This window comes from Shewanella sp. CG12_big_fil_rev_8_21_14_0_65_47_15 (assembly GCF_002783505.1).
Taxonomy (GTDB): domain Bacteria; phylum Pseudomonadota; class Gammaproteobacteria; order Enterobacterales; family Shewanellaceae; genus Shewanella.
This window is the reverse complement of the sequence record NZ_PFGL01000064.1, coordinates 1-57,671: the sequence shown is the minus strand read 5'-3', so window position 1 is coordinate 57,671 and position 57,671 is coordinate 1. Positions and strand designations below refer to the sequence as shown.

Sequence of the window (57,671 nt, the reverse complement as noted above, 5' to 3'; positions counted from 1 at the left end):
GTGGCGAGCTGGTGTTTATCTGTCATTGGATCATTACCTTGGCATATAGGTTGAACGAATAGGTTGAACAATGTTGGAGAAGAACCATTGGAGATATCTAATCTATTGTTACGACGGTCATCTTAGCATCTGCGCGCAGAAATGACAGGCGGCGCGATGATGAGTTTGACTCATGTTATTGGCTGCAGTCCGTTCGGTCTTTAGATTATGACGCTGGGCTTAAAGGCAACGTGACTCTTAGCTCAAAGGCAGCGTTACTAGGATATCTACCCCTTTATGATCGCTGCGGTTGCGGGCGAGGATTTGTCCTTGGTGGAACTCGGCGACCAATCGCGCGATATATAAGCCTAGTCCTAGATGGGGTTTATCCTGGGCTTGGTTTATTCGCACCGACACCATAGAGTCAAAAATCTGCTCCGACATATCACTTGGAAGTTCTGGCCCTAAATTACTGATAAGTAAGGTTGCTTGCTTACCCACTTGAGTAAGCGTGACTTCGATGGCGCTGCCCGTATCACAGAACTCGAGCGCATTGGCGATAAGTTTGTCCATCAGCTGGGCAATATACTCTGGGACCCCTTGCATCATCAGCGACTGTTCGGGCACTTTGACACTAAAGTGTTGTTCTGGATAGGTCATTTGATAGCCTTGCATACAACCGCTGACCACTTGGGAGAGTGGAAACTTAGTGATATCGGCCTGGGTTAAACTCTGCTCTAGGCGAGTCGCTTCGCTCATATTATTTAAGATCATACTTAGGCGGCTGACACCTTCCTGGGCGCGATCGACATATTTCTGGGTATCTTTATCTAAGGTTTGTAGATTTAAATGCTCGAGGGATGAGCGCACCACGGCGACGGGGGTGCGTAGCTCATGGGATAGGCGCGACGACATGTTCTCAAGGTAATGGGTGTACTGACCTAGACGCCCCACAATGCTGGAGAAACTGCGGGAGAGATCGCCAATTTCATCCCGCGCCTTAGAGGGCTTAAGGTGATTACGGACTCGACCTTGGCTGTCGATGGCATTTTCTGCTTCATCCCGCAGTTTGCGGATGCGGTTAGAGATACTCGAGGCGAAGAAAAACAGCGCCAGCGTGCCCATGCTCATAATGGTCAAAATCACGTTAAACAACTTTTCCAGGGCACGGTTGCGTAGGGTGCGAATGCCGTGGGTGGTTTCTTCGGCAACGACGGCACCCAATACATTGTTATCAATCCAAATAGGGCTGGCGGCGGCGAGCACCACAGCCTTGTTATCTGGGGTCAAGCGCCACGTCGAACTTTGCTGCCCAGCGAGAGCCTTACGAATATGGCTGCCGTCCAGTTCGGTGGAATCCTGCAGTGAGTCGATAAAATCCTGCGGTGGCTTAGTCAGAATTTTATAGTAAAGCGGATGCAAGTAATTGCGCTTGAAACTCTCCCACAGGGAGTTTGATGCCTCATCTTCTAAGGTGCGGGTCCAGACGCTGCTATTGGCGCGAATATCACCGGACTTTGCCAGTACGCGGCCGTGCTTATCCACCACCCAAACCCGCGAGCTGTAATGGCTCATCCCTTTGATAATACTTTCAATTTCAGGTGAGGGCACTAGGACAGTCCCCAGTTTATCGACCGTGTCTAGGGCGGAGGTGCCTACAATGGCACTGATATCGCGGTATTTACTGTCATTCACATCATTGATGGCAAAGCCGAGCTTGCTCCCCACCATATCGAGGGGGATCCGCAGTTCAATGTTATAGCCCACATCCGTCGCGGCCCATTGCCCTTGGATGCGCACCTCTGGGGTGACGGGCACTGTCTGCTTAGGATTTGCGGGCAGTTCGAAGGCGCTGATCCAGCCGGGTTGAGTTGTCGCGACAATATAACGCTTGAATTGATTGTCGGGGGCGAGGGTGGCGATGGAAAGATGATCGTTTCTATCGACGCTCAGCGCATTTTTGCCGCGATAAACTAAAGTGGGATCGACGACTTGAAAGAAGGCATACAGATAACCATCGTATTGGCCAACCATATGGGTGAAGCTTAAGGTTAGCGGTATGTTGGGATCGGCACGCATGATCAGGTTTGCTTGTCCGTATTGGATAAACCTATGCTGGTATTCCTGCCATTCATTGAGTTTTCCGTCGAGCAAAATCGCCCCCGCCAGCGGATAGGCATAGAGATCGCGGCTTTTTTCCACCTGTTTTAAGAAACTCGCCTGGCCATCGAACAGTTTTGGCCGTTCGTGTAGGGCGGTGGCCAATGCCTGAGTCGTGCCTTCTAGAGTGCGCTCCTGACCGTGGCGTAGGTATTTTTCCATTTCCCATACATATTGATACCCCAGCCAAGGTAGGCAGAGTAAAAACAGACTGAGGCCAATGACTTTGGTACGAAGACCGAAGGGGAAACGTGTCATCAATTCGAGGTTAACATCCCATAGCGGCTTGATTAGGCAAGACTCATATTAAGCAAGGCTATCCCAGCGATAGCCCATGCCATAGACGGTATCGATACAGTCAAACTCAGGTGCGGCGGCCATAAACTTTTTACGAATACGCTTCACATGGGAGGTTATGGTGCTGTCATCGACGAAAATTTTTGCCTCCTGCATCAGTTCGTGGCGACTGCGCACATGGCCAGGGTGTTTGGCGAGGGCATGCACCATCCAAAATTCGGTGACAGTCAGTTCGATGGGATGTTGATCCCAATATACCTGCATACGGTTAGCGTCGATCGTCAGTGGGCCACGTTCGAGCAGGTTCTCCTTCGGTGTTTGGCTGGCCGCAAGCTCGGAGCGGCGAAACAGCGCGGCTAAACGGGCGGTCAAATGGGGAAAACTGACTTCTTTGCTTAAGTAATCATCGGCGCCTAAGCGCAGGCCACACACAGTATCGAAGTCACTGTCGCGGGCCGTCAAAAAGATGATGGGCAGGGTATTGGATAGGGCCCGTAGGGACTGGCACAACGTAAACCCCCCGTCGATCTCGTTGCCTAAACCTATGTCGATAATCGCCAAATCCGGTAAGCGCGTGTTAAACGCCAGCATGGCCGAGGGCCTGTCGGCATAGGTTTGTACGCTGTAGCCGTGCTGTTGCAGCACATCCTTATAGTTTTCGCGAATGGCGACCTCATCTTCCACTATGGCGATACGTTTCATAGAACCCGATTCCTATTGACTACTGGGATTAAGTTTTCGTGACTATACAGGATTTTACCTGAGAAAAAAGGCCTCGAATGCCATTGCCATTTTGTTGCCACAATTGATACGTGCATTGCCATTTTCCATCCCCTGCTATGCCACTTCGCCTGTGTTTAATAGCCTCATTGAATGTTTCCCTAATGAAATCATGTCGCCAAATAACCGTTAGCGCCTTTTTCATTGGGATAAGCACGGTATTTAACCTTAGCGCTTTTAATCTCAGTGCATTTAACCACAGCGTATTTAAGATCAGGGAGTCTTTGTGATGACCACAGGGAAAAGAGTTAAAGAAGTCAGTGAAGCCGTTGCGACCTTAGTGATAGCCGTCGCGATTTGTTGGTGTTTACCCTTTGTGGTGCTGGCTTCACCCAATAGCCCCGGGACGCTACTTGAGTCCGGTAATATGATGTCAATGCAGGAAGGGCGTTCACTGCTGCAGCCATCGCTATTCGATTACCAAGATGTGACTCAGGGCATCTTGGTATACCACAACCCAAACGGTGCCTTAGTGCCCTCCTTACCCTTAGACACACAGGTGTCGATGCGCGTCTCGGGCCTAAACAATAGGGTGAGTGTTAAGCAAATTTTTCACAACAACAGCGAATTTGTGCTCAATGGCCAATATCTGTTCCCTCTACCGAATGAAGCAGCGGTGGATTCACTCCGATTGCATATAGGTCAGCGCATTATCGAGGGCCAAATTCATCCAAGGGCCGAGGCAAAACAACGCTTTGAGCAAGCCAAAGCCGAGGGGAAGCGCGCAAGCTTAGTGAGTCAGGAACGACCCAATATGTTCACGACCGAGGTGGCTAATCTGGCGCCTGGTGAGCAACTCGTGGTCGAAATTAGCTATCAAGAAGCCATTCAATATGAAGATGGTTTGTTTCGTCTACGGTTTCCCTTGGTCGTGGCGCCGCGTTATATCCCCGGAAATACGGCTGATAATGGCGGTGACAATGACCGAGTGACCAGTGCGCAAGTGTTTGATGCCGAGAGAATTGTTGCCCCTATTCGCGGGGCTGATGGGGATAATTCCCCTGAGCTTAAGGCCGATATTTGGGTGGATCTGGGGGAGGGCGTCGAGACGAGCATGGTTGAAAGTCCGTACCATCGAATCAAACTCAATGAAGAGCGTGGTGCAACCACTGTGTCGCTCGCCAATTCTGTGCCTGCAAACCGCGATTTTGTGCTGCAGTGGCGCCTAAAACAAGGCAATAGCCCCCTCGCTTGGGTGTTTAACCAAAGGGGGAAAACCCACCAGAATGAAAGTGATGTTTTGTCCCAAGGGGCTGGGAATGCTATCGAAGACAGTTACAGCTTAGTCATGGTATTACCGCCTAAGGCGGATAATCATTCCCAGATGCGTCTGCCCCGGGAATTAATTTTAGTGATAGATACCTCGGGTTCTATGGCGGGGGATCCCATAGTGCAGGCGAAAAATGCGCTCTTGTATGCCCTCAATGGGTTAACAGCCAAGGACAGTTTTAACATCATCGAATTTAACTCCCAGATGTCACAGTTATCGTCGGGATCACTTCCGGCTACATCATCGAACTTAGCCCGTGCCCGTCAATTTGTTAACCGCCTACAGGCCGATGGCGGCACTGAAATGGCATTGGCGCTCAATGCGGCATTGGCGACAAATCATCAAGATGTCACTCAAGCAGCTCCGCACCTACGGCAAGTGATCTTTATGACCGATGGATCTGTGGGTAATGAACAAGCCCTATTTGATTTAATCCGTTATCAAATCGGCGATAGCCGCTTGTTTACCGTGGGCATTGGCTCTGCGCCTAATTCGCATTTTATGCAAAGGGCGGCGGAACTGGGTCGCGGTACTTTTACCTACATTGGCAAGGTAGAGGAGGTCGATGAAAAGATCAGTGCACTACTGAATAAAATCCAGTACCCAGTATTAACCGATATTCAAGTGCATTTTGATGATGGCAATATCCCCGATTATTGGCCATCGCCCATTCCCGATCTTTACCAAGGTGAACCTGTACTCGTCAGCCTTAAACGTGGCCAACGTGAACCCAAGGCGTTAGTGATCACGGGCCGCCAAGGGCATAAAAACTGGCAACAATCCCTGTCATTAATGGATAACTTGGCAGCAATCCCCGATCAGAATGCCGGTTTAGACTTACTCTGGGCCAGAAAGCAGATCGCGGCGCTGGAGCTAAGTAAGAACGGTACCAACGATGATAGGGTCAAACAGCAGGTCACCGCCTTATCCCTCAATTACCATTTAGTCAGCGCCTATACCAGTTTAGTGGCCGTAGATTTGACGCCAATTGAGTCCAATGCCATGGGCCGTGATGCGGTTGTTCGTCAGCATTTGCCCCTAGGTTGGCAGCCATTAGGCATACTGCCACAGACGGCGATGGCGAGCCGCCTCGATATGTTACTCGGTGCGATAAGCTTGTTTATCGCCATGTTGCTCGCCGCCTCCATGTTGAAGCAACGTCGGCTGGAGAGGGCAAGCATGCTCGCGCTCAAGACTAAGCCACAGGTGTGAGTATTCAAACTATGCGTTGGCAGCGAGCACAGTTGTGGTGGTTAGTCGGATGGTTATTACTCGGTGGCACTTTGTTAGGAAAAGGACTCTATATGCAAGCTAAAGCACACTTTGCCCAGTATTTGATTGAACAGGCCTGGACTAAGACCTTAGCGGACGGCCAATCCCATAAGCCTTGGTCATGGGCGGATACGTATCCGGTGGCGAAATTATCGTTCCAGCAAAATAGCCAAGTGAGCCATTTCGATAGGATGGCCTCAAACGATAGCCTCTATGTACTTGCAGGTGCATCCGGGCGCAACTTAGCCTTTGGACCAGGTTTAGTGTTATCGAGCGCGGGGGCGGGGGACTCGGGTAATACTGTGATTGCCGGGCACAGGGACACACATTTCTCTATTTTAAAGGGGATGACAGTCGGTAGGCGATTATCGCTGCAGACCGCATCGGGAAAGGATATTCTTTATCAAGTGGTGGCAACTGAGGTGGTACATGAATCCCAAACCGAATTTATGGCGCCCAGTCGCGACGACCGGTTAACCCTCATTACGTGTTATCCTTTCGATGCCCTTCAAGGCGGGGCTGAACTGAGATTTGTGGTGCAGGCGATCCCTGTAACACAGACACTATTCACGCTGAATTAACTTCAATAGATTCAATATTGACTGTGCCGCCCTTAAGGTTCGATGGGCGGCACTATCTACTACACTATGCTACTGCACTATGGGAGTGGATATGATATCAGTTACTGATCGGCATAACGCGATTGCGGCCGAGGCGTTTGGCTTCGTAAAGTAACTTGTCGGCTTTTTCAATGAGTTGGATCCCAGTTTGTTTCTCTTGCCACTGGGCGACCCCAAAGGATGCGGTGATATTATCGATACGCTCGTCTTTTCTTCTATCCTTAAGGCTGAGTTTTTCGAGCCCGCGGCGCATGGCCTCGGCGAGCTGTCTGGCGATCCGCAATTGGCTCTTAGGCACTATAATGGCAAATTCTTCTCCGCCAAATCGGTACAACTTAACCCCCTCTCGACAGAATTCCTGCAGTCGTTTGGCAACGGCCCGTAGGACTTGATCCCCCAGCTGGTGGCCATAGTTATCATTGAAGGCCTTAAAGTGGTCAATATCGGCCAAAATGACACAAGTGCCTTCGGGTGCTTGGGCTAGCATGCCGCTGAAATCGGTATCGAAGGCGCGTCGATTTAAACAGCCAGTTAAGGCATCATAAAGCACATCTTTCTCGGTTTGTTCGAGTTTCAGCTTTAGTGCATCGATTTCGGTTTGCGCCTTTTGCAGTTGCCCAGTAAAAAATGCCGTACTCGAGCGGATACTGTCGGATTCTTTGACTAAATTGCGGACGAGTTCCAGTACTTGTTCGACGCTGAACGTCTCTTCTTCGATACGATTGAGTTTGGCGAAGTTGCTGTCTATGCGGGATTGAAACTCGTTGGCATCCAGATTGGTGTCTTTGAGCGATTGGGAAAGCTCAGTCACCATGGCCTCTAAGCTTTGACGCATTTCGCGCACATCCAACTCAAGGGGATCGGCAACATATTGGCGATAGAGCAGTTCGCTGCTCACCGGTGGACAAGTGTTGTAATAGGCAATCACAGTGTCTAATTGCTGATTCAATGCGGGATTTTGCTCGCCTACATAGGTATACCAGAGTGCATAATTGATAGGTGTGGTTGGGATTCTATGTTTGAGCATTAACGGAACCGCTTTTTTAAGATTCAGCGCCGCGGTTTGCAATAATTCTCGTGGCATGCATTTACCCTGATGAATAAAAATAAGAATAACAAAATGGATGAGCTGCAACTTGCACGCTACTCGAGTGCTTTTGCGAGAAATGGCTTGCAAGCTTTGCCAAACATATCCCGATCATCCCGTCACAAGCGGTGAAGTATATGATAAAGTTTATCCTCAAAATCAAAGAATGATAATAACTTGGGAGAAAGTCGTGAAAAATTTCATCCTAGCCGGTGCCTTGGGTACTTTGTTGTCCCTGCCTGCCATTGCTGCGCAATCCTTTGCGGACAATTTTGATCTGACACAGTATCGCACCGACGTGAAAACCTTAGCCAGTGATGCCTTCGGTGGTCGAGCACCGCTTTCTGAAGGCGAGCAACTGACGATAGCCTACCTTGAAAAAGCCTTTAAAGAGATGGGGCTGAAACCGGGTTTTGGCGACAGCTACTTACAGGCTGTGCCATTGGCTAAGATAAGTGCCGATCAACAAATGCAGCTCGATATCGGGGGGCTCAAATTTGCTAACGGCAGTGAGTTTACCGCCAGAACCCAACGGGTTGTCGATAAGGTTTCCCTGACCAATAGTGAGGTGGTGTTTGTGGGATATGGTATTAATGCCCCCGAATATCATTGGAACGATTACCAAGGCATAGATGTAAAAGGTAAAACCGTCATAGTGTTAGTCAATGATCCAGGGTTTGCGACTCAAGATCCTCAGGTTTTCAAAGGCAATGCCATGACCTATTACGGCCGTTGGACCTACAAGTATGAAGAGGCGGCTCGTCAGGGTGCCGAAGCGGTATTTATCGTGCATGAAACGGCTCCCGCCGCCTATGGCTGGGGCGTAGTGCAAAATTCGAATACGGGCACTAAATTCACCTTGGTCGATGGTAATAATAACCTAGGGCAAGTGGGAGTCATGGGCTGGGTGCAACATGATGTCGCGCAAAAAATCTTCGCCAAGGCAGGGATGGATTTCGATAAGTTAAAGCGACAGGCCGCTAAGCCAAACTTTAAAGCACAACCTTTAAAATTACAGGCACAGCTGACCTTAAAAAACAGTATTGAACGTGCAGAATCCCATAACGTCGCCGCTATTTTACCTGGTGAGACGCGCGCCGATGAGGTGGTGATGATGCATGCCCACTGGGATCACTTAGGCACAGTGATGGAAGATGGAAAACCAGAGATCTTAAATGGTGCCGTAGATAACGCCAGTGGGGTGGCGGGTGTCTTAGCCTTGGCGCGCCATTTTAAGCAACAAGCACAGACAATGCCATTAGCGCGGTCGATACTGTTTAGTGCCTTTACCGCCGAAGAAACGGGCCTGATTGGTGCCCAGCATTTTGCACAACATCCCAGTGTGCCTACCAAAAATATTGTCGCCTTTTTAAATATTGATGGCATGAATATGAATCAAGATGTTGATTATATTCTACGTTATGGTGAGGGTGTTTCTGAGTTAGAGCATTATTTAGACACAGCTGTGAAGGCTCAGGGACGTGTTGTCAAAGCGGATCCGCGGCCACAAAATGGTTTGATGTTTAGATCAGACCATTTTGCATTGGCCCAGCAAGGTGTACCCGGCCTGTTGTTTATGAGCCTTGGGGATACCGATCCCGATTATATTGCCCATAAATATCACCAAGGTGCCGACGATTATGACCCCAATTGGTCATTGGCGGGGGTCAGTCAAGACCTTGATTTGATAGCCAGTATATTAACAGCACTCGCCAATAGTACAGATTGGCCCCGTTGGTTAGAGTCGTCTGATTTTAAGGCCAAACGTGAGCAAGATGGTCGCAATTAACCGAGAATAATAAAAAGGGCGCCAAACGGCGCCCTTTTTATCTAGGATTTTGAAGCTTACAAGGGACTTAGAAGGTATAGCTTACAGAAAGCATAGGTCCAATAAAGCTGTAGTAAATATTGTAATTGGCAACTTGAGTCGCTTTATCGGCGGATTTTTGGGCGATATCCACATCCACTTTATAATAGTTATAGGCCACGCTCATACTCCAATTAGAGGTGATTTGCGCATCAATTCCTAATTTCACATCGACAAGCTCACCTTCAACATCATCGAGTTTGACAGAAAAATACTGGGCGTGACTGACTAACTCCCAACCGGGTGTAAACTCATAATTAGCATACAGACCAATATCTGGCAGTGGGGCAGTGATGTTTTCATCTACCATGCGAGGAATCGCTTGGCTGCCACAGACATTGTTTAACAATTCAGAAGCCGCACAAACGCCGATAACGCCCTCGAATCCCATTTTGATAAACATAGTGTGCAAACCAAGTGACACACCAACGTCGTAGTTGCTGCCCTGAAATATGTCATAGCCATAACCCAAGCGCAGTATATCAATATTCAAGGTCGAGTTGAGCTTACCACCTGCCTTGATATCGTAAATAGTGTCATTGATTTCAATCTGAAAGGGCTTAGCTAAGGCAAGTGTTTCGGCGCTACGGTGAAGCTGTTTCCAATCAATATAAATATTATGACGTTCATTAAAGTGATAATTTAATTCAACAAACGGGAGAAATTCGTTCTCAGCTAATTGCAAGTCTGATTCATAATCTAAGGTGAAGTTATTACCCGTAGAGGGGTTAGTGACTTGCATATTAGAGTCTGATTGTGAATAAAAACCACCTAGCTCGATAGTAAAATCGCCTGCTTGTACTTGAGTACTTGCCAATGCGGCTACCAGCAGTGGTAATAAGCGGTTCGGTCTCAAACGTGACTCCAGCATTCTTCTTATTATGTTTAACGATAACATCAGACTTTAGTGCGATAAAAAGCACATTTGGAGTGTAACAGCAAATTTCAAAATGTGAATAAAATGTTTTAAAAAAGTGTGGTTTTTATGATGTAAAACAAAAGCAGCATGAATTCTCGAACACTATAGGTAAAGTGCGTACTTGATCACAGCAATGCTGGCACGAAATGGGGAAGAACAAATGTTAACAATTGCGGCGATAACAGACGTTAGCGCCGCAACCTGTGTGATATGGAGGCTTAACTTTTATTGACGGGTTTGACCTCACTGGTGGTCGTTTTATCGTTGAGAACCGAAGAAGTCAGTTCAGCCATCACCGCTTTTGGACTGTTTGGCTCATCCTTATTGAACATGCCAAGGCGAATACGAATAAAGTGCAAAATTTGGGCGGCGATATCCACATTTAAACAGGACTCTAATCCTTCGAATCCAGGGGATGAATTGGCCTCACAAATTTTATAGTGGCCGTTATCGAACAGGAGGTCGATACCCGCGACATCGAGATCGAGAATATTCGCCGTTTGGGTGGCGAGCCATTCGATTTCTGGGGTGATCTCGAAGGGGCGCGCCGAACCACCTGCGCTCACATTGGCCTTAAAACTGTCTTCCTGTCCCCGTCTTTCATAACAACCTGCAACTCGACCGCCAATGGTAAAGACCCGCAAGTCTCGGCCATGGCTGTTGGCGATAAACTCCTGCAAAATAATATTAGCGTTTTTATTGGTCGCTTCGATTAACTGCATTAAGTCATCAAATTCACGGGCTTTATGGGATAAAAATACGCCGCTGCCCTGTGAGCCTGACAGGGTTTTGATCACTACGGGAAACCCCAAATGACGTTCAACCAGTTCGATATCGACGGGAAACTTAACCAACATAGTTTTAGGGGTAGGCAAATTTTTCTCGGCCAACAGTTGTTGGGAGAATAGCTTGTCTTTTACTATCTCAATGGCCTTAGAAGGGTTAAGGCAATACACCCCTAAACGCTCTAAATGGCGAATAATCGCGAGGGCGAAATAGGTGGTGCCAGAGCCCATGCGCGGAATAATAAAATCAGGCAACTCAACGGCTTGCCCGTTTAATAAAATACTCTTGTTATCTTCTCTGGTGACCGTAAGATCAAATTCATCTGGTGCGTATACTTCCAACTCTATGTTGTCAGCCTTTGCCGCTGCCAGTAGACGCTCAATTTCATACCATTCAGGTTTTAGCTGAGTCGCGGTTTCTTTATATAAAATCCACCCACGCATTTAATCGCAAACCTTAATTTTCATTCTTTATCCTCGGGTTCAGGTTCATCCTGAACATCATCTTCAACATCGACATCAAATACTGCTTCGGGCTCGACCTCGGGTTTAGTCGCAGGCAAATGTACTGTGCCAACGACCGCATAAAAGGGTTTGCCTAGGGCGAGTTTGCGGTACTTTAACCAGATCTGCTCTAACAAGCTACTGGGAGCGATATTTCCTTTGATGACTTCGACAAATTGTGCTTCATCGGCGGTGCAAGGTCGCGTCTTGCCCTCGGCAAGGTTTTTCATGGCATAACCATGTAATTCAAGGAGTTCGGCTTCTTTACTGGTAAAGTCGCCACTGCGTTTAAAGCCTTTAGGGAAGTTTGCATCATCATAAAAACGTTTATGAGATACAAAGCTGGCAGCTGAGCCGTTAACCGTCTCAGAACCCTTGTTAGCGTTTGAAAAAGACTGTTCAGACATGGCAGTTACCTTCTAGTTTTTGATATACAAAGATTTGCAACTGGAGTATTGGCTAGTATTATTGATTTATAAATCAAAAAAATTTGCCAATGTTGGTCAAGAATTTTTATGGATACCGATTTACTTAAGACCTTTCTCGAAGTCTCCCGTACCCGCCATTTTGGTAAGGCGGCGGAAAACCTTTATCTTACCCGCAGTGCTGTCAGTTTTCGGGTTAAGCAGCTCGAGAGCATTCTCGGCGTCGCGCTGTTTGAGCGCCAACGCAATAATATTCAGCCCACTCCCGCAGGTGAGCGAATGCTCGGCCATGCCGAAGCGGTATTAATGGCGTGGGAACGCGCCAAACAAGATGTCTCTTTAAGCCAGTTACAGTCGACCCAATTGGCTATCGGCGCAGGTCCTAATATCTGGGATGCGTATCTCCAAGGGCATTTGCAGCATTTGCATGTCGGTTTACCTGGGGTCGCACTGCGAACCGAAGTCTTACCCTCGACGGTAATGACACGGCAATTGATGGATAGAACGCTGGATATTGCGATTGCCTTCGACCCTCCTAAACTGGACCAATTTGAATTAGTGCAATTAGGGCAAATCAATTTACTGTTAGTGTCGAGTATGGCTGATACTGTCGTCAGCGGAGTGGCCCCTGGACAATATGTGAAGGTGGATTGGGGGACGGCGTTTAATATTATCCATGCTCAGGAATATGCCACACTTCCGGTGCCGACATTGCATACCAGTTCTGCTCGTATTGCCTTAGATTTTATTTTAAATAATGGCGGCTGTGCATTTTTGCCTGAACATTTAGTACAACAGTTACTGCGTAAAGGGGAATTACACTTAGTGCGCGGCGCCAATGCCATTTCCCGCAGTGTATATGTGGCGTACTGGGCTGAAAATGATCGGTTGGAACAGATTCAGCAGGCGATCGACTTTTTGATCGATGACGGTATTTAAACGACTTGATGTTTAAAATCGCCTTTAATGTTCACATTAAAGGCGATTTTGCTGTTGCGGATTACATAAATAGCGGCACTAAGATGGCGAGCCAAGTGATACCGCATAACGCCAGTGTTAAAAATACTGCCGCAGAGGCGATATCTTTTGCTTGGCCGCTGAGGGGATGAATTTCACTGCCCACACGGTCGACTACGGCTTCAATCGCCGAGTTAAGTAACTCAACAATCAACACCATAAACAGGGTTGATATCAGCAGTAATCGTTCAACAGTGCTTATATCGACCCAGAGTGCGATGGGGAGCATCACGATGGCCAGCATTAATTCTTGTCTGAATGCAGCCTCGTGAACCCAGGCGGCTTTTAAGCCTTTCATCGAAAATCCCGTGGCTCTAACGATGCGCTTAATACCGTGGTTGTTTGCTGGTTTCATAGTATTTCCATTGACTTGAGCGATAGACTGCTAAGGTTTATCCCGTTCAAACTCGGCTATAAACATGATTGTGTTATGTCACATTTGCGCGGGCAGATAAAATTGGCCGCAGTATAGCCCGAGATCACCAGTGCATAAATAGTTAACGCGGTTAATTCATCGGGGATCTCGCCATCCTTTGATCTTCAATCTAAGCTTGGAGCAGGACAGGGTTTATCAAGAGGCAAGGGAATGACTCATGTAAACAAAGCGCTTTTTTTAACATTGAGACCTTATCTGCTATTGCAATGGTGCAGCGGCATCTTACTGTTGATCTCTTACGTGCTGCACGCCAACCCCCTTGCACCCAATATTCAACTCGCCACTGAATTTACGGCGGATGAGCAAGTATTAGATATCAATGAGTTTTTGATCAGTGAGAAGCTCGATGGCGTTCGCGGTTATTGGGATGGTCGCCGTTTAGTGACTCGCCAGGGGAATCCGATTGCAGCACCAAAGTGGTTTACGGCGGGTTTTCCTCCCATCCCTATTGACGGAGAATTATGGCTCGGGCGAGGGCAGTTTGAGGCGATATCGAGCTTAATCCGTCAATCGGCACCGAAGGAGGACGACTGGCGTTCGGTACGTTTTATGGTGTTTGATTTGCCGGAAGCGGCGGGCAACTTTGAACAGCGTTATCAACTCGCACTCAGCCTTCTCACGGGGGAATCGCCCTATATGCAGGTTATTGAGCAGGTTAGATTGGACAGTATTGAGGCACTATACCAAAAACTCGATACCTTAGTGGCTCAAGGCGCAGAAGGCTTGATGTTGCATAGGCGCAGTGCCCAATATAGGGTAGGGCGCAATCCTAACTTAATGAAATTAAAACCGTATTTTGATGCCGAAGCAAAAATCATTGGTTATATTGCCGGTAAGGGCCAATTTGCTGGTCAAATGGGAGCCCTAAGGGTGCAAACACCTGACGGCCGTATTTTTAGCATAGGCACAGGGTTTACCTTGACGGAACGTCAGCATCCACCCGCTGTGGGCGCGATTATTACCTATAAATACTTAGGCTTAACCGTTAATGGTTTACCTCGATTTGCTAGTTTTTTGCGGGTAAGAACCGATATAATCGAGCCCCCATTGGACGGCAGTGTTGACCGTTTTGGGCAATAAGCCGATATACCCATGCCATACGAACTCGGCGGCGAGTCTTAAAGGAAAATGAGTGTTTACAATGCAACATAATCCCTAATGTGAGACGACTATGAAAGTAATGGATTCTGAAAACCGAGCATGGTTTCTTTTGGAACATGAAGGTCATTTATACTTGAATGCAAATTGCAACATGAGTGCATTTGGCTATAGCTATATGATCCAGCTAAATGATCAGGAGCTGCAAAAATATGGAGCTGGTGGCCGTGAGTATCTAAATAATCTGGCCCACGATATTCATTATTCTGTGCCAATCGCAAAAGATACATCCTCAATTTATAAAGACCGTGAAGTCTCAAAACCGCTATCTGGTTTAGCAACAGAAGCGATTAGAGCGTGGCGTGTTTAAAATTGATTAACTTGAAAATGTCCCCAAAGTGGTTGAGGGACACTACCAGAACTCTGCACGCTATGTGCAAGTTGACCTATTTTTTGTAATGTTAAAAGTGCCTACAACATCGGTGGCGATTCAGGCTGGACCTTCGCTCTTCGCTGCCTTGCTCGTTTTACGTTTTATCGCTACGCTAGCGCAAAACAAAAAGCCCAGTTACGGCAAGTTATAGCGTTGTTTTAGGTAAAGGGAAGTATCGTGTTAATCGATTATACAAAATACACAGTGGACGAATTGTTGGATGTTAATGAAAACATTAATAAAGATAAGTACCCAGAACGGTATAAGCAGTTATGTGATGAAATCCAGCACAGAAAAGATATCGGAGAATTCGAAAAAAGAGAACAAAAAATTGAAGAGCTTCAAGACGATGATGAAGATGAAATTATAATCGAGTTCTCGCCTGAAGGTTCAGCTACTAGTCGTACAATATTCATAGTTGCTTTTTTTATAATAAATATATTAGTTTTAGCTTTTGTATTGTCTAAATACATAGTGACTGATATATCAAAGGTTCATGAATATTCAACAATAATTGACTTCATAGAATGTCAAAAAGATGAAGTTACTTATAGTAAATCAGATAAAGTAGATACATACTTTGATTTAAAAATTGGATCCTTCCAAGATTCATTTATTGCCGCTGGGATAAGTGAAAGCAAGTGTAAAATACTTGCCAGAGATTTAAATGTCGGTTCAAAAGTTTCAATCTGGCATGAAGCTGGCTTAATTTTTCAATTAAAGTCAGATAATGAAATGCTTCTCTCATATCAATATATGAAGCCTAAGATTCAATCAGTACAAACCAGTGATTTAGGTTTTTATTGGTTTGGTTTGTTGGCATTATGGCTTATGTTTTTTAAATCCCTAGTCAATGCATTCTTTCCGGGTACATTTACCTTTGACAAGTAACCAAAGCTGGAGAGAAAAGCTTTGTTTTTTCAATGGATTCAAAGTTTTAAGCCAAGCTATTACCCCTTAGTTGTCTACGTCAAGACAGCAAAACTGGTTGTTAAAATTGGCACAGGGGCGCCAGTGACCGTTGGCGACATGGCCGCTCTTACACATTCATTTGAACGCGACATTTACACTTCCGTGTACTGCATATGTCGCCGTCGAGCCTATAGTGTGTTACGTAGCTCTTTTAAATCTACCGATTACACTAATGCTAAAAAGGTGATCCATGGTGATTTGCGAGGCGACCGTCCGCCCCATGGGCGACCCTGCATTCAAGGAAGGACTGGAACAACATCCCTGTTTAACTGTTCGCTCGCCTTCCATGGCTCTCGTTCATACACTTAGAGGCCCTAGGTGTCTATTCACAGTATCGATGAGCGAATGCCATGGCTCGCCTATCAGTCGAAGCCTGCATTAGTCATTTAGTCGCTGAAGGTTTAAACGCTAAAGAGTGCTCAACGTAACATTAATCGTTATGGCGTTTTCCAGAGCGTTTTAGCTTCTCTGCGGCCAGTTTGGCTTCTTTTTCAGCTTCTTTTTCAGCCAGAATACGTGCCACTTCGACCTTTTCAATTTCGGCCATCGCGGGGGTTTCAAGGGATAACAAGCCGATTTTGCCTGAACGATATTCGTGCAATAAAAGTTCAGATGCCTTATGCAAATCGATACGGCCGCCGGGACGCAGGGCGCCACGCTTGCGGCCAATTTCCTCGAGTAGCGCCATATCGTCGTGCGGTAATTCGCTCAAGTTATAACGCTCGCAAATCTCTTTTGGGTAGGCGGTTATGAAATACTTGGCGGCGAACAGGGCCACATCTTCATATTCCATGGCGGTGTCTTTAATGGCGCCGGTAACGGCAAGACGATAGCTGCTGGCTTCGTTATCCACTTTAGGCCATAAGATGCCCGGGGTGTCCGAGAGCACAATACCGTTGCGTAGATTAATGCGCTGCTGGGTCTTAGTGACTGCAGGTTCGTTACCGGTTTTAGCGATAACACGACCGGCTAAGGTATTGATAATGGTAGACTTACCCACGTTTGGGATCCCCATGATCATAGTGCGAATGTCCTTTTCGGTCTTATCGCGACTCGGCACTAACTTACGGCAAAGATCCGGTAGCATTTTCAACATACCCGGTTGCAGCGTGGTGATCGCCGTGGCTTTAACGCCTTGTTCACGCTCTAGGTATTCAATCCACTGCGCGGTGACTTCAGGATCGGCTAAGTCGGATTTATTCAGCAGTTTAATACAAGGTTTGTCACCGCGAAGCTTTGACACCATGGGGTTTTCACTACTGTAGGGAATACGCGCGTCCAGCACCTCAATCACCAGATCGACCTGAGGCATAGCCTCTTCGATCTCTTTGCGTGCCTTATGCATATGCCCTGGATACCATTGAATTGCCATGATAACGCCTTGTCCTAAATAACTTAAAGAACGGCTATTCTACCTTGATGGCGGCGAATGTCATAAAAAAAGCGCCCTCAGGCGCTTCAATCGCTTAATCCTTGATGTTTTCTTGGATTAAATTGTCGCAGCGGATTAGATCACTCCGAGTTCGCGCAGTCTTTCCATTAGATAGCTGTCGGCGGTATAACGCTCAGACAGTACAACCGAAGGATTTGGGTGCAGGAATAAAGGCAGGGAAATACGTGACTTAGTCTTATCCGTGCCTTCTGGGTTGATCACGCGGTGCGAAGTCGATGGGAAATACCCGCCGGATGCTTCCTGCAACATATCGCCGATATTGATGATAATGCTGCCAAAATCGCTTGGCACATCTAACCAAGTCCCGTCCTTGGCTTTCACTTGTAGCCCTGGCTCATTGGCGGCGGGCAGTACAGTGATAAGGTTAATATCTTCGTGGGCTGCGGCGCGAATGGCGCCCATTTCTTCATCACCCGTCATTGGCGGATAATGCAGAATGCGTAGCAAGGTTTTCTGGCTATCGGCGATCATCTCGGGTAAGGGCATCGAAAACTTCGCTTTTACTTCGTCAGGTGAGTAGGTTTCGATCCACTCTAACAGTTCAGACGCTAGCGCATTGGCTTTTTCATAGTAGGCCAGAATATTGGCCCGCAGCGAGTCAGGGATCCGGCCCCAAGGGTAGACGTGGTAGTACTCTTTAATATCTTTAACCGTGTGGCCTTTTGCGGTTTCTGAAATCGAAGCGGGGAAGAAACCATCGTGGGTTTCCTTTTTAAACATAAACTCGTTTTTCGCCTCTGAGTTAAAAAATGCCTGCCACTCGGCGTAGATGGACTCAACCAGATCCTTATCAATAGGGTGGTTAGAGAGAACGCCAAAGCCCGTTTCCCGCAGGGATTCTACAAAGCGTTTGGCGCTATCGGCGGCGCGATAATCAATGGTTTCTAATTTCATATTGTTTCTACTTGTTATAAATGATGGTTAACCAAACGCTTTCTAAAGATAAAGGTAAGGAGTCGTCGCCGCTTATCTCATTATCTGTGTGGCTTGCTTAGTCCTAGTGTTTAAGCAGACATATAGAAAGGGTTTGGGTAGAGAATTGACCCGCAGCAAGTGTAGCTTTGCCCTTTGCAGGGTGCAAACACTCATCGCTTAGTACCTAAGCCATTGCTGAATTTTCCGCCAGTGATTTAAGCGAGTGCTCAATCAATAGGATTTTATGGGGCAAAGCGGCTACTATGCCAAAAAGCCCATTCGGGGCGAGGCGAAATAAACCTTGGGTTGACACTGTCTTATAATAAACAATAAAACTGATATCCCTTGGGAGCGAAAGGACACGTTTATGAACACTAAACTGACTGATTTTGAACGCTATGTCATAGAAGAAAAGGGCACAGAACGCCCCTTTAGCGGTGAATATTATCAACACGACGCGAAAGGGGTTTATTTATGCAAAAAATGCCATGCGCCCTTGTATCGCTCAGAAGATAAGTTTAATGCCCACTGCGGCTGGCCTGCCTTTGATGATGAAATCCCGGGTGCGGTTCGCCGCCATATCGATGCCGATGGCCGCCGCACCGAAATCGTTTGTAGCCAGTGTGGAGGGCATTTAGGCCATGTTTTTGAAGGGGAATATTTAACGCCGAAGAATATTCGCCACTGCGTTAACTCTGTCTCTATGGTGTTTAAAGCAACGGATGAGGTTGAGGATACCGCTCAAAAATATGCCTTTGCCACCTTTGGTGCGGGGTGTTTTTGGTGTGTTGAAGCCATTTTTAAGAGCTTGAAAGGGGTCATTAATGTGACCTCCGGATATTCGGGCGGTGAGGCGAGCGATGCCGACTATAAATCTGTGTGTTCGGGATTAACTGGGCATGCCGAGGTGGTGCACATCGAGTTCGATCCTGCGCAAATCTCTTTTAGCACGCTGCTACAGGTGTTATTTGAGAGTCACGATCCGACCACCCTTAATCGCCAAGGCAATGATAAAGGGCCGCAGTATCGCTCTATCGTTTTTGCTCATACCGCAGAACAAATAGAGCAAACCAATAGCCTGATCAATCAGTTAACTATAGCTAAGGTTTTCGATGCACCCATAGTGACCCAAGTGTCAGCATTTGAGACTTTTTACCCCGCTGAGCACTATCACAATGATTATTTTGCATTACATGGTGAACAGCCCTATTGCCAGATGGTTGTGCGCCCTAAAGTAGAAAAAGTGAAAGCCTTATTTGCACGATTGCAGAAAGCCTAAGCGATTAAGCGTTAGAACGTTAAATATAAAAACGCCACCGTTAAAGGTGGCGTTTTTTATCGATTTTTAACGTCCAAAACGATAGCTACCGAGGTAACTATTGACTCTCGGCTAACCACTGGGCGTATTGTTTGGTGTAATAGCTGACAATCAAATCCGCTCCCGCTCGCTTTAAGCCGATAAAGGTTTCAGTCACCACAGCACGCTCATCTAGCGCGCCTGCAAGGGCCGCAAATTTAATGCCCGCATATTCGCCGCCGACTTGATAGGCGGCGAGTGGCAAGTGGGTTTCTTGTCTCAAACGGCTTAACACATCTAAGTAGGGCGTACCGGGTTTAACCATCAGGATATCGGCGCCTTCGGCTTCATCTAATGAGGCTTCTAACAGGGCTTGGCGCCCGTTGGCATAATCAAGTTGATATCCCTTGCGATTACCGCTGAGTTCACAATCGACCGCCGCTCTAAAAGGACCGTAGAAGGAAGAGGCGAGGGCCAGAATCGCTACATGCTCAAAACCTGCGGCATCGAGCCCTGTGCGAATGGCTTTCACTTGACCGTCCATCATGGCCGATGGCGCTAACATATCGGCGCCCGCTTTGGCGGCAGTGACCGATTGCTTAACTAAATTTTCGACGGTGAGATCGTTGCAGACTTCATTATTGTGCACCACGCCGCAATGGCCGTGATCTGTGTATTCACAAAAACAAATGTCGGGGATCACCATCATCTCAGGCACGGCGGCTTTAATGGTACGCACCATGCGGGCGAGTAAGCCATTGTCATCCCAGGTGTCGCTGCCTTTATCATCCTTAGTGTGGGAAATCCCAAAGGGCATTACATAGCGGATCCCGAGGGCGTAAAGTTCGCGCACTTCATCCGCAAGTCGACTCTCGGCAAGCGGCTGATGCCTGGTAGCGTGGAGATGGGTGCGGCATGGGTGATATGTTCTTCAATGAACAGGGGATGGATAAGATCGCTGAGCGAAATATGGGTCTCGCGCAGCAGAACGCGCATCGCTTCTGAGCTACGTAAGCGTCTTAGGCGACGCAATGGGGCGTGTTTAACATGAAATGTCCTTATCGAAGGCGGATTAATGCAATCGTACAATGGTAAAGGAATGGCAAGGAATGAATTCAATCCAGACTCGTCTGCTCTGACAAGCAGAGTTGAAAAAGTTTCCCCAAGCTAGCGGTATTCATTAATGAGTTTATCGATCATTGACTTAGATCACATAAATCCACCTCGTTCTGTTTTGCTGCTGTATATCATGCGGGCGCTATTTTAGCTGAGTTACTTGCTTAGCCCTTTGTTTTCGGGCATTTGATGTTATTATTTGCGCCAGTTTTCCCATGGCATATTCGCACAATACAGATTATGTAAATTTGATGCGAAACCTTGCCCGCTAATCCGGTTCTTAAATGACAACAACACAATCATACTCAGCTTGTATTCTCGCATTAGACACTTGCACCGAAGCCTGCTCGGCAGCGCTCTCCTATCAAGGGCAGATTTTTGCGGAAATGGCCGATGCGCCCCGTGAGCACAGTCAGCGCCTCTTGCCTATGGTGGACTCGGTTTTGAAGCAAGCGGGGATTGGCTTAGATAAACTCGATGCCATCGCCTATGGCCGCGGCCCAGGTAGTTTTACCGGCATTCGTATTTGTACCAGCATGACTCAAGGCTTAGCCCTTGGGTTAGATTTGCCTGTGATAGGTATTTCAACCCTAGCGGCAATGGCGCAAATGGCGATAACGGAACATCAAGCCGAGCAAGTGCTCTGTACTATCGACGCCCGTATGGGGGAAGTGTATTGGGGGCAATTTGTGGCGGTCGATGGGATTGCGACGCTCGTCGGTGAAGAAGCCGTGAGTGCACCCACAGAGGTGCAACTTGTTTTAAATCTCCAGCAACCTATTGTTGGATGTGGCACGGGGTTTGACGCTTATCCTGATTTACTGGCACTTGGCGCCGGGATTTTAGCGCTGAATGCCGTGAAATATCCCGATGCGCGGGCTATGCTCAAACTTGCAGATGTGGCCATAAAAGCAGGGCTGACAACCTCGGTCGATGAGCTTGAACCTGTGTATTTACGTGATACAGTGACATGGAAAAAGTTACCGGGCCGTGAATAATCTGTTTATCATAGGGGCGATGCGAATGCGTTAGGACGCTAGGACGTTATGATGTTAGAAACTGGGCCTCGTTTCGCTGTTGTGTGCTAGCGAAAGTAACACACTGGAACTCACCTAAGTATTTATATAGGCATCTTGATGCAGATAAATGTGAATCAAATGAGTTTGACCAATGCCGTAGCGAGTAATAGACCCGCTATTGCTCAGGGGCTTACAGCGCCTGAATCGTCACGCCCAGTGATTGAGCAAGATGCCGTTGCCGCCCTAAATTTAGATGACTCTTCCACCCGTTCTGCCAAAAATTTACAGTCAAGGCTCGGTGCTCAGCTCGAGTATGAGCAAGATACCCGTGGCCACCAAGGGGCGATAGCCCAGTACCTACAGACCCAGCATGCCGCCAAGCGTGAAGAAATTCAGCAAATGGTGGGCGTGGATGTATATGCCTGACAATCAAAAAAAACCATCAGATCCAACATTTTCTGCCCAAAAACCAACGGATTTGACCTTCTCTGGTATTCCAAGCCGTGGACTGTTTATCATAGAACTGGTTTTGGCTTTGCTATTAACTCGCATACCCTATCTCAGTGTGCCATTCAAATGGCTCGAGAGTTATTTCCATGAGTTATCCCATGGTATTGCAACCGTCTTAAGTGGTGGTCTTGTGAGCCATATTCAGCTGTTCCCCAATGGGGCAGGTTTTTGCTTTAGCCAAGGCGGTTCGCCGCTGTTGATTGGTTTTGCTGGGTATTTTGGGGCGGCCTGTTGGGGATATTTAATTTACTTATTAGCAACTTGGCCAAGAGGGATCCGAGTCAGTTTTGCCTTTCTTGGCGCATTAGTCGTGCTGAGTGGATTGCTCTGGGGGCGGGACGTTCTCACGCTTGCCATACTCGCCGTGTTAGCAATTATCTTTTTATTGCCATTAAAGCTGAATAAAAATAAAATATTAACCCAGTTTCTACGGGTCGTAGGAATGATGATTATGCTCAATGCCCTGGCTAGTCCAACCGTGCTCTTAGGATTGGATGGGCAAGGGGATGCGGTATTGCTGGCCGAGCGTTCATGGATCCCCGCATGGGTTTGGGTCAGCCTATGGCTACTTTGTAGCGCCTGCGCCTTATTCTTCGCTTGGCGCCGAGTCGATTTAGCCACTCGGCATTAATCCAGCCTGATTCTTGATACTGGCTGAGGCGTAATTTTCACAAATATTTACACCGCAACTCATGAACTTATTGTGCTATTCCTTGGATTTTTCAGCATTGGCTGCTAGCTTAAGTGTTCGGTATCCAAGGAGAATTACGATGAAAAAAGTCACATTAGTCGCCAGTATGCTCATTGCTGGTCTGTGTTCCGGCATAGTTCACGCCGATGATGGATTGGACAAGGCTATCAAGAGTGAATTCCGTCAAGCTAAAAACGCCAGTCGAGATATCTATCGTCACCCCACAGAAACCCTGACATTTTTTGGTATATCCCCCAATCAAACTGTGGTCGAACTTTGGCCAGGTAATGGTTGGTATAGTGAAATTTTGGGGCCCTATTTAGCTAAAGAAGGTCACTATATTGCGGCCAGTTTTGAGACTGCACCGTCAAATGACACCTCATTGAGTCGATATTTGGCTAAAGCAGGGACAAAATTTGAAACTTGGATGACAGCAAATAAGGCCTTGTTTGGAAAGGCTAAAATAGTCACATTTGATCCGCCCCATAAGATGGAACTCGGCGCCGACGCCAGTGCCGATCTGGTGTTAACCTTCCGTAATCTGCATAACTGGGCCTCAGTAGATCAATTGGAGAATGTCTTTGCCGCCTCCTATAATGTGCTCAAAGACGGCGGGGTATTTGGTGTCGTTGAACACCGAGCCAACAAAGGAATGAGTTTTAGCAGCGGTTATATGGATCAAACCGAGATGATTGCCTTAGCCGAAAAAGTCGGTTTTACCTTAGATCAAAGTTCAGAGATCAACGCCAACCCGAAGGATACTAAGGATTACGCTAAGGGTGTTTGGACACTTCCCCCCTCATATGCCTTGGGCGATACGGATAAAGCAAAATACCAAGCGATCGGTGAAAGTGATCGCATGACGCTCAAATTTATCAAAAAAGCACGTTAATTACCTGACATCAGAGACAATATGTGGCAATCTTTCGCCCCCAAAAATCAAGTTGAGTTTGTATTACCCCATATCAAACTGAGTGGTCGATTATGGGGGGCGAGGGATAAACCGTTATTGCTTGCCTTACATGGCTGGTTAGATAACGCCAATAGTTTTGAACCGCTCGCTGAGTTTTTACCTCATTATCAGGTGCTTGCCATCGATTGGCCCGGACATGGTTTTTCAGACCACAGGCCTGGTCATTATCCGCTGCATTGGATTGACTACTTGTATGATCTGGACGCCTTGCTGACTGTCTTGCCACAGAAACCGCTCGCCATGGTGGGGCATTCACTCGGGGGGATCATTGCGTCGGCCTACACGGCGGCCTTCCCTGAAAAGGTCAATAGGCTGATTTTGATTGAAGCCTTAAGTCCATTGTTTGAATCACCGACGCAAGCGAAGGCGCGCTTACGAAAGAGTTTTTATCAGCATGAAAAGCAGTTAACTCAGCAGCATCGGCAGGTAAAAATCTATGACAGTATCGAAACCGCGGTGCGAGCGAGGGCACACTTAACGGGATTAGCAGAACCTTGGTGTCGATTGTTACTTGAGCGCAATATGCGCTCCGAAATGAATGGATTAGGTTGGCGTAGCGATCCTAGGTTGAAATTAGATTCCCCCCTGCGATTAACTTTCGCTCAGGTTGATGCACTCATGCAGGATATCTCGGTGGCAACCCTATTGATTTGCGGTAAACAGGGATTTAGCCAATTACAGAGCGCGTTGCCTAAGGCGCGTATGTGGTTCAAACAGCTTTCGGAACACATTATCGAGGGGGATCACCATGTTCATATGGATAATGCGCAGGGGGTAGCGCAGTTGATCCGAGACTTTGTTGAATAATGGCTTTTGCTACCCCAAAAAGGCACTAGGTTTTTTGTTTTTTTTATGTGATGATGATCAAAATTAAAACGCTCGTATGATTTATGACGAGTTAATCAATAACAAGAAATGTAAGCCGGTATTTTAACTCGGTATTTATCGAGTGTTGACGGTTGTATGGATACCGTTTCCGCAGTTGTGGGGATTTAGGAGAGAGTTGTGGATCAGCCTTGGATTAATCATTTACCAAAAGATGTGCCTGCTGAGATAAATGTGGATCAATATTCATCACTCGTCGATATGTTTGAGACGGCGGTGGCTAAGTATGAAGATCAACCTGCATTTATCAACATGGGGGCGACACTCACGTACCGTAAATTAGAAGAGCACAGCCGTGCTTTTGCTGCCTATTTACAAAATGAATTAAAGCTCGAAAAGGGCGATCGTGTTGCCTTGATGATGCCAAATTTACTGCAATATCCCATTGCCCTCTTCGGAATTTTACGTGCAGGAATGGTGGTCGTTAACGTCAATCCTCTCTATACTCCCCGCGAGCTTAAGCATCAACTGATCGATTCTGGTGCGAAAGCCATTGTCGTGGTCTCAAACTTTGCCCGCACCTTAGAAGAAGTGGTTGACCAGACTCCGGTTAAGAGTGTGATCATTACCGGCCTTGGCGATCTGCTGAGCGCGCCCAAACGCACTTTAGTAAACTTTGTTGTTAAATATATAAAAAAACTGGTGCCTAAATACGATTTACCCCACGCACTTTCAATGCGTGACACACTGTCCCGTGGACGACGCATGCAGTATGTCAAACCCGTTATCACTAATGATGATCTTGCCTTTTTGCAATATACCGGTGGTACAACTGGGGTATCTAAAGGCGCGATGCTGACCCATGGGAACGTGGTTGCTAACGTGCTGCAGGCCGATGGTGCCTATTCGCCCGCCTTAAATGATGGCAGTGAGTTTGTGGTGACGGCATTACCTCTGTACCATATTTTTGCCTTAACAGTGAATTGCCTGTTGTTTCTGCACAAGGGGAGTCAGAACCTGCTGATCACTAATCCCCGTGATATTCCAGCCTTTGTCGCTGAACTTAAAAAATACCCTTTTACCGCATTAACTGGGGTGAATACCTTATTTAATGCCCTAGTCAACAGTGAAGATTTTTCTCAACTGGATTTTTCCCGTCTAAAATTGTCGATTGGCGGTGGCATGGCGGTACAAAGAGCCGTGGCCGATAAGTGGCAAGCTATTACTAAGACCCGTTTGCTCGAAGGCTATGGTCTGACTGAAGCCTCACCCTTATTAACCTGTTGCCCATATAATTTAGACGGTTACAACGGTTCAATTGGTTTCCCTGCACCCTCGACACTTATCCAGATCCGCGATGACGACGGTAACACCTTAGCTCAAGGCGAAACTGGAGAGTTGTTTGGTAAAGGCCCGCAGGTGATGAAAGGCTACTGGCAACGCCCAGAGGAAACGGCCAAAGTGATCGATAAAGATGGCTGGTTAGCCACGGGCGACATAGGCTACATGGATGAGCAAGGCTTTTTCTATATCGTCGATCGTAAAAAAGACATGATTTTGGTTTCTGGCTTTAACGTCTTCCCTAATGAAGTGGAAGAGGTGGTCGCCCTGCATCCTAAGGTCATCGAAGTGGCCGCCGTGGGTGTCCCCAACGATGCTAGTGGTGAATTAGTGAAGGTTTTTGTGGTGGCAAAAGATAAATCGTTAACCGCAGATGACATCATTAAGCATTGTCGTATTCATTTAACGGGATATAAAGTACCGAAGCTGGTAGAATTTAGGAACGAGTTACCTAAAACCAACGTGGGTAAGATCTTGCGACGAGAGCTTAGAGACGAAGCTAAGCGTGCGTAGGATTGAAGCCGGCAATTAGCCGGCTTTTGTTTTTATGGACTGTGATTGACCCCACAGGAACTGGAGAAGAATTTGTCAGCGTTTCAGTATGTGAGCGATGCAGCGAGCCTAAATGCCCTCGTCGCCCAATATCAACAGAGTAAAATACTCGTTTTAGATACCGAGTTTGTTCGTACCCGTACTTATTATGCAAAATTAGGGCTCATTCAAGCCTATGATGGCCACACCTTGGCCTTGATCGATCCGGTGGCATTACCCGATCTATCGCAGTTTTGGGCCTTGCTCGATGATCCCAATATTATCAAGTTAGTGCATTCTTGCAGTGAAGACTTAGAGGTGTTTGCCCATTATGGTCAATGCCAGCCTTCGCCACTGTTTGATAGTCAGATTGCCGCCTCTTTGTGTGGTATGGGCCATGGGGTGGGTTATGCCAAGCTGGTGGAAACCTGTCTTAATGAAGTCATCGATAAGGGTGAATCCCGTACCGATTGGATGCGACGTCCCTTAAGCGAAGCGCAACTGACCTACGCGGCCAATGATGTTCTGTTCTTATATCAACTCTATCCGCAACTTGAAGCCAAATTGAGTGCCCAGGGGCGATTAGCTTGGTTATACGAGGAAGGCCAGCGGATGACAGAGGGGCGTTTAGCTGCCCCGGATCTAGACACCGCCTATTTAAAGGTTAAAAATGCCTTTCAATTGAATGAGATCCAATTAGCCTATCTTAAGGTGTTAGCTAAGTGGCGCCTTGAAAAAGCCTTAGCCCGGGATCTCGCCTTAGGGTTTGTGATTAAGGACCATGGGTTGATAGCCCTTGCGAAAAAACAGCCTAAAAGCATCGCCGAGCTAATTAAACTCAATGACTTAACCGAGCAGGAAAAGCGTATTCACGGTAAAGAGATACTGCGAATAATGCAAACGGCGGATCTGGTCAATCTACCCGAGTTAGTCGATGTATTAGCCTTAAAATCCGGCTACAAATCGGCTTTTAAGAGCATTAAAACCTGTTTGACTGAATTGTGTGAACACCATGAAGTTCCACAGGAAATGTTAGCGTCTAAACGGCATATCCATGAATATCTACAGTGGCGTTGGGATAATCAACAGGGGGACTTACCCGCAGTGTTAGGTGGCTGGCGTGGTGAATTAGCCGCGCAGTCGTTGGCAAAACTTGAGCTGTAGTCTGTGTAAAATGCAGGCGACAAAAAACGTCATCCCCAATAGGGATGACGAATATACCCAAACCAGCTCAAGCTGACGAAACTCACACCTTGAGCCAGCTTGGGAGCCGCTCAACTTATCTGTCGGGCAGAGTGACGTTAAGTTCGAGTACCGACAGATTATCGTCGTTTTGATCTAACTGCACAGACACTTGATCATCAGAAATCTGCACATATTTGCGAATAACAGCAATAATTTCTTGTTTCATCTGTGGAAAATAATCGGGGGTGTCTCGCTGACCACGTTGATGAGCCACAATAATTTGTAGGCGCTCTTTTGCCATTACCGCAGTGCTAGGTTTTTTCTTGCTTTTGAAATAGTCGAGTAAAGACATAATTAGCTACCAAATATCCGTTGTAAGAAACCTTTCTTCTCTTCCGTAATAAAGCGTACTGGGACATCTTCACCCAATAGGCGCGCGACCGTGTCGCTGTAGGCGAGGCCCGCATCACTTTCTTGATCGATAATCACCGGCACGCCTGAGTTTGAAGCTTTGAGTACAGATTGTGACTCAGGGATCACACCTAACAATTCAATTGCAAGGATTTCTTTCACATCATCAACGCTTAACATCTCACCGGATTTTACGCGGCTCGGTGAATAACGCGTCAGCAGTAAAAACTCTTTTATCGGTTCTAGATTCAGCTCGGCGCGGCGGGATTTGCTCTGCAACATACCTAAAATGCGATCTGAGTCGCGCACCGAACTCACTTCTGGGTTGGTGGTGACAATGGCGATATCGGCAAAATACAGTGCCATCATAGCGCCTTGCTCAATCCCCGCTGGGGAGTCACAGATGATAAATTCAAAGTCTTTGGCCAAATCGTCGAGCACCCGGCCCACGCCTTCTTTGGTCAGTGCATCTTTATCCCGGGTCTGCGATGCGGGCAGCACAAACAGTTTTTCGCAGCGCTTATCTTTGATCAGCGCCTGATTAAGATTGGCTTCACCGTTGATCACATTGACGAAGTCATAAACGACACGGCGCTCGCAGCCCATGATCAAATCGAGATTTCGTAAGCCGATATCGAAATCGATAACGACAGTCTTGTGTCCTTGCATTGCGAGTCCTGTGGCGATCGCAGCACTCGATGTGGTTTTACCTACACCGCCTTTACCTGAAGTGACAACAATAATTTGTGCCATGTTTCTCTCTATCCTTTGTTCTGCCATTTAGAGGGGCAATGATTCAACCATAAGCGACTCGCCATTTAAGCGAATGCAGCCGCTTTTATCTGAGCTATGTTGTTGTAGATTTTCAGCGAGCCAATATTGCCCTGCTATCGAAACGAGTTCGGCCTCGAGCGAGTGGGCTATGATGACTGCAGTGGGATCTCCCGCCGCGCCAGCCATGGCTTTTCCCCGTAATGCGCCATAGATATGAATGCTACCATCGGCAATGACTTCAGCGCCATTGCCTACGGCACCAAATATGATTAAATCACCATTTTTTGCATAGACCTGCTGACCCGAGCGGATATTTTGCTTAACTATCTTGGTTTGACGCGGCGCAGGGGGTGGGGTAGTGCTCTGTTTACCCGCTTTTACAATGGCTAACCCAAGAGTTTTAGCCTGATTGCTGAGCACGGTTGTGGCCCCCGTGATCCCCACAATCACTAATTGACGGGAAAGCAATAACTCTTTTAAGCCATGTAAATTGAAATCGTTATCTTGGATGGCACTCAGATTAACAACTAAGGGAGCACCCAGAAAGAATTGAGGGGCTTGTGCCAATTTGCTATCTAATTCAGCCATGACAGCATGTAAGTCGCTGCTATTAATATGAAGTACTGAAAGAGTAAAAGAAGCACCTTTTAACTCTAAGCTAGGTTTTGACATCCCGGCACTCTTCTTAAGAAATCATCAGTCGGTTCGCTGATTTTACAATTAAATTACTAGGCGACCATGTTATAGTGTGCCCTCTTGACTGGCAAGTTTGAACTATTGGATATTGATACACTTATGCTATGTGCCGTTTATAAAAGTAGTCGAAAGGCTGACACTTACTTATTCGTGAAGAAACGAGATTGTTTTGAAGATGTCCCCGTTGCCTTGATGGACATGTTTGGTGTGCCACAATTAGTGATGGTATTTCCTATCGCTAAACGTGAGTCATTAGGGATGGCAGATATTCATAAGGTCAGAGCAGCAATGGAAGATAAGGGTTACTATTTACAAATTCCGCCGCCACAGGTTAATTTATTGGCCGAGCATAAACGCAGCCTTGGGATCAAAGACTGATAATTAATCACAGCGGAAAGGGATATGCTAAAAACCATCATTTACCGTGTTGCCGCATGTACATTCGCCATATTGTCCTTGATCAGCTTGCCAGTATTGGGGCAAGAGCACCGAGTGGATCTTAGTTTTAACGATTATCTTATGCAGTTAAAGCAAGAAGCGAGTGCAAAGGGTATTAGCCAAGCCACCTTAGATACCGCTTTTCCCCAGATAAAACGTTTTAAAAAAGCCGTAGTCGCGGACAATACCAAATCGGAAAATGCTAAAAATCTCGACACTTTCTTACCCGAAGTGGTACCCGAGTGGAAAGTGAACACCGCACGGGTTTTGTTTAAAGAACATGAGCAAGTGCTCAATCGTCTCGCTGATAAATACCAAGTTCAGCCAAGGTTTTTGGTCGCATTGTGGGGATTAGTCGCCGATTTTGGTGAAACGGCTGGGGATTACCCCGTATTATCTGTGACGGCATCACAGGCCTTTAATGGCGAGCGGCAAGACTTTTACCAAAAGGAATTTATGGCCGCATTGTCGATAATGGATAAAGATCATTTGGGGTTTCACGATCTTAAAAGCAATTGGAACGGTGCTATGGGACAAACCCAGATAATGCCAACTGATTTCCTTGCCTATGCCCAAGATGGTGACGGCGATGGTAAGAAAGATATTTGGGGGAACCTAAGTGATGCTTTTGCCACTGCTGCAAATCTGCTTAAACAGCAAGGCTGGAAAGGGGATGATACCTGGGGGAGACAAGTGCAAGCACCTGCCACTATAGAGTTAGCGCTAGTGGGTTTGGATAAACGTCAATCCTTAGCTAAGTGGCAAGCTCTGGGTATTCGCAAATTTGATAATACCGATCTCCCCAATCGTGAAGATATCGACGCCTCACTGATTATGCCCGATGGGGTAAAAGGGCGAAAATATTTAGTGTACGGCAATTATCGTGCCTTGCTGCATTGGGATAACAATGACAGTGATAGCTCTGACTATTTTGGCATTTCTGTTGTGCATTTATCGGAGAGAATTAAGCATCCCCAACAAATTAGTGTAAAATAGCCCGCACTAAGCGGGTTTTTTATTGGAAGATAGTTTCGAACATGGCATTTTGGCAGAGTAAAACATTAGCGCAGATGACAGCAACCGAGTGGGAATCCCTCTGCGATGGCTGTGGTAAATGTTGTTTAAATAAGTTGATCGACGATGAAACCGAAGACTTGTATTACACCAATGCAGCCTGTTTATTGCTCGATCATCACACAGGCAGTTGTCAACATTACACTGACCGTTTTAGCTATGTTCCCCAATGCACAGTGATCAGCCTCGATAACGTCAATCAACTGACGTGGCTGCCCGATAGCTGTGCCTATCGCCGGCTTGCCGCAGGACGTGACTTGCCAAGCTGGCACCCGTTAATCACAGGATCGAAAGAGGCGATGCACCTTGCGGGCATGTCAATTCAAGGCAAAGTGATTGATGAGCGCAGGGTAAAAGATATCGAAGATCATATCGTATTATGGCCGCTCAAAGATATTGATTGACCGCATATAAAAACAAAGGGAGCGATAAGCTCCCTTTGTTTTTATATGTGTACAAATTACTCGGTAATGGTCACTTTCTCGATAATAATAGCTTCGCGCGGCACATCTTCATGGCCTGCAACTTTAGTGGTTTTGACCTTTTCAATTTGCTGTACTACCTCGAGTCCCGCGACCACTTTACCAAAGACGGCATAACCCCAACCGTTATTGGTGGCTGCGGTATGATCGAGGAAATCATTATTGGCGGTATTGATAAAAAACTGCGCCGTGGCCGAGTGCGGGGCGTCGGTGCGGGCCATTGCAATAGTGCCAAGGACGTTTGAAAGTCCTTTATTGGCTTCGTTGACTATGGGGTCGTGGGTCGGTTTTTCTTTCATCTTGGCAGTAAAACCACCGCCTTGGATCATAAAGCCTTTGATCACACGGTGGAAAATGGTGTGTTCATAAAACCCTTCTTCGCAGTAACGGAGAAAGTTTTTTGAGGTAACGGGCGCACGTTCAACATCGAGTTCAATGCCGATATCGCCGATATTAGTCGTGAAAATAATCATAGTGTTAGCTTATATTTAATTGAATTACTTGGATTTAGGTCCGCTGGTCCATGGATTAAAGGGGGCGTTGCCACTGTCTTGTCGCTTTGGACCTTCCGGTGCAGATCGGGTTGGACGCAAAGTCGCGTTCGGCGCTGGCTTGGGTTGCGACTTTGCACTGCGATGCTTTTTCGCCTTAGCCGTCTCGAAAGTACCTTCCTTTGTACTGCGGTAAGTTCCCGCAGCCGAGTCTGTTGGGCGAAACGTTTTTTCAGGCTTATGTTTAGGCACAAAATCGAGAATGGAGATTGGCACTGCTTTTTTAGGGGTAAATCCGTCGATTTCTTTACGCACTATGAGGTGGCCTAGGCGGCGTTCAATCGCACACAGATTTTTAAAGTCGTCCTTTGACACAAAGGATAGGGCTTCACCTTGCTCGCCTGCGCGGCCCGTACGCCCAATACGATGAATATAATCATCGGCTTCATCGGGCAGATCATAGTTAACCACCCGGGTGAGGGCGTCGATATCGATACCGCGGGATGCGACGCCCGTTGCCACTAAAAATGCCAGTTTACCGGACTTAAAATCGGCTAAAAGCTGCTCACGTACCGCTTGGCTGCGGCCACTGTGGAAGGCTTCGGCGGCAATATCACGCTTTTCAAGCTGACTGACTAATTTGGCCGCGCCTTGCTTGGTTTGGATAAAAATTAGCGCTTGATCCCACGCTTGTTCCTTAATCAGATGACTCAGTAGCGCAGATTTTTTATCTTTATCGACAGTGGTGAGCCACTGATCAATTTGTGGCGCCGTGGCTGCATTTCGTGCAATTTCAATCTCGATAGGATTTTCAACGGCGGTCTTAGCTAATACGCGCACTTGCTTCGAAAGGGTGGCCGAGAAGAGCAAGTTTTGCCTTTGTGGCGGCAATTTTTCGATGATTTTATTGATATCTTCAATAAATCCCATATCGAGCATTCGATCGGCTTCATCTAATACCAGCACAGATAATTCATCGAAGTGAATGGCTCTTTGGGTGTACATATCGAGTAGTCGACCTGGGGTCGCCACTAGGATATCGACACCTTCAATTAAGCGTTTTTTTTGTGGCGTGGCATCGACGCCGCCGTACATGGCCATAGAGGTCAGCGGCAGATATTTTGCGTATTGGCTGATATTGTCCTCAACCTGCACTGCAAGCTCACGGGTAGGTGTAAGGATAATGGCGCGTACTCGTTTAGGGCGAATTTGGGGGCTATCGGCAAACATTTGCAGCAGCGGTAACACAAAACTGGCGGTTTTACCTGTGCCCGTTTGTGCGGCGCCGAGCACATTTTTACCACTGAGGATAACGGGGATCGCCTTAGCTTGAATGGGGGTTGGGGTCGAATAACCGAGTTCTGTAATGGCTTTTACAATCGGTTCGCTTAATCCAAGTTTGGAAAATGGCATTAGGTGTCTCAAATAAATAATTCATAGGCAAACTGTTAAGCGTGACTCAACAGCGAAGCAGTTCGGTATTATAGCAGGCAGTGGTGAATAAAAGGTGAATATTGCAGGATTTGCCAGAAATGATCTTTGTTGATCCCGCTTTATTGTTTTTGATCCTCTTGAATACTCGAATGCCATTTACTCCTTCGAAGAACGTTTTATGCCTGAACTAAAAATTTGTAACTGAGCATGTATTCTGTGGCAACATAGCTGCAATTACTAAAGCAATATGATTAACTTAGTGCATTTTTAATGGCCACACTTATGTGCCACAGCGCTTGGCATTGTTTTAGGTGAGTTGATTTAAAGCGTTAAGTGAGCTGATTTAAAACGTGAGTTCGAACATCATAGTATAAAGGACGAAATATAATGAGAAAAACCACCTTATCCCTTGCGATACTGTTATCACTCGCCGGTATTGCTGGCTGCCAATCTCAGACCAATACCAGCACAGCTTCGATTGCCGCAGAAGTTCAAGCCGCAAGCTTTGCCCAATTTAGCAATGCATTTATCGATTCCCTGTGGGAATTATCACCAACCTGGGCACTATACAGTGGTAAGCATGTTAATGATGGCTATCTTGATATTCCTAATGAGGCTAGCCGTGCTAAAACCTTGGCTTTTGTTAGTGCCCAGCAGGCAGCTCTAGCCAAGTTTGATCAACAAACCCTAACTGCTAATGAGTTGATTGATTACCATTTAATCAATAACTTATTGGGCAGTATGGCGTGGGATATCACTACGTTTAAATCCTGGCAGTGGGATCCCTCTAACTATAATGTCGCGGGTGGCTTTGCCCAAATTATTAACGAAAACTTTGCCCCGTTAGATGATAGATTGCGTTCGGTGCTGGCGCGTATGGAAAATATTCCAGCTTATTACGCCGCGGCACAGGCTAATATCAATCAGCCCACTCTAGAACATACAGAACTTGCCGTTATGCAGAACCAAGGTGCATTTTCTGTTTTCTCCGATGATTTATTAAAGCAAGTGACCGATTCTGGTCTCAGCGACAGCGAAAAAGCCCTATTTAAGACGCGCTTCGATGCGGCAACGGTGGCAATCAACGGGCATATTGCATGGCTTAACAACCTAGTGTCGCAACTCAAAAAAGATGGCGCTCGCAGCTTTAGGATTGGAGAGGCATTATATGAACAGAAGTTTGCCTTCGATATTCAAGCGGGCATGACAGCCAAGCAACTCTACCAAAAGGCTATGGCCGATAAAGAAAGAGTTCAAGGTGAAATGACCAAGATCACCGATAAACTTTGGCCCAAATATTTTACTACGCCAAAACCTGCGGATAATAAAATCGCCATTCGTCAGTTAATCGATAAATTATCTACTCAACATGTTAAACGTGATGACTTTGTGAATGAGGTCCGTAAACAAATTCCACAGTTAATCGAATTTGTTAATCAGAAAAACTTAGTCACCCTCGACCCTAAAAAGCCTTTAGTGGTGCGTGAAACCCCAGAATATATGCGAGGCTTCGCGGGGGCATCTATCAGCGCCCCTGGTCCGTATGAGAAACTAGGTAATACCTATTACAATGTGACGCCACTCGATGATATGAGCGATGAGTCCGCTGAAAGTTATCTACGTGAATATAACCACTGGATCTTGCAGATCCTCAATATCCATGAAGCGATTCCTGGGCATTATACTCAATTGGTTTATTCCAATGAGTCACCAAGCCTTGTGAAGAGTTTATTTGGTAATGGTGCTATGGTTGAAGGCTGGGCAGTATATACCGAACGCATGATGCTCGAGGAAGGCTACGGTGATTTTGAACCTGAAATGTGGCTTATGTATTACAAGTGGAACTTGAGAGTTATCTGTAACACGATTTTAGATTACAGCATCCATGTAAAAGGTATGACTGAAAAAGAGGCGATAGCCTTGATGATGGATGAAGCATTTCAGCAGCAAGCTGAAGCTGAAGGCAAGTGGCGCCGTGCAACGTTAAGCCAAGTCCAGCTAACCAGTTATTATTCTGGTTATCGTGAGATCTATGATTTCCGTGAAGAATACAAAAAGGTCAAGGATAAGGATTTTGATCTTAAAACCTTCCATGAAACATTCTTAAGTTATGGCAGTGCGCCAGTGAAATATATTCGCCAGCTGATGCAAGATAAATAACACTCAAGACCTAGGAGGCTGGATATTTTATCTAGCCTCTTTTCTTTTACATTACCAAGATGTCGTTTAATAAGATAAATTGATTACCCTACGCCACAGGGTTAATTTGTGAGCATATGAACAGTGCTTAATCACTTAAAGATAAGGTTATTTTTTATTAGCTAACTCTGCCATTATGGCTAAGACATCCTCATAGGAAATGTTAAATTCCCGAGACAAATTGATAATCTTTGTTTTGTAGGTTTGCACATGCTCCTGCAATGCAAGTTGATGTTTCTTTTCTTCGACTAATTCGTTAACTGTTTCTTGCAATATCAATAGTCGACGTAAACTATAGTCGAGGGATTTGATATATTTTCCCATCTGTTGTTTGTTACGTGCTTGCTCAAGATCCGCTGAGACTTTTTTATCATATCCATATTCATCAAGAGCCGCGATTGCGCTCTGTAAATCAAGATCAGTAGTCATTTGGTTTTCACTTTATAACAAAGAAAATAGAGGAACTAAATAATGATATCACTTAGGTAAAAAGCCTAAGAGGTTGTCACAGGATGTTAACTCTTACAGATTATAATGTGAATGCTCATTTTCACCAAGCAATTAGAAGTCAAAATTAAATAAAAACTGCATCGTTTTTGCTTTGGTCTTGTCGAGGTCTACAATAATGAGTAGTCTAAACTTTTAACCGGTGCGGAGATTCAAATGCTTGATCTATTACCTGATTTGTTCGATCACTATCCATCGAAACTCACCCTATTACCGCTTACCTTTACTGCATTTGGTGGGAAACGTCTTTTTTGGGGTGAAATTGTGACGGTGAAATGTTTCGAAGACAACTCTAAAGTAAAGGAGGTGCTGGCACAGGATGGACAGGGCAAAGTGTTGGTCGTCGATGGGGGCGGTTCGGCCCGTAGGGCGTTACTGGGTGATCTTATTGCCCAAAGTGCGTTAGACCATGGCTGGCAGGGCGTGGTGATCAATGGCTATATCCGCGATGCGGCGAGATTGGCGACCTTTAATCTTGGAGTCTACGCACTCGGTGCTATGCCGATAAAGACAGATAAATTGAACCAAGGACAAGTGAATGTGCCTATAGAAATAGGGGGCGTGCTCGTTAAACCCGGCATGATGATTTATGCGGATCAAAATGGGATCGCCATCAGCGAGGAGTCGTTGAACTTTGCCTTTTTAAATTAAAGCTCGATACCTCAATGTAAGATGTTATTGATAAGGATGTTTATATGAAATTTATTAAGTGGCTTTTGGCTATTTTGGTGACCTTAATATTGGTTGTTACCTTATATCTCACAGTATTTTTTGATCCGAATGACTTTAAACCTGAGATTGTCAACGCCGTGAAAAAACAAACGGGTCGCGAGTTAGTGATTGCTGACGACCTCTCATGGACATTTTTTCCCACTATCGGCATTAATTTAGGGGGCATTTCTCTCTCAAATCCTGAAGGTTTTACACCTCAGTCTATGCTTGAAGTGAATAAAGCCATTGCGGAAGTGGCCTTGATGCCACTCTTTAGTAAAGAAATTCAAATTGCCCAATTGAGCTTAGATGGCGCTAAAATCAATTTAGTTACCCGTAAGAATGGCAGCTCAAGTTTAGATGGGTTAACAGGGGATTCTGGTGGTAAATCTGGTCCTTCTACTGAACCTTCCTCTAAAACTCAGCTTACAGGTATTGAGGTGGGCGGTGTTGCTATCACCAACACACAGATCAATATGATCGATGAGGCCAAGGGACAGACGCAAACATTCACCCTAGATAGTTTTACCTTAGGCGCATTTTCCCTCGATAAGTTTGCCCCCATAGCCTACGAATTTACGGCATCCTTAGCCGAGATGAAAGTGAGCAGTAAAGGGGAGGGTGAAGTTAAGTTGAACCAAGATCTCAATCAGTTAATCATTGATAAATTCAATATTGACACTGTGATCGAAGGGGACAGCATCCCTAATAAAAAAGTGATCACCGCAATCAGCCTAAATACTCAAATCGCATTAGATAAAAAGCAATTGTCTGCGGATATTATGAAGTTGAGTGCCGCCGATGTGAGCGCTTCGGGTCAACTAACGCTGAATTACGGCGGAAAAGTACCGCAGATTAATGCCGATTTCCAAGTGGGTGATATCGATCTTGATGCTCTACTGCCAAAAACTGAAACAACAGAAAACGCCGCTCAGGCGACCACTGCAGCGAAAGCCTCTGAACCTGATTTGAGTGCGCTTAAGTCCCTCGATATGAAACTTAAGTTGGCGGTGAAATCGATTAAGGTCGCCAATCTTGCCACTCAAAATTGGCTGCTGGACTTAGGAATAAAAGGCGGGGTCGTTGATCTAAAACAGCTAACCGCCGATTTGTACCAAGGCAAGTTGATGGTAAACGCGCAAGTGGATGCGCGCCAGAGTGTCGCGAGCTATCAATTTGATAAGCAAGTGACGGGTGTGCAAGTTAGAGCGTTACTTAAAGATTTAGCCGAGGTGGATTTATTAGCAGGAACGGCCAATGTGAATATTAAGGGTAAAGGTAAGAGCTTGATCCCTGAGCAGTTAAAGAAAAATCTGCTCGCTAATGGTCGCTTTGATGTGACCGATGGTGCCCTCTATGGCGTCAATATTCCGCAGATGATCCGCAGCGCTCAGGCTAAGTTAAAGGGCAATTTATCGGCAGATACGCAAGAGGAGCGTAAAACCGATTTCTCGAGTCTGACGGGGAATTTTTCCCTTGAAAATGGTATAGCAACCAATCCCGATCTTGCTATGTCCTCACCCTTACTACGATTAGCGGGCAAGGGCAGTGCAAATTTATTGACCGAATCATTGGACTATAAATTAACGACCAGTTTGGTTAATTCACTTAAAGGTCAGGGGGGAAGTGAGAAAGATGCTCTGGTAGGAGTTGATATCCCATTAGCCATTACAGGGACTTTCCAAAAGCCAGAATATGCCTTAGATACTCAGGCATTACTCAACAATCAGTTGAAGGAAGAAACAGATAAGGCGAAGGATAAATTGAAGGATTCTCTACTGAAAAAGTTAGGTGGTTTTTAATGGCTAATAGCCGTTCCAAATAGTCGCGCACTTTTGTGCACTGCACTAAAAACAAAGGCAGCGTCCCGAGGTTCGCTGCCTTTGTGTACCTACCGAGCTTTAATTATCAAACATTAAGCACTTAGCTTGCTCTCATCAACCACCAGTTTTAACACTTGACCGGGTTGGATATATTGAGAGGGTGTTAAGCTGTTCCATTCTAGTAACTCGGCTACCGTAACGTTAAATTTGCTGGCGATCCGTGCTAATGAATCACCGGATTTCACCTTATAACTTACAGTCCGAATTTGTTCAGCCGCCACTGGAGCCTGTGACGCTATGATGGTGAGCTGCTGCCCAGCATGCAGTTTGCTGTCTTTACTCAAATGATTCCATGCTGTTAGCTGCTTTACACTCACCTTATGGTGGCGTGCAATTTCCCATAGGGTATCCCCTGATTGCACCTTGTAGGTCAATTGAGGACCCTCTGTCACGGCCCGAGTTTTCTTCGGTAATTTTTGGCTCGTTGATATGGCGTACAGCTGTTTATCATCCGCAGATACCGGGATGATCAAATGTCTACCTGCAACAATAGTATTGTTTTTCATCCCATTAGCTGCACGGATGGCGGCAATGGTCGTATGGTGATTTTTTGCGATAACCCCAATGCTATCGCCGGGTTTTATGGTGTATCTCAACCAACTGACCCGTGCTTCGCTTTCTGTTTCTGCGAGGGCTTTTTTGAATTCTTCAGATTTATCAATTGGTAGCACTAAAGTGTGCGGTCCCAATGGTGAGGTTGCCCAACGGTTATAACCCGGATTGAGTTTTTGCAGCTCGAGGGTTGTCATATTGGCGAGCCCTGCGGCCATCGCAAGATCAATCTGACTATCGATATCCACCACTTCAATGGAGGGGCTGTTCTCAATCGGGGCTAAGCTGATGCCATATTCATCCGCATGTTTGATGACTTCGGCGAGTGCGAGTAATTGAGGAACATAACGCTCGGTTTCTTTCGGTAGATTGAGAGACCAAAAATCGGTTTCAAGCCCTTTTTCCTCATTGCGTTTAATGGCATTGAGTACCCGGGATTCGCCGGAATTATAGGCGGCAAAGGCATAGAGCCAATTATTATTGGTTTTCTGGTAGAGATATTCCAGCATATCCAACGCCGCAACTGTGGATGCGGGGACATCGCGGCGCCCGTCGTACCACCAGTTCATTTCTAGGCCAAAATGGTTAGCCATAGGCGTAGTAAATTGCCATAAACCCGAAGCGGCACTGGCAGATGAGGCCGAAGGATCGAAGGCACTTTCAATAATTGGCAATAGGGCGATTTCGATTGGAAGATGACGCTTTTCAAGCTCTTCCACAATCATGTACATGTAGGGCGCCGCACGCTCTGAAATAATTTCTAGATGCTTTGGGTTCTTAATGTACCAATCACGGTATTGATTAACCAGTTTCTGATCCGGGATAGGTAATTGCATTCCCTGACGGATCCGTTCCCACACATCGGTAATTTGAGCCGACTCGGCTGGGGATGCGAGGTAATACTGTGGGACTGTATTTTCGGTTGCGACGGTTTCAGCTTCTGGCTTAGTAACCTCGTGGTTGTCTAAGGTCTGACAACCAGTGAGCAGGGCAAATCCCCCTACTACAACATAAAGTGATACTCTCATGGAAAACGGTAGTCCTCTGTTAGTGCATTGTCAGGGCTTCATTTATGCCAGTTCTATTGTTAACCGAATAATTTTAATGAAGATAATGACAACACAGAGCGCAAAGTATTCACGCAAAAACGAGCCATTCTATGGGATCTTTTCAATCTTGTCCCTTAATTATCTTACATAATGTAAGGCTATTTTTGACTTACATCAGCAAAAGTGGGAAAAACTGTATAAATTTCAATCAGAAATAAAACTATTTCTGCTAAAAAATATCTTTCCACTGTCTGAGCAGGGTAAAGCAGGTGAGTTTATCTAATTTGCTGGGATCTTGAATGTTGAAACGCTGTTTTATGCTACTCAATATATTTAGGTCATCTGTGCGTAAAAACGGATTAATAGCTTGTTCTAATGCGATGCTAGAGGGGATGGTTGCCTTGCCTTGTGCACGCAGATCCGCAGCTTGTCGAGCGTATGCCTGTAATGCGGCGTTATTTGGATCGACCGTTAGGGCAAACTTAAGATTGGTGAGGGTATATTCATGGGCACAGTAGACTTGGGTATTGGCGGGTAGGTTTGCCAGTTGGCTGAGGGAGTGGAGCATTTGCTGGGGCGTTCCTTCAAACAAACGGCCACAGCCAGCGCTGAATAAAGTGTCACCGCAAAAAAGCGCATCTTCGATATGATAGGCAATATGGCCTGCGGTATGACCAGGAACACTAAGTAGTTGTATTTTATGCTCGAGGAAGGGAGGTGAGAGCTCAGCGGTGACTCTGGGATCGAGTGGCATATTGATCCCGTTAATGGCTTCATTGTGTGGTCCATATACATTGAGGACGCCCTGAGTTGTTTGCTTTACATATGCCACTAACTCCGCGACACCGTCCGTATGATCCCTATGGTGATGGGTGAGTAAAATGCCCGCAAGTACTAGCCTATGAGCCTCGATATAGGCAATGACCACGCTTGCATCGCCAGGGTCGACCACATAAATCTGGGATAGCATTCCTGGTTGTAACACCCAGATATAATTGTCATTAAAGGCATTAATCGCTGTTATAGTGAGCATAGGACCACCTATAGCTGTATTTCGATTTAAAGATAAGGTTATTATCCACAAGTGGAAGATGCTTGGCGACAGTTGTCGTTTGGATGAACGCGATTGAATGGGGTGATGTTTATACCTATATCGATTCATTTATGGCAGTGTTTTATGGTGGAAGGAGGAACTTTGTGTCGTATTTCAGTACCGAACGCAAACCCGAGCAATGGGAAGACTTGCCGAATGGTTCCGCCCTACAGCAAGCGGTTGCTGAGAAATTAACCCATTGGTGGCCTAGGGTTTTTGGTTATCATTTGTTGAAGCTCGGCCCTTTAAGTGCAGCCCTGTCGAGTATGGAATCACCCGTTGCACATCACTTTTCCCTCACTGCCAGCGACGATGCATCCATAGTCGGGGATTTTTGTCATCTGCCGCTGCAAAATGGTGTTATAGATGCGGTGGTGATGAGTCTGCTGCTAGAGTTTGAGCCCGATCCCTACCGCATTTTACGTGAAACAGACAGAGTGCTTATTGCCGGTGGCTATCTGTTTATTGTGGGGTTTAATCCGTTAAGTCCGGTTTTTTTAGGCAAACTGTGGCCTAAATATCAAGATTGTCTCCCTTGGAATGGGCGTTTTTTTATGCCATCACGGGTACGAGATTGGCTCGGCCTGTTGGGGTATCAAGTGGTGAGTGACGAGCGTTTAGTGTATCACCCCTTAATTGGCGAGTTTAATGAAGGGCGTTTTATGCAGCAAACCTTGGCCTCTTGGTTACCGAGTACGGGCAGTTTATATCTGATTGTGGCGCGTAAATTGGAATCGCCATTAACGCCAATCCGCGATAAACGCAAAGTGTTGCAACCTAACTGGACCACAGCCCCCACGGCGGGACGTTCAGGGCATTTATCCGAACATATAAAATAACGCAGTGTAGAAACGAGTCTGATATGCGAATTACCTTAAGGCAACTTGCCGTATTTGAAGCCGTAGCACGTAATGGCCAGGTTGCTAAAGCGGCGGAGCAAGTCAATTTATCGCCTCCGGCCACGTCTATGGCATTGGCCGAATTAGAAAAACAACTCAATGCGCGCCTATTCGAACGGATAGGCAATCGGCTGCAGCTCAATTCCCAGGGGAACTTATTATTACCACTGGCAACGGAGTTGCTTCACCGAGTCGAACAAATAGAACAGGCGTTTACCACTCAAGGTGGGGATTTGGTGGGACACTTAAGTGTCAGCGCCAGTTCAACTATCGGCAATTATCTCCTTGCTAAGGCCGCAGTGGCTTTTTGCCAGCAGCATACCCAAACCCATGTTGATGTGGCGATCACTAACACCCAGGATGTGATCCAATCTGTGGCGCAATTCCGCTCGGAAATGGGATTTATCGAAGGACATTGCACCGATAACCGTCTTAATGTTGAGGCATGGCATAAGGACAGGTTATTGGTATTTTGCCATCCGGCGCACCCCTTAGCCGGGCAAACCGTTACGCCCGCTATGGTGAGAGGTCAATCTTGGGTTCTTAGGGAGGAGGGATCGGGTACGAGGGAGTATTTTGTGAATGCGGCCAATGAACTGGATATGCAACCCGAGGCCAAGTTCTGTTTTACCACGCCCGATGCAATAAAACTCGCCGTTAAGCAAGGCGCTGGCTTAGGGGTATTATCTGAACTCACATTGGATAAAGACATCAGTCGTAAAGAATTAGCCCTAGTAACGATTGAAGGCTTAGTCTTGGAGCGGCAATTTTATCGCATTACCCATAAGAGTCGCCAAGCGACGTCTTTAGGGCAGGCATTTGTGCAGTTTTGTGGGAATTTCTTTAACATTTCCTAGGCAAAAGGCGGGGAATAGGCCCAAGTAACCAGAAAATACACTTGGCAGATTAGGGTTGATAACCTTCGTCAGCTTGGATTGGTTTTGCTTCTGCTGCAGTGCGGGCGAGAATATCACAGCGTTCATTTTCTGCATGCCCCGCATGACCTTTTACCCATTGCCAATCAATCTTATGTATTTGTGAGGCCTTATCGAGGCGTTTCCACAAATCTACATTTTTGACAGGCGTACGGTTGGAGGTTATCCAGCCTTTTTTCTTCCAGTTGTGGATCCACGTCATGATCCCTTGACGCATATATTGGCTATCGCTCGTGAGCACCACACGGCAGGGCTCTTTTAAGCTTTCCAGTGCGATGATAGGCGCCAGTAATTCCATGCGATTATTGGTGGTGAGGGCAAAACCATCTGACATCTCCTTTGTATGGCCCTTATAATTCATTACAATGCCATAGCCGCCGGGGCCGGGGTTGCCTAAGCAAGAGCCGTCGGTGAAGATGTGGATCAGTTTTAGTTCAGTCATCAAATTGTTACCATAGCCGTGAATTTCGGCCGAGTATAACTAAAAATTGTCATAAGAAGCGCATAAAAGTATGAATATTATCTCAAATGCCAGTCGTCAGATTATTTTGGATACTGAAACTACGGGTATGAATCAGGGCAGTGGTGCAGTCTATTTAGGGCACCGGATTATCGAAATCGGCTGCGTTGAAGTGATCAACCGTCGCCTCACTGGACGCTATTTTCACCAGTATATTAATCCTGGACAAGCTATCGATCCCGAAGCCATTGCAGTGCACGGTATTACCGATGAGCGTGTCGCGAATGAACCACGATTCCACCAAATCGCCCAACAATTTATTGAGTTTATTGACGGCGCTGAAATTGTCGCCCATAACGCAAACTTCGACGTTAGCTTTATGGACCATGAGTTTTCACTGCTGCAACCCCAAGGCCCGAAAACGGCCAATATTTGTGACATTCTCGATACTTTAGGCATTGCCAAGTTTTTACATCCAGGGCAGAAGAATAACCTCGATGCCCTCTGTAAACGCTATGGTATCGATAACTCCCGTCGCCAGTACCATGGCGCATTATTGGACGCCGAAATCCTCGCCGACGTTTACTTGACCATGACGGGCGGTCAAACCAAATTCAATTTATCCAACGAAGAAGTCGGGCAGGAAGCGGGCGGGATCCAAAGATTCGATCCTAATTCACTTAATCTTAAAGTGATCAGCGCGTCGGCCGATGAACTAGTCATGCATGAACAACGTCTTGATTTAGTCGCAAAATCAGGAAAATGCCTCTGGAGAGGATAGATAATCGGTTATGACCAAGTCGCGCCATACAAGCCTGTTCAAGATTGGTTTAGTGCTAAGCACGCTATTTGCCAGTGCCGTAATCTGGGCGGCGGATAAGCCTGAGCCTGTTGCTAACGCGAATATTTCCACTAACGTGCAGACCCCTAACGCACAAAAACCTAACGCGCAAATCCCCAAGGTAAAAGTGGTGTCATTAGAGACGGCTTCGGAGCTTAAAAACCGCTTTAGGATCGACCATATGGTGAGCAGTATGACCCTATTGGTGGAACGTGAATACGGTTCTGCCCCCGTGGTGATAGTGCTTCCCGATGGCAGTAAGTGGTACGCCAGTCGCCACCCCGAAACCGTAAAATGGGTTGACGGTATTACCGGTGACATGATTTACATCGAATCGCCACAGCCAGGGCCTTGGCAGTTGGTCGGCAAGGTTGTCGTCGGCTCCAAGATCAAGAAAGTCTCTAAGCTTGAAATCGAAGTTCAGCCGTTGCCGCAACCACTTTTTCAAGGAGAACATGTCAAAATTGTTGCCCAGCTAATGGGGGATGCTGAGCGCGTCCGTATGCCAGGCTTAGATTATCTGGTTGAATGGACGGCACATTTTGTGAGTAAGCATAGGGCTGGGGATGAAAACTTTGCCGCGGGCGATATCATTGCAGGTTCCTACAAGGACAGTGGTGAAAAGCTCGATGAAAAGCCCGACGATGGCCTTTTTACCAGTGACATAAACCTTAAACAGCCCTGGGGGGAATATGATTTTGTGGTTCAAGCGCGTAATAATGTGTTTGAGCGGCAAGTTTCTTTTCCTTTTACCTTATCTGCACGGCCGATAAATGCAGAGGTGATTACCCCAGAGGATCCCTTAACGGGGCAATGGAAAATCATGCTGCACGTCGATAGTACAGTGTTGCAGTTAGCCGAGACACATTTCTCATTTGAATTGGTCGGTCCGGCTGGGCTGCAACTGCCCGTTGTGCTCCATGGGTTAGCAGAACCCGATACTGAGCTGATATTGCCGCCCGTTTCTGAATTTGGCAGTTATCGCATTAAAGGTTTTGCTGCGACAACAACACACTCAGGGCGTGAAATAGTGCTCGATCTGCCCGAACTCTTTTTCAACCTTGTGCAACCGCCTGAGCCCCCGCCCAGTCCAGAGGTGTTAGCCGCCATTGCCGCCCAAAAAGCCGCAGAAGAAGAGGCGCTGGCTAAACAAGATGCCATGTTCTGGATCATTAGCATCAATGCGGTGTTGTTGATTTTAGGGGTGTTAGGTTTAATTGTATGGCGTAAGCGTCAGAGCCTTGCCCAGGCATTAGCCGCGGCTGAGCAGCGTCTGTTGGATGAAGCGGCGGAAAATAAACCAGCAGCACTTTCCCACGATGAAATCGACCTGACAATGCCCGATGAGTCCGATAATGATCGATAAAACAGGACATACCCTTTGAGAGGTTTAAGGGGTTATGGGAAAGTTATTTAGATGAATATGAAGATATTTTATTCATTAGTCAGGTTTTTTAGATTAGGTTGGCTAAATTTTAACTAAACGATATAGGGGAGTGAAAAAAACGGTTGACGCTAGCAAGGCTCGACCGTATTATTCTCCGCAACTTGAGTGGAGCGGTAGTTCAGTTGGTTAGAATACCGGCCTGTCACGCCGGGGGTCGCGGGTTCGAGTCCCGTCCGCTCCGCCAGTCAAGTTGTTGAAAGTTAAAATTATAGTGCTCTAGTAGCGGTATAGTGAAAAGTTTGGAGCGGTAGTTCAGTTGGTTAGAATACCGGCCTGTCACGCCGGGGGTCGCGGGTTCGAGTCCCGTCCGCTCCGCCAAATAAAGATGAAAGCCTTTGCAGCAATGCAGAGGCTTTTTTCGTTTTGTTGGTGAAATTTAAAAGCACGGTAGTTCAGTTGGTTAGACTCTTTATAAACAGAAAGCGGCCAGTCACGCCGGGGGGCGCGGGTTCGAGTCCCGTCCAACAGCATCCTTGCTTTACAGCTCATTTCGGCATCCATGCCTCCCGTTCATGGGTTTATCGCTATGGGATATTCACCTGCCAACATAATGGCAAAAACTGCATCGAAAGATGAGGTTGTCAGCTATTTTGTTGTTATTCCTGTGCAAGTCGGCTCTATTCTCTGGTAATAACTCATCAACCATATGGTTTATCGTCATGCTATTGCCCTATATTGGCCTACCCACGATAGAACTTGTTTCACAGTGCATCGGCTTTTGCTGTTATTGTTATCGACAGTTAACAAGTTGAATTACTGGATAACTGATCTTTCCACCTAAAGGATGTTATATGGTTGAACAAATCACTGGGATGTTAGCACTGATTGGGGTGTTATCACTTTTTTGCCAATGGGTTGGTTGGAAGCTAAGGCTACCTGCAATTTTACCTCTGTTGCTCTGTGGACTGACTCTCGGACCCGGACTTGGGGTTCTCAATCCCGATGCGATATTTGGCGATTTACTGTTTCCCATTATTTCCCTTGGGGTTGCCGTTATCTTGTTTGAGGGAGCATTAACCCTCAATTTCAAAGAAATCAAAGATCATGGTCGTATGGTGACGCATCTTGTGACTATTGGGACTGTGATTACTTGGGCTTGTATCAGCACGGCCACCTTTTATTTACTCGACTTTAGTTGGGAAATTGCACTGCTCTTTGGGGCGCTAGTGGTGGTAACAGGGCCGACGGTTATCGTGCCTATGCTTAGAAGTGTGCGCCCTAAATCACAACTGGCCAGTATTTTACGTTGGGAAGGGATAGTGATTGACCCCATTGGTGCGCTGCTCGCAGTGTTAGTATTTGAATATATTACTGTATCTGGAGATCCTACGACCCATGTGCTCTATGCGCTAGGCTCTATGCTATCACTTGGCCTAGGCTTGGGAGCGGTATCTGGTTATCTCGTCGGTCAAGTATTGCGGCATGATCTTTTACCCCACTATCTGCGTAACACAGCCGTTTTAACTCTGATGCTAGGAATTTTTGTTGGCTCAAATCTACTGCAGGAAGAATCGGGATTACTGACGGTGACAGTGATGGGCATCTGGCTTGCCAATATGCGTGGGGTAGATATTGCGGAAATTCTTGAATTTAAAGAAACACTAACCGTTCTTTTAATTTCAGCCCTCTTTATCTTATTGGCCGCCAGACTCGACTCCAGTGCCATGCTCGACTTAGGTTGGGGAGGAATTGGGGTATTGGTTGTGACTATGTTAATCGCAAGGCCGCTGAGTATTTGGGTTTCTGGTATCGGCACCTCTTTGTCGAGGGCCGATAAATGGTTTTTATGCTGGATAGCACCGCGGGGGATAGTTGCCGCGGCGGTATCGTCATTGTTTGCGATTAAGTTAGAAGCCAATAATGTGCAGGGCGCCGATGCGATTGTACCTTTAGTGTTCTTAATTATTATCGGCACTGTGGTGATCCAAAGTTTAACTGCGGGTCGTTGGGCGAAATACCTTGGGGTGAAATCTGACTCAGCCCAAGGTCTGCTCATCTTTGGCGCATCGAAATTTTGCCGTGAACTTGCAAAAATTTTACGTGCTAAGGATGTTAAGGTGCTCCTTGCTGATAATAACTGGGACAACATTCGCCTAGCTCGTATGGATAATATTCCTGTGTATTTTGGTAATCCAGCCTCGGAACATGCTGAAACCTATATGGATTTAACCGGTATTGGCCGAGTGCTGATCATCTCCCCATATAGGCAATTAAACCCTTTGGTCAGTTTTCACTTTCAGGATTTTTTGGGTGAGAAAAAGGTGCTAGGTCTCAATAATACCGAGTCCGGCAGTGCCCGCCATCAGTTATCTGAGTCCTACCAGCAGCGTTTATGTTTATTTGGTGATGCGGTTTCCTACGCGAAAATTGCCAGTTTAATGGCCAGAGGTGCACAGCTTAAAGTCACTAATTTAACCGAAAATTTTACCTTCGAGCATTTCCGTAAGCGTTATGGTGATACTGTCATGCCATTGGTTTACCTTACAAAAGATAGCAAAGTGATGGTGGTGTCAGGCAATGATACTGTGTTCCCCAATGGGATTGAGCTGATTAGCCTGTTGCCGATTGAAGCCTTAGAAGAAGCCAAAGTACAGCAAGCGATTGCAGATCGAGAAGCACAGGAAGCGCAAGAGAAAGCGGCCGCTGAAGCCGCTTTAGCAAAGGCAAAAGCGGAAGAGGAGGCTGAGCAATTAAGGCTTGAGAAATCAGATGCTAACGCTGTAATAAATGACGACGCTGACAAGGGTTTGGTGGATAACATGATAAAGAGTTAACTTGAGCATGTCATAAGGTATCACTGCCATGTTTTATCTTGTTGATACGACAAATTCACTCTCATATTCGTAAGTTAAACTGGAGAATAATACCGATGTTGAAATATTCCACACTCGTGTGCTTGAGTCTTGTATTCGGACAGCAGGTACACGCTGCTGATCAATGGCGACTGACAACGGATCTCTGGGGCAATCCGGTATATGGCACACTGACTTTAGAGCACAACGGTGACAATCTCAGTGGTGATATAGATGGTGACAAGCTGAGCGGACATCGCCAAGGTGCGAGCCTCACATTTGAAAGCATAGATGTGGATGGCACTGTCTATCACTATGAGGGCAAGCTGCAGGACAATACCATCAAGGGTGTTGCCGATTTTCCTGATACCAATAATCCAAGTGTTCGGGTGACACATGCCTTTTCGGCGCAGAAAATAGCCGCACGTCCAGAAGGTCAACCACGGCGTTATGAATTCATGCCGACGAGCTATTCCAATCTATTTGATCCCCATCGCACACCTGTTCTCACAATTTGGCCCGGTGATACAGTACAAACAAAAACGATTGACTCGGGTGGGGTCGATGAGCACGGCGTGACTCAGGCTCTGTTTGGGAATCCGCAGACGGGCCCTTTCTTTATCGCCACCGCAGCACCAGGGGATACACTGGTTGTACGGATAAATCGGCTTAAATTGAATCGAGATTATGCTGATAGCTTGGATGCGATTGTAGGGCGAGCATTGGGGACACGTTTTGCGACTCAAGCGGACGAACTTGGCAAGCCTGTGCGCTGGAAACTGGACAGAGAGCGTGGAATTGCGAGCTTGGAAACGCCAACTGAACATTTAAAAGATTACACAGTTAAAGTGCGGCCTATGCTAGGTGGGCTCGCTGTTGCACCTGGTTTTGGCTCTGCGCCGATATCTACAGGCGATACCGGACGTTTTGGCGGTAACATGGACTTTAACGAAGTGATTGAAGGCAATATTGTTTATTTACCCGTGCAACAACCTGGTGCTTTACTCTATCTTGGCGATGCTCATGCGTTGCAGGGGGATGGTGAAACCTCGCAGTATGCTTTAGAAACCTCTATGGATGTAGAATTCACGGTTGATCTGATCAAAGCTCAATCGATAGCGATGCCGCGTGTTGAATCACCGGATCAGCTCATGGTCTTAGGTCAGGCGGGATCATTAGATGAGGCATTACGCTCGGCGACGACAGGGCTTATCCAGTGGTTGCAACAAGATTATGGCTTGACGCTGCCAGAATGTGCGATTCTCCTCGGCAGTGCTGCTCATTATTCTATTCCTAATCTCGCGGGGCGCAGTGTTGGTGTTGCCTTGAAGCTTGATAAGTCACTGCTTACTATGCCTCGTTTGTCTGGTAAAGGGTAAGCTATGTTTACGCAGCATAGTTTTAGTCATGTGGTGAAGCTGTGTCTGATTGAGCTGATATTATCTTGAGCGGCGGAGCCGGAACGGGACACTTACTATAAAAAAAGGAGGCTAATGAGCCTCCTATTTGTGGGTTTGGATCTTACTGAGTGGATTAGGCAGCGCGTTCCTGTGAAGTGGTTGCAACCACTTCTGGACGCAGTTCGGCTGGGTCAAAGTCATCCACATTGATAGACTTCATACGGCCAATTTCCGCTCTTTCAAGTAATTGCACTTCGGCATCGCTCAATACCCCTAGGGCTTTACCTTCTGCGGCGACTTTATCTAACCACATAAATGGCAGACGTTTACCGCTCGCCTTACAGACTTTTTCATGGAGAGGCTCAGATGCGATGATGTCGAGCAGTGTTTGTTCCTGGATCCCCACAGCATTATGCTCTGAGTTAGTCCAGAATTGGCCCTTACCTAAACGGTCACGGCTTTCACAGGGCGTTTGCATGATCTTCGCCACTTTATGATCTAGCACATCGCTTGGACGTTTCAGTGGACGGCCGAATGGGAACATCACAGCGCGTAATACGCCGCCAAGGCCCATAGGGAAGTTATCCAGTAAATCGTCTAATGAAGCCTGTAACTTGTACAACGCATCTTCAACCGCCCATTGCACCAATGGCAGATCCTCGGTTTGACGGCCTTCATCTTGGTAACGCTTGAGCGTCGCCGATGCAAGATATAGCTGGCTTAGCAGATCGCCTAAACGGGCAGAAATACGCTCTTTACGTTTAAGGTTGCCACCCAAAGTTGCCATGGCTAAGTCTGACAATAGTGCGAGGTTGGCACTGAAACGGTTCATATGCTGATAATAACGTTTGGTTTTATCAGAATAAGGTGCATTAGAGAAACGGCTTGAGGTTAATCCTAGCCAGAAGCTGCGAATAAAGTTGCTGGTGGCAAAACCAATGTGACCAAAGATGGCCGCATCGAAGTTCGCTAGACCTTGACCCGATTCGGTATCGAATGCAGAGTCCATTTCTGCCAGTACATACGGATGACAGCGGATCGCGCCTTGACCGTAGATGATCATCGAACGGGTCAGGATGTTTGCGCCTTCAACGGTAATTGCAATTGGGGCTGCTTGGTAGCCACGGCCTAAGTAGTTGTTAGGGCCAAGACACACGCCTTTACCACCGTGGATATCCATGGCGTCGATCACACATTTCTGCATCCGATCGGTCAGGTGATATTTCACGATAGCGGAGATAACCGACGGTTTTTCACCTAAATCGATACCCGTAGTCGTTAATGACGTCACCGCATCCATCAGGTAGGCGTTACCGCCGATGCGTGCCATTGGCTCTTCAATACCTTCAAGTTTGCCGATAGGCAATTTGAACTGACGACGAATGCGAGCATAGGCACCCGTTGCCAGCGCTGCGGTTTTTACACCACCGGCAGAGTTTGATGGCAGCGTGATACCACGGCCAACAGACAAACATTCCACCAGCATACGCCAGCCTTGGCCTGCCATTTTCGGGCCACCAATGATGAAGCTTAATGGTACAAACACTTCGTTGCCGCGGGTAGGACCGTTTTGGAACATACAGTTGAGCGGGAAGTGACGACGACCGGTTTCAACGCCTTCAACGTCAGTTGGGATCAAGGCGCAGGTAATGCCGAGTTCTTCTTTATCGCCAAGTAGATGCTCAGGATCGCGCAGTTTAAACGCCAGACCTAATACAGTCGCAACCGGGGCTAAAGTGATGTAACGCTTGTTCCAGGTCAGTTTCATCCCCAGAACTTCTTCACCTTCCCATTGCCCTTTACACACGATACCAAAGTCAGGGATAGAGCCTGCATCGCTACCAGCCTCTGGGCTAGTTAAAGCGAAACAAGGCACTTCTAGCCCTTTGGCTAAACGCGGTAAATAGTGGTTTTGTTGCTCTGGCGTACCATAGTGTTGTAACAGTTCGCCAGGGCCTAAAGAGTTAGGTACGCCCACAGTGGATGCGAGTTCGCTGCTTAGCCCCGCCAGTTTTTGCAGCACGCGGGATTGGGCGTAGGCTGAATACTCTAAACCGCCGTACTTTTTCTTAATGATCATGGCGAAGAAGCCGTGATCTTTCAGGTATTGCCATACTTCAGCGGGTAAATCGGCGAGTTGGTGTGATACTTGGTGTTGGTTCACCATGCGGCACACTTCTTCAACAGGGCCATCAAGGAAGGCTTGCTCGTCGGCACTTAAACGCGCAACTGGGTAGTTATGGAGTTTTTTCCAGTTCGGGTTACCCGCGAACAGATCGGCTTCCCACCAAGTGGTGCCGGCTTCAATCGCTTCTTTCTCTGTTGAAGACATTTCCGGCATGATGCCGCGGTATACCTTCATCAGTGGACGACTGATCACATTTTGTCTAAATGCACTGATATTTAACGGCAAGGCTACCACCAGGAAAACGATCCAAGAGATAGGGCCGACAACATCGAGTGTCCATCCTGCTGTCATCACAACAGCGGCTGCAATAGTGGCAGTGAGCAAAGAAACCCGAAGGTAAGCTAGGGCTCCTAGCACTAAGATCATGGCGATGATCCAAAGTAGGGTAGTCACTGTAATTCTCCTTAAGTATGACCGAGTGCCAACCACAGGTCATAGCAAGTTTTGTTGATTGCGATCACAATTATAGTTTGTGGTCAGACCTGTGTCGCATAAAAGTTAAACCTAAGGCAATTTTAATACAAGCATTTTTCAAACAATTGTTTAAATTTTTTGTCGATTTTGATCATTCCACAAATGTCATCAACTAGTTACAATGCAAAACCGTAGAAAGTTGAGAGAAAATAGGCGAGAGATATGTGTGAATTACTGGCGATGAGTGCCAATGTGCCAACCGATATTGTGTTTAGTTTTACGGGATTAGCACAACGTGGTGGCGTAACGGGTCCCCATGTGGATGGTTGGGGTATTACTTTTTACGAGGGCAAAGGCAGTCGCACTTTTAAGGATGCTTGCCCGAGCAGTGAATCCCATATTGCAAAATTGATCCAATCCTACCCCATCAAGAGTGAGGTGGTGATAAGCCATATTCGCCAAGCCAATCGCGGCTGTGTGTCGTTAGAAAACACCCATCCTTTTACCCGCGAGTTATGGGGACGTTATTGGACCTATGCCCATAATGGCCAATTGACGGACTATCAAGCCAAGTTTCACGTCTCGCGCTATCAGAGCGTTGGCGATACCGACAGTGAACTCGCTTTCTGTTGGATTTTGGAACAAGTTGCCCAGAAGTTTGGCGATGCTAAACCCGAGGATATGCTAGCGGTATTTCGGTTTGTGGCCACATTGGCCGATGAGATCCGTGCCTTAGGTGTGTTTAATATGATCTTAAGCGATGGCGAGCACTTGATGAGCTATTGCAGCAATCATTTATGCTATATCACTCGCCGTGCACCTTTTGGCAAAGCAAAATTGATCGACACGGATGTGGTGATTGATTTTGATAAGGAAACAACCCCCCACGATGTAGTAACAGTGATCGCCACTCGGCCATTAACCGAGAATGAAAACTGGCATGTGATGCAGCCGGGTAATTGGAAATTATTCCGCTTGGGTGAGCCGTTAATCGATTGCTGAGTCTATTGTTGTCTAGCCCTGCTTTGACCGTACCTTTGGCCTTTGTGCTCCATGTACCAAGCAACCCAGTGATGGCAGAGCCGCGTATAAAAATACCGCCGTCTGCCACACAGGTTTATTAGCCAATTTAGGATAGTCGCTTATTGGTTAAAGCTAGGGTTAGTTTTCATCCGTGCCGAGCAATTTGGGCACCTTGTGGGGTTCGAGCGTCACCGCCGAAGCGGGGCTGGCCGATGCTTCCTCATCAAAATGATACTTAAGCAGTTTAATATCGAGTTGCTTACTGCCTTTTTCGAAGTGCGTGAGGCGTACGGGCAGGTAGGCTAGATCAGGAGCCATCCAAAAGAAGGTTTGGCGCTTCTTATTATCCCTAACCACTTCAATTTTGACCGTGTCGTAACTGCCGCTTTCTATGGTCATACGTTCCTTGCCGATAACATGAAATTTATATTCATCGACTTCATTGTCTTTCACCATTTTGTAATCGAGCATGTCCTTACCGGCACTAATATCGAGCCTAAACTGCAGTTGTACCATCAAAGGATCGAAGATATCGCCCTCGAAGGGGAATTTGCCTTTTTCATCCTTATAACGGGTGTGTATCATGCCTTGCGCCTTGGCAAAAGCCGTTTGCTCGGTGAAATTAGGGCCAACCCCCTTACGTTGATGCAGATAGCGCAGCGGTAAGAGTTGCTTACCATCTTGGCTAAATTCGCTAAAAATATGGCGTACGTCGGTGAGCAATAGCAGGCTTAGATCGCTATCGAAGCGGTATTTGAATACACCATCTTCCATTTGCGGCAGATTATATTTAGCCTTACCTAATTCAATATCACCGTAATTTACTTGGTATTCAGCTGTTTGTGGCGTTAAGGGAGTGGGGGCTGCCATGGCAAAAAGGCTGTGGCTGAGCGCGGATAAACTCAATAATAACGTGGAAATAGTGCGCAAATAATGCTCCTTGTATCCTAGGTTTTCACCTTGTTTCGCGGCGCGACAGGGCGCCAAACTGAAGAAAAATGTGTTGAGTCGCATATCACTTACACCATTTGCATTCGCTAACGACTATACCCATCGCTAGGTTATAGCTGAGACCGCCTAACGTGTAAATAGGTTATAGATCAGTCGATTAATCTAAAATGGCATCGCCATCACTAGGGTTGCCATATCGGGTCGCCACTCAAATTCAGACAATTTTACTTTGCCTCGGTTCACTTCTACACCTTCGATTCGCAATAATTCCATCTGTTCCTGAAACGCGGCTGAATTTTTTTCAAAGGAAATTTGCCCCTGGCTGTTGAGCACCCTATGCCATGGAAGTGACAAATTTTCGGGGGCAGATTTGAGCGCCCTAGAGACATAACGCGCTCGTTTCGGTAATCCCGCATAGTCGGCAATTTTGCCGTAACTGCTGATTTTTCCCGCCGGTATCATAGCGACGATATGCCAGATTTTGGCCATGGGGGATAAGTCCACCGCTTGGGGCTGGTGACTCGCTAAATCCTGCTCATCTTGTCTATCTTTTTCAAGATAGCGATACAGCGGTGATTTGTCTTTAGGAAACGATGCCATTGAATAGTTGGCCCTCAGCTAAATGCTTGTTTATGCTCAAAGGATCACGCTTAAAAGGTCACACTTAAAAAATCGTGTGCGACGAGGTTGCGCTAGTGCATTAGTGTAACGGCAAAGCGTGGTTTAGCGGAAGATGAGAGAGCATTAAGCGTTCAATAGATTAAGTATTACACGACATTTTTATCGATTATCTCGATTGCTAACAAAATATTTAAACTGTTTTTAGCTTAAATATTGTGTAAATGGTCAAATAGTCCATAATAGCGCCAATTTTTTTGACTCGATGAGAGAAGATAACTGGCATGGCTGTACTCGATATTTTAACAATCCCCGATGAGCGCCTTAAACGTAAAGCGCAACCTGTAAAAGATATAGAAGCGATTCAGGGATTTATCGACGACTTAATCGAAACCATGTACCACACTGACGATGGTATCGGTCTGGCCTCGACACAAGTGGGCAGCACAGATGCGGTGATTGTTATCGATTTATCCGAAACGCGCGATCAACCTTTAGTGCTGATTAATCCTGAGATTGTTGAAAAGTCTGGTGAATACGTGGGTGAAGAAGGCTGTCTTTCTATCCCAGGGTACCGCGCTAAAGTGACCCGTTTTGAAAAGGTGAAAGTCACCGCGTTAGACAGAACTGGCAAAGTCATTGAAATCGAAACCGATGACTTTTTAGCCATAGTATTGCAGCATGAAATCGATCATTTGCATGGCAAAGTGTTTATCGAACATTTATCTGCATTAAAGCAGCAAATCGCCTTAAAAAAAGTGCGTAAATACGCTTAAGTGTATTGATTTTTCCCCCTAGCAAAGCCGCATTCCGATGCGGCTTTGCTGTTTTTAGGCTCAGTCTTATTACCCCAAAAAGCCAAACCAAAGGCTGTAATGTCATTTTAATGTGATATTAACAGCTTGTTTTTACAGCAGTGACTCGCTAAGGTAGCGGCAATATGCACGGGTTACATGGCCTGTGCGCAGTAAGGATACGGTAGGGAAACAGATGAAGACAAAATTCATAGCGCTTGTGGGCGCGCTGGCATCGATTAGTATGTTGCTTGGTGGTTGCAGTGCCTTTTTTAACGGTAACTCTACCGAAAAAAACGTCGTTTCCAGCAGTCTGGTTGAATATCTCTATCCCGACGATAAACAACGTGAGCCGCAGCAGCCCAGTATTCCGGTGCTGCGTCTTCCCATCACGGTAGGCATCGCCTTTTTACCTTCCTCCCATTGGCAATCCGAAGCCCTCGATAGCAGCTCGCAAATCGCCTTGCTGGATAAAGTAAAACAATCCTTTGTTAAATATGACTTTATTGACCGTATCGAATTAATCCCCAGCACTTACCTTAAAAATGGCAAAGGTTTTAGTACCTTGCAGCAGGTCGCCCGCTTACACGATGTCGATGTCATGGCGCTGGTGTCTTACGATCAACTGTTACAAAGCAGCGAGAATAAGGCTTCACTGCTGTACTGGACCATAGTCGGCATGTATATGGTGCCCGGTAATGAAAACGCGATCCAAACCTTTGTCGATACCGCCGTATTTGATATGCGCAGCCAAAAGATGCTGTTTAGGGCGCCCGGCATCAACCAACTTACCGACACTTCAACCGCAGTGAGCGTCACCAACGTGCTACGTGAAAAATCCGCCGAAGGCTTTGAGCTGGCGGTAAACGATATGGTAACCAACTTAGACGCCGAATTAGCCCGCTTTAAAACCCGCGTGAAAGAAGAACATATTGCGACTATTGAACATAAAAAAGGTTACAGCGGTGGTGGTAGTTTATCCCTATTAATCCTTTCGCTACTGGGCATATTTGCAATGCGCCGTTTAACTATTTGCCGAGAATAGTTAGGTTGATTGGGTTTGGAGTAATTTGGTGAGATGGGGAAGGTGAGATGGGGAAGGTTAGTTAGGATGATATTTATGCCGTTAAGAGCACTGCTTTATTGATGGTAATCTTAATAACCATGACGCGGTTAATCCGGTTAAAGGCTTTTGCCCCCAAGTAAGATAAGTTTGTCGTCAGGTGTGTAGGATGAATTATCATTGTTTCCCCTGTGACACGCCGCCATTTTATTTCACAAGAAGCATCCCTGAGGGCTCGACGGCGACATCTGCTGTACAGGATGTACGAATGTTGC

Annotated in this window: 52 protein-coding genes, 2 tRNA genes and 1 pseudogene (1 of these 55 running past the window's edge); 32 read left to right on the top strand and 23 right to left on the bottom strand. The window is 46.6% G+C overall.

Annotated features, from left to right (window positions below; genetic code table 11):
- The 3 genes from COW15_RS18190 to pdsR all read right to left on the bottom strand — a co-directional run.
- Positions 1-26, bottom strand: the 5' end (the start) of a protein-coding gene (locus COW15_RS18190) for a cystathionine beta-lyase (protein WP_293634727.1). 1,174 nt of this gene lie to the left of the window's left edge; 26 of the gene's 1,200 nt are visible here — the first part of the coding sequence; the start codon lies at positions 24-26; its stop codon lies off the left edge, out of view.
- A 211-nt stretch (positions 27-237) separates the two neighbouring features.
- Complete coding sequence (pdsS, locus tag COW15_RS18185; protein WP_293634825.1) at positions 238-2,397, bottom strand: proteobacterial dedicated sortase system histidine kinase; 2,160 nt, start codon at positions 2,395-2,397, stop codon at positions 238-240.
- A gap of 48 nt (positions 2,398-2,445) precedes the next feature.
- Entirely contained in the window at positions 2,446-3,138 is a 693-nt protein-coding gene (gene pdsR / locus COW15_RS18180; protein WP_293634725.1) for a proteobacterial dedicated sortase system response regulator, read from the bottom strand.
- A 307-nt stretch (positions 3,139-3,445) separates the two neighbouring features.
- Here pdsR and COW15_RS18175 point away from each other — a divergent pair, with 307 nt between their 5' ends.
- On the top strand, positions 3,446-5,698 hold the full coding sequence (locus tag COW15_RS18175; RefSeq protein WP_293634723.1) for a marine proteobacterial sortase target protein: 2,253 nt from the start codon (positions 3,446-3,448) through the stop codon (positions 5,696-5,698).
- Positions 5,699-5,709: 11 nt separating this feature from the next.
- The gene (locus COW15_RS18170) at positions 5,710-6,339 is read left to right on the top strand and encodes a class GN sortase (RefSeq protein ID WP_293634824.1); all 630 of its coding nucleotides are present in this window, start codon (positions 5,710-5,712) and stop codon (positions 6,337-6,339) included.
- A 97-nt stretch (positions 6,340-6,436) separates the two neighbouring features.
- On the opposite strand, the gene COW15_RS18165 is transcribed toward COW15_RS18170, so the two are convergent.
- Positions 6,437-7,462 (bottom strand): GGDEF domain-containing protein, encoded by a 1,026-nt coding sequence (locus COW15_RS18165; RefSeq protein ID WP_293634721.1) that lies wholly within the window; start codon positions 7,460-7,462, stop codon positions 6,437-6,439.
- 169 nt (positions 7,463-7,631) lie between these two features.
- Here COW15_RS18165 and COW15_RS18160 point away from each other — a divergent pair, with 169 nt between their 5' ends.
- Entirely contained in the window at positions 7,632-9,254 is a 1,623-nt protein-coding gene (locus COW15_RS18160) for a M28 family metallopeptidase (protein ID WP_293634719.1), read from the top strand.
- Positions 9,255-9,321: 67 nt separating this feature from the next.
- Here the strand turns inward: COW15_RS18160 and COW15_RS18155 are convergent, their stop codons facing one another.
- The 3 genes from COW15_RS18155 to COW15_RS18145 all read right to left on the bottom strand — a co-directional run bounded on the left by COW15_RS18155 (position 9,322) and on the right by COW15_RS18145 (position 11,947).
- Positions 9,322-10,203: a DUF481 domain-containing protein gene (locus COW15_RS18155; protein ID WP_293634717.1), complete on the bottom strand. Its 882-nt coding sequence runs from the start codon at positions 10,201-10,203 to the stop codon at positions 9,322-9,324.
- A 266-nt stretch (positions 10,204-10,469) separates the two neighbouring features.
- Entirely contained in the window at positions 10,470-11,480 is a 1,011-nt protein-coding gene (locus COW15_RS18150; RefSeq protein ID WP_293634715.1) for a RimK family alpha-L-glutamate ligase, read from the bottom strand.
- 20 nt (positions 11,481-11,500) lie between these two features.
- Entirely contained in the window at positions 11,501-11,947 is a 447-nt protein-coding gene (locus COW15_RS18145) for a DUF413 domain-containing protein (protein WP_007648473.1), read from the bottom strand.
- Between the two features lie 108 nt (positions 11,948-12,055).
- Here COW15_RS18145 and hdfR point away from each other — a divergent pair, with 108 nt between their 5' ends.
- Positions 12,056-12,904, top strand: coding sequence for an HTH-type transcriptional regulator HdfR (gene hdfR / locus COW15_RS18140; RefSeq protein WP_293634711.1), 849 nt, complete (start codon positions 12,056-12,058; stop codon positions 12,902-12,904).
- 61 nt (positions 12,905-12,965) lie between these two features.
- On the opposite strand, the gene COW15_RS18135 is transcribed toward hdfR, so the two are convergent.
- Positions 12,966-13,337, bottom strand: coding sequence for a diacylglycerol kinase (locus tag COW15_RS18135; protein ID WP_293634709.1), 372 nt, complete (start codon positions 13,335-13,337; stop codon positions 12,966-12,968).
- Positions 13,338-13,568: 231 nt separating this feature from the next.
- On the opposite strand from COW15_RS18135, the gene COW15_RS18130 reads away from it, so the two are divergent.
- The 3 genes from COW15_RS18130 to COW15_RS18120 all read left to right on the top strand — a co-directional run bounded on the left by COW15_RS18130 (position 13,569) and on the right by COW15_RS18120 (position 15,840).
- The gene (locus COW15_RS18130; protein ID WP_293634707.1) at positions 13,569-14,498 is read left to right on the top strand and encodes a DNA ligase; all 930 of its coding nucleotides are present in this window, start codon (positions 13,569-13,571) and stop codon (positions 14,496-14,498) included.
- A gap of 91 nt (positions 14,499-14,589) precedes the next feature.
- Positions 14,590-14,886, top strand: coding sequence for a hypothetical protein (locus tag COW15_RS18125; protein WP_293634705.1), 297 nt, complete (start codon positions 14,590-14,592; stop codon positions 14,884-14,886).
- 240 nt (positions 14,887-15,126) lie between these two features.
- Positions 15,127-15,840, top strand: coding sequence for a hypothetical protein (locus tag COW15_RS18120; RefSeq protein WP_293634703.1), 714 nt, complete (start codon positions 15,127-15,129; stop codon positions 15,838-15,840).
- 511 nt (positions 15,841-16,351) lie between these two features.
- Here COW15_RS18120 and ylqF read toward each other — a convergent pair.
- Together ylqF and COW15_RS18110 are read right to left on the bottom strand one after the other, a co-directional pair.
- Entirely contained in the window at positions 16,352-17,293 is a 942-nt protein-coding gene (gene ylqF / locus COW15_RS18115) for a ribosome biogenesis GTPase YlqF (RefSeq protein ID WP_293634701.1), read from the bottom strand.
- A gap of 135 nt (positions 17,294-17,428) precedes the next feature.
- Positions 17,429-18,268, bottom strand: coding sequence for a 2OG-Fe(II) oxygenase family protein (locus COW15_RS18110; protein ID WP_293634699.1), 840 nt, complete (start codon positions 18,266-18,268; stop codon positions 17,429-17,431).
- A 388-nt stretch (positions 18,269-18,656) separates the two neighbouring features.
- On the opposite strand from COW15_RS18110, the gene COW15_RS18105 reads away from it, so the two are divergent.
- Positions 18,657-19,568, top strand: coding sequence for a bifunctional methionine sulfoxide reductase B/A protein (locus COW15_RS18105; protein ID WP_293634697.1), 912 nt, complete (start codon positions 18,657-18,659; stop codon positions 19,566-19,568).
- A gap of 97 nt (positions 19,569-19,665) precedes the next feature.
- Here the strand turns inward: COW15_RS18105 and hemB are convergent.
- A pseudogene (gene hemB, locus COW15_RS18100) lies at positions 19,666-20,582 on the bottom strand (porphobilinogen synthase).
- Between the two features lie 404 nt (positions 20,583-20,986).
- Here hemB and tsaB point away from each other — a divergent pair.
- The 7 genes from tsaB (at position 20,987) to rnd (ending at position 27,756) form a co-directional block, all read left to right on the top strand.
- Positions 20,987-21,700, top strand: coding sequence for a tRNA (adenosine(37)-N6)-threonylcarbamoyltransferase complex dimerization subunit type 1 TsaB (gene tsaB / locus COW15_RS18095; RefSeq protein ID WP_293634695.1), 714 nt, complete (start codon positions 20,987-20,989; stop codon positions 21,698-21,700).
- Between the two features lie 138 nt (positions 21,701-21,838).
- On the top strand, positions 21,839-22,147 hold the full coding sequence (locus tag COW15_RS18090; RefSeq protein ID WP_293634693.1) for a hypothetical protein: 309 nt from the start codon (positions 21,839-21,841) through the stop codon (positions 22,145-22,147).
- A complete protein-coding gene (locus COW15_RS18085) occupies positions 22,140-22,862 on the top strand; it encodes a M50 family metallopeptidase (RefSeq protein WP_293634691.1) in 723 nt (240 codons plus the stop codon). Before COW15_RS18090 ends, COW15_RS18085 begins: the two co-directional genes overlap by 8 nt.
- 139 nt (positions 22,863-23,001) lie before the next feature.
- Entirely contained in the window at positions 23,002-23,814 is an 813-nt protein-coding gene (locus COW15_RS18080; protein WP_293634689.1) for a methyltransferase, read from the top strand.
- 21 nt (positions 23,815-23,835) lie between these two features.
- Entirely contained in the window at positions 23,836-24,702 is an 867-nt protein-coding gene (locus COW15_RS18075; RefSeq protein WP_293634687.1) for an alpha/beta hydrolase, read from the top strand.
- A 198-nt stretch (positions 24,703-24,900) separates the two neighbouring features.
- Complete coding sequence (gene fadD, locus COW15_RS18070) at positions 24,901-26,574, top strand: long-chain-fatty-acid--CoA ligase FadD (RefSeq protein WP_293634685.1); 1,674 nt, start codon at positions 24,901-24,903, stop codon at positions 26,572-26,574.
- Positions 26,575-26,646: 72 nt separating this feature from the next.
- Positions 26,647-27,756, top strand: coding sequence for a ribonuclease D (rnd, locus tag COW15_RS18065; RefSeq protein WP_293634683.1), 1,110 nt, complete (start codon positions 26,647-26,649; stop codon positions 27,754-27,756).
- Positions 27,757-27,871: 115 nt separating this feature from the next.
- Here rnd and minE read toward each other — a convergent pair whose 3' ends face one another.
- From minE to minC, 3 genes are read right to left on the bottom strand one after another with little or no spacing between them, the layout of a single operon-like run.
- On the bottom strand, positions 27,872-28,129 hold the full coding sequence (gene minE / locus COW15_RS18060; RefSeq protein ID WP_007648439.1) for a cell division topological specificity factor MinE: 258 nt from the start codon (positions 28,127-28,129) through the stop codon (positions 27,872-27,874).
- A 2-nt stretch (positions 28,130-28,131) separates the two neighbouring features.
- Positions 28,132-28,941 carry a septum site-determining protein MinD gene (gene minD / locus COW15_RS18055; protein WP_007648438.1) on the bottom strand — a complete coding sequence of 270 codons (810 nt, stop codon included), beginning with the start codon at positions 28,939-28,941 and terminating at the stop codon, positions 28,132-28,134.
- A gap of 27 nt (positions 28,942-28,968) precedes the next feature.
- Positions 28,969-29,634 (bottom strand): septum site-determining protein MinC, encoded by a 666-nt coding sequence (minC, locus tag COW15_RS18050; protein WP_293634671.1) that lies wholly within the window; start codon positions 29,632-29,634, stop codon positions 28,969-28,971.
- A 123-nt stretch (positions 29,635-29,757) separates the two neighbouring features.
- Here minC and COW15_RS18045 point away from each other — a divergent pair, with 123 nt between their 5' ends.
- Genes COW15_RS18045 through COW15_RS18035 form a run of 3 tightly spaced genes read left to right on the top strand, consistent with a single transcriptional unit; the run spans position 29,758 to position 31,574 of the window.
- Positions 29,758-30,036, top strand: a complete 279-nt coding sequence (locus COW15_RS18045) for a YcgL domain-containing protein (protein WP_293634669.1) — start codon at positions 29,758-29,760, stop codon at positions 30,034-30,036.
- A 24-nt stretch (positions 30,037-30,060) separates the two neighbouring features.
- The gene (locus tag COW15_RS18040; RefSeq protein WP_293634667.1) at positions 30,061-31,092 is read left to right on the top strand and encodes a lytic murein transglycosylase; all 1,032 of its coding nucleotides are present in this window, start codon (positions 30,061-30,063) and stop codon (positions 31,090-31,092) included.
- A 41-nt stretch (positions 31,093-31,133) separates the two neighbouring features.
- Positions 31,134-31,574, top strand: coding sequence for a YcgN family cysteine cluster protein (locus COW15_RS18035; protein WP_293634665.1), 441 nt, complete (start codon positions 31,134-31,136; stop codon positions 31,572-31,574).
- Between the two features lie 56 nt (positions 31,575-31,630).
- Here COW15_RS18035 and COW15_RS18030 read toward each other — a convergent pair whose 3' ends face one another.
- Both COW15_RS18030 and COW15_RS18025 read right to left on the bottom strand, forming a co-directional pair.
- Positions 31,631-32,125, bottom strand: coding sequence for a peptidylprolyl isomerase (locus tag COW15_RS18030; RefSeq protein WP_293634663.1), 495 nt, complete (start codon positions 32,123-32,125; stop codon positions 31,631-31,633).
- Between the two features lie 24 nt (positions 32,126-32,149).
- The gene (locus COW15_RS18025) at positions 32,150-33,556 is read right to left on the bottom strand and encodes a DEAD/DEAH box helicase (RefSeq protein ID WP_293634661.1); all 1,407 of its coding nucleotides are present in this window, start codon (positions 33,554-33,556) and stop codon (positions 32,150-32,152) included.
- A 408-nt stretch (positions 33,557-33,964) separates the two neighbouring features.
- Between COW15_RS18025 and COW15_RS18020 the strand changes: the two genes are divergently transcribed.
- Positions 33,965-35,737, top strand: a complete 1,773-nt coding sequence (locus COW15_RS18020; protein WP_293634659.1) for a DUF885 domain-containing protein — start codon at positions 33,965-33,967, stop codon at positions 35,735-35,737.
- 147 nt (positions 35,738-35,884) lie between these two features.
- Here COW15_RS18020 and COW15_RS18015 read toward each other — a convergent pair whose 3' ends face one another.
- Positions 35,885-36,205 carry a hypothetical protein gene (locus COW15_RS18015; protein WP_007648425.1) on the bottom strand — a complete coding sequence of 107 codons (321 nt, stop codon included), beginning with the start codon at positions 36,203-36,205 and terminating at the stop codon, positions 35,885-35,887.
- A gap of 234 nt (positions 36,206-36,439) precedes the next feature.
- On the opposite strand from COW15_RS18015, the gene COW15_RS18010 reads away from it, so the two are divergent.
- Positions 36,440-36,934: a putative 4-hydroxy-4-methyl-2-oxoglutarate aldolase gene (locus COW15_RS18010; protein WP_293634657.1), complete on the top strand. Its 495-nt coding sequence runs from the start codon at positions 36,440-36,442 to the stop codon at positions 36,932-36,934.
- Positions 36,935-36,978: 44 nt separating this feature from the next.
- Positions 36,979-38,796, top strand: coding sequence for an AsmA family protein (locus tag COW15_RS18005; protein ID WP_293634655.1), 1,818 nt, complete (start codon positions 36,979-36,981; stop codon positions 38,794-38,796).
- A gap of 113 nt (positions 38,797-38,909) precedes the next feature.
- On the opposite strand, the gene COW15_RS18000 is transcribed toward COW15_RS18005, so the two are convergent.
- Positions 38,910-40,457: a LysM peptidoglycan-binding domain-containing protein gene (locus COW15_RS18000; RefSeq protein ID WP_293634653.1), complete on the bottom strand. Its 1,548-nt coding sequence runs from the start codon at positions 40,455-40,457 to the stop codon at positions 38,910-38,912.
- Between the two features lie 250 nt (positions 40,458-40,707).
- On the bottom strand, positions 40,708-41,511 hold the full coding sequence (gloB, locus tag COW15_RS17995) for a hydroxyacylglutathione hydrolase (RefSeq protein WP_293634652.1): 804 nt from the start codon (positions 41,509-41,511) through the stop codon (positions 40,708-40,710).
- 164 nt (positions 41,512-41,675) lie between these two features.
- Here gloB and COW15_RS17990 point away from each other — a divergent pair, with 164 nt between their 5' ends.
- Entirely contained in the window at positions 41,676-42,410 is a 735-nt protein-coding gene (locus COW15_RS17990; protein ID WP_293634651.1) for a class I SAM-dependent methyltransferase, read from the top strand.
- A 23-nt stretch (positions 42,411-42,433) separates the two neighbouring features.
- Positions 42,434-43,327 carry a LysR substrate-binding domain-containing protein gene (locus COW15_RS17985; RefSeq protein ID WP_293634649.1) on the top strand — a complete coding sequence of 298 codons (894 nt, stop codon included), beginning with the start codon at positions 42,434-42,436 and terminating at the stop codon, positions 43,325-43,327.
- Between the two features lie 49 nt (positions 43,328-43,376).
- Here the strand turns inward: COW15_RS17985 and rnhA are convergent, their stop codons facing one another.
- A complete protein-coding gene (gene rnhA / locus COW15_RS17980; RefSeq protein WP_293634647.1) occupies positions 43,377-43,847 on the bottom strand; it encodes a ribonuclease HI in 471 nt (156 codons plus the stop codon).
- A 70-nt stretch (positions 43,848-43,917) separates the two neighbouring features.
- On the opposite strand from rnhA, the gene dnaQ reads away from it, so the two are divergent.
- The 6 genes from dnaQ to COW15_RS17950 all read left to right on the top strand — a co-directional run bounded on the left by dnaQ (position 43,918) and on the right by COW15_RS17950 (position 50,324).
- On the top strand, positions 43,918-44,646 hold the full coding sequence (gene dnaQ, locus COW15_RS17975) for a DNA polymerase III subunit epsilon (protein ID WP_293634645.1): 729 nt from the start codon (positions 43,918-43,920) through the stop codon (positions 44,644-44,646).
- Between the two features lie 10 nt (positions 44,647-44,656).
- The gene (locus tag COW15_RS17970) at positions 44,657-46,072 is read left to right on the top strand and encodes a TIGR03503 family protein (RefSeq protein WP_293634643.1); all 1,416 of its coding nucleotides are present in this window, start codon (positions 44,657-44,659) and stop codon (positions 46,070-46,072) included.
- A gap of 188 nt (positions 46,073-46,260) precedes the next feature.
- Positions 46,261-46,337 (top strand) — tRNA-Asp (locus COW15_RS17965).
- A 57-nt stretch (positions 46,338-46,394) separates the two neighbouring features.
- Positions 46,395-46,471 (top strand) — tRNA-Asp (locus COW15_RS17960).
- A 473-nt stretch (positions 46,472-46,944) separates the two neighbouring features.
- On the top strand, positions 46,945-48,927 hold the full coding sequence (locus COW15_RS17955; protein ID WP_293634641.1) for a cation:proton antiporter: 1,983 nt from the start codon (positions 46,945-46,947) through the stop codon (positions 48,925-48,927).
- A gap of 95 nt (positions 48,928-49,022) precedes the next feature.
- Positions 49,023-50,324: an acetamidase/formamidase family protein gene (locus COW15_RS17950; RefSeq protein WP_293634639.1), complete on the top strand. Its 1,302-nt coding sequence runs from the start codon at positions 49,023-49,025 to the stop codon at positions 50,322-50,324.
- Positions 50,325-50,478: 154 nt separating this feature from the next.
- On the opposite strand, the gene fadE is transcribed toward COW15_RS17950, so the two are convergent.
- Positions 50,479-52,926, bottom strand: coding sequence for an acyl-CoA dehydrogenase FadE (fadE, locus tag COW15_RS17945; protein ID WP_293634637.1), 2,448 nt, complete (start codon positions 52,924-52,926; stop codon positions 50,479-50,481).
- Positions 52,927-53,169: 243 nt separating this feature from the next.
- On the opposite strand from fadE, the gene COW15_RS17940 reads away from it, so the two are divergent.
- Positions 53,170-53,949 (top strand): class II glutamine amidotransferase, encoded by a 780-nt coding sequence (locus COW15_RS17940; RefSeq protein WP_293634635.1) that lies wholly within the window; start codon positions 53,170-53,172, stop codon positions 53,947-53,949.
- Positions 53,950-54,108: 159 nt separating this feature from the next.
- On the opposite strand, the gene COW15_RS17935 is transcribed toward COW15_RS17940, so the two are convergent.
- Positions 54,109-54,900: a DUF3108 domain-containing protein gene (locus tag COW15_RS17935; RefSeq protein ID WP_293634823.1), complete on the bottom strand. Its 792-nt coding sequence runs from the start codon at positions 54,898-54,900 to the stop codon at positions 54,109-54,111.
- 183 nt (positions 54,901-55,083) lie between these two features.
- Complete coding sequence (locus tag COW15_RS17930) at positions 55,084-55,521, bottom strand: MGMT family protein (RefSeq protein ID WP_293634633.1); 438 nt, start codon at positions 55,519-55,521, stop codon at positions 55,084-55,086.
- 302 nt (positions 55,522-55,823) lie between these two features.
- Here COW15_RS17930 and def point away from each other — a divergent pair, with 302 nt between their 5' ends.
- Positions 55,824-56,315 (top strand): peptide deformylase, encoded by a 492-nt coding sequence (gene def / locus COW15_RS17925; protein WP_293634631.1) that lies wholly within the window; start codon positions 55,824-55,826, stop codon positions 56,313-56,315.
- A gap of 214 nt (positions 56,316-56,529) precedes the next feature.
- Positions 56,530-57,378 carry a rhombotarget lipoprotein gene (rhlP, locus tag COW15_RS17920; protein ID WP_293634629.1) on the top strand — a complete coding sequence of 283 codons (849 nt, stop codon included), beginning with the start codon at positions 56,530-56,532 and terminating at the stop codon, positions 57,376-57,378.
- The last annotated feature ends 293 nt before the right edge of the window (positions 57,379-57,671 follow it).

Excerpts from the sequence above, each read along its gene's own strand:
- COW15_RS18090 (WP_293634693.1), top strand. The coding sequence starts at position 21,839 with ATGCAGATAAATGTGAATCAAATGAGTTTGACCAATGCCGTAGCGAGT.
- COW15_RS18000 (WP_293634653.1), bottom strand. The coding sequence starts at position 40,457 with ATGAGAGTATCACTTTATGTTGTAGTAGGGGGATTTGCCCTGCTCACT.
- COW15_RS18155 (WP_293634717.1), bottom strand. The coding sequence starts at position 10,203 with ATGCTGGAGTCACGTTTGAGACCGAACCGCTTATTACCACTGCTGGTA.
- COW15_RS18075 (WP_293634687.1), top strand. The coding sequence starts at position 23,836 with ATGTGGCAATCTTTCGCCCCCAAAAATCAAGTTGAGTTTGTATTACCC.
- COW15_RS18150 (WP_293634715.1), bottom strand. The coding sequence starts at position 11,480 with ATGCGTGGGTGGATTTTATATAAAGAAACCGCGACTCAGCTAAAACCT.
- COW15_RS18175 (WP_293634723.1), top strand. The coding sequence starts at position 3,446 with ATGACCACAGGGAAAAGAGTTAAAGAAGTCAGTGAAGCCGTTGCGACC.
- rnhA (WP_293634647.1), bottom strand. The coding sequence starts at position 43,847 with ATGACTGAACTAAAACTGATCCACATCTTCACCGACGGCTCTTGCTTA.
- COW15_RS17930 (WP_293634633.1), bottom strand. The coding sequence starts at position 55,521 with ATGGCATCGTTTCCTAAAGACAAATCACCGCTGTATCGCTATCTTGAA.
- COW15_RS17985 (WP_293634649.1), top strand. The coding sequence starts at position 42,434 with ATGCGAATTACCTTAAGGCAACTTGCCGTATTTGAAGCCGTAGCACGT.
- COW15_RS18035 (WP_293634665.1), top strand. The coding sequence starts at position 31,134 with ATGGCATTTTGGCAGAGTAAAACATTAGCGCAGATGACAGCAACCGAG.
- rhlP (WP_293634629.1), top strand. The coding sequence starts at position 56,530 with ATGAAGACAAAATTCATAGCGCTTGTGGGCGCGCTGGCATCGATTAGT.
- COW15_RS18080 (WP_293634689.1), top strand. The coding sequence starts at position 23,002 with ATGAAAAAAGTCACATTAGTCGCCAGTATGCTCATTGCTGGTCTGTGT.
- COW15_RS18015 (WP_007648425.1), bottom strand. The coding sequence starts at position 36,205 with ATGACTACTGATCTTGATTTACAGAGCGCAATCGCGGCTCTTGATGAA.
- COW15_RS18010 (WP_293634657.1), top strand. The coding sequence starts at position 36,440 with ATGCTTGATCTATTACCTGATTTGTTCGATCACTATCCATCGAAACTC.
- COW15_RS18135 (WP_293634709.1), bottom strand. The coding sequence starts at position 13,337 with ATGAAACCAGCAAACAACCACGGTATTAAGCGCATCGTTAGAGCCACG.
- dnaQ (WP_293634645.1), top strand. The coding sequence starts at position 43,918 with ATGAATATTATCTCAAATGCCAGTCGTCAGATTATTTTGGATACTGAA.
- pdsR (WP_293634725.1), bottom strand. The coding sequence starts at position 3,138 with ATGAAACGTATCGCCATAGTGGAAGATGAGGTCGCCATTCGCGAAAAC.
- gloB (WP_293634652.1), bottom strand. The coding sequence starts at position 41,511 with ATGCTCACTATAACAGCGATTAATGCCTTTAATGACAATTATATCTGG.
- COW15_RS18145 (WP_007648473.1), bottom strand. The coding sequence starts at position 11,947 with ATGTCTGAACAGTCTTTTTCAAACGCTAACAAGGGTTCTGAGACGGTT.
- COW15_RS18130 (WP_293634707.1), top strand. The coding sequence starts at position 13,569 with ATGACTCATGTAAACAAAGCGCTTTTTTTAACATTGAGACCTTATCTG.
- COW15_RS17955 (WP_293634641.1), top strand. The coding sequence starts at position 46,945 with ATGGTTGAACAAATCACTGGGATGTTAGCACTGATTGGGGTGTTATCA.
- COW15_RS18040 (WP_293634667.1), top strand. The coding sequence starts at position 30,061 with ATGCTAAAAACCATCATTTACCGTGTTGCCGCATGTACATTCGCCATA.
- minC (WP_293634671.1), bottom strand. The coding sequence starts at position 29,634 with ATGTCAAAACCTAGCTTAGAGTTAAAAGGTGCTTCTTTTACTCTTTCA.
- hdfR (WP_293634711.1), top strand. The coding sequence starts at position 12,056 with ATGGATACCGATTTACTTAAGACCTTTCTCGAAGTCTCCCGTACCCGC.
- COW15_RS18020 (WP_293634659.1), top strand. The coding sequence starts at position 33,965 with ATGAGAAAAACCACCTTATCCCTTGCGATACTGTTATCACTCGCCGGT.
- COW15_RS18030 (WP_293634663.1), bottom strand. The coding sequence starts at position 32,125 with ATGATTATTTTCACGACTAATATCGGCGATATCGGCATTGAACTCGAT.
- COW15_RS18005 (WP_293634655.1), top strand. The coding sequence starts at position 36,979 with ATGAAATTTATTAAGTGGCTTTTGGCTATTTTGGTGACCTTAATATTG.
- def (WP_293634631.1), top strand. The coding sequence starts at position 55,824 with ATGGCTGTACTCGATATTTTAACAATCCCCGATGAGCGCCTTAAACGT.
- COW15_RS17950 (WP_293634639.1), top strand. The coding sequence starts at position 49,023 with ATGTTGAAATATTCCACACTCGTGTGCTTGAGTCTTGTATTCGGACAG.
- minE (WP_007648439.1), bottom strand. The coding sequence starts at position 28,129 with ATGTCTTTACTCGACTATTTCAAAAGCAAGAAAAAACCTAGCACTGCG.
- COW15_RS18165 (WP_293634721.1), bottom strand. The coding sequence starts at position 7,462 with ATGCCACGAGAATTATTGCAAACCGCGGCGCTGAATCTTAAAAAAGCG.
- COW15_RS18025 (WP_293634661.1), bottom strand. The coding sequence starts at position 33,556 with ATGCCATTTTCCAAACTTGGATTAAGCGAACCGATTGTAAAAGCCATT.
- COW15_RS18085 (WP_293634691.1), top strand. The coding sequence starts at position 22,140 with ATGCCTGACAATCAAAAAAAACCATCAGATCCAACATTTTCTGCCCAA.
- COW15_RS18160 (WP_293634719.1), top strand. The coding sequence starts at position 7,632 with ATGATAATAACTTGGGAGAAAGTCGTGAAAAATTTCATCCTAGCCGGT.
- ylqF (WP_293634701.1), bottom strand. The coding sequence starts at position 17,293 with ATGGCAATTCAATGGTATCCAGGGCATATGCATAAGGCACGCAAAGAG.
- tsaB (WP_293634695.1), top strand. The coding sequence starts at position 20,987 with ATGACAACAACACAATCATACTCAGCTTGTATTCTCGCATTAGACACT.
- minD (WP_007648438.1), bottom strand. The coding sequence starts at position 28,941 with ATGGCACAAATTATTGTTGTCACTTCAGGTAAAGGCGGTGTAGGTAAA.
- COW15_RS18125 (WP_293634705.1), top strand. The coding sequence starts at position 14,590 with ATGAAAGTAATGGATTCTGAAAACCGAGCATGGTTTCTTTTGGAACAT.
- pdsS (WP_293634825.1), bottom strand. The coding sequence starts at position 2,397 with ATGACACGTTTCCCCTTCGGTCTTCGTACCAAAGTCATTGGCCTCAGT.
- COW15_RS18170 (WP_293634824.1), top strand. The coding sequence starts at position 5,710 with ATGCGTTGGCAGCGAGCACAGTTGTGGTGGTTAGTCGGATGGTTATTA.
- COW15_RS18105 (WP_293634697.1), top strand. The coding sequence starts at position 18,657 with ATGAACACTAAACTGACTGATTTTGAACGCTATGTCATAGAAGAAAAG.
- COW15_RS18110 (WP_293634699.1), bottom strand. The coding sequence starts at position 18,268 with ATGAAATTAGAAACCATTGATTATCGCGCCGCCGATAGCGCCAAACGC.
- COW15_RS17940 (WP_293634635.1), top strand. The coding sequence starts at position 53,170 with ATGTGTGAATTACTGGCGATGAGTGCCAATGTGCCAACCGATATTGTG.
- COW15_RS18045 (WP_293634669.1), top strand. The coding sequence starts at position 29,758 with ATGCTATGTGCCGTTTATAAAAGTAGTCGAAAGGCTGACACTTACTTA.
- COW15_RS17970 (WP_293634643.1), top strand. The coding sequence starts at position 44,657 with ATGACCAAGTCGCGCCATACAAGCCTGTTCAAGATTGGTTTAGTGCTA.